46 protein-coding genes (1 of these 46 running past the window's edge) are annotated in these 57,671 nt (G+C 38.6%); 40 read left to right on the top strand and 6 right to left on the bottom strand.

Going from position 1 to position 57,671, the window contains the following annotated elements; all coding sequences use genetic code 11:
• The 4 genes from ACEN4I_RS07515 to purR all read left to right on the top strand — a co-directional run.
• A protein-coding gene (locus ACEN4I_RS07515) for a metal ABC transporter substrate-binding protein (RefSeq protein WP_407102428.1) crosses the window boundary here: on the top strand, positions 1-64 show its final stretch. Its footprint begins 905 nt before the window's first position; 64 of the gene's 969 nt are visible here — the last part of the coding sequence; the start codon falls outside the window, past its left edge; its stop codon occupies positions 62-64.
• Between the two features lie 36 nt (positions 65-100).
• On the top strand, positions 101-808 hold the full coding sequence (locus ACEN4I_RS07510; RefSeq protein ID WP_407096224.1) for a metal ABC transporter ATP-binding protein: 708 nt from the start codon (positions 101-103) through the stop codon (positions 806-808).
• Positions 754-1,578, top strand: a complete 825-nt coding sequence (locus ACEN4I_RS07505) for a metal ABC transporter permease (RefSeq protein WP_407102427.1) — start codon at positions 754-756, stop codon at positions 1,576-1,578. The genes ACEN4I_RS07510 and ACEN4I_RS07505 overlap by 55 nt, the downstream gene beginning before the upstream one ends.
• Positions 1,579-1,825: 247 nt before the next feature.
• Complete coding sequence (gene purR / locus ACEN4I_RS07500) at positions 1,826-2,650, top strand: pur operon repressor (RefSeq protein WP_407096226.1); 825 nt, start codon at positions 1,826-1,828, stop codon at positions 2,648-2,650.
• A 754-nt stretch (positions 2,651-3,404) separates the two neighbouring features.
• Here the strand turns inward: purR and ACEN4I_RS07495 are convergent.
• Positions 3,405-3,917: a cupin domain-containing protein gene (locus ACEN4I_RS07495; protein WP_407102425.1), complete on the bottom strand. Its 513-nt coding sequence runs from the start codon at positions 3,915-3,917 to the stop codon at positions 3,405-3,407.
• Positions 3,918-4,229: 312 nt separating this feature from the next.
• On the opposite strand from ACEN4I_RS07495, the gene glmU reads away from it, so the two are divergent.
• From glmU to ACEN4I_RS07470, 5 genes are all read left to right on the top strand, one after another.
• Complete coding sequence (gene glmU / locus ACEN4I_RS07490; RefSeq protein WP_407102424.1) at positions 4,230-5,600, top strand: bifunctional UDP-N-acetylglucosamine diphosphorylase/glucosamine-1-phosphate N-acetyltransferase GlmU; 1,371 nt, start codon at positions 4,230-4,232, stop codon at positions 5,598-5,600.
• Between the two features lie 94 nt (positions 5,601-5,694).
• A complete protein-coding gene (locus ACEN4I_RS07485) occupies positions 5,695-6,675 on the top strand; it encodes a ribose-phosphate diphosphokinase (RefSeq protein WP_407102435.1) in 981 nt (326 codons plus the stop codon).
• A gap of 456 nt (positions 6,676-7,131) precedes the next feature.
• The gene (locus tag ACEN4I_RS07480; RefSeq protein ID WP_407102422.1) at positions 7,132-9,432 is read left to right on the top strand and encodes a glycoside hydrolase family 65 protein; all 2,301 of its coding nucleotides are present in this window, start codon (positions 7,132-7,134) and stop codon (positions 9,430-9,432) included.
• 97 nt (positions 9,433-9,529) lie between these two features.
• Positions 9,530-10,867, top strand: a complete 1,338-nt coding sequence (locus ACEN4I_RS07475; protein WP_407102420.1) for a M20 family metallopeptidase — start codon at positions 9,530-9,532, stop codon at positions 10,865-10,867.
• A gap of 1,198 nt (positions 10,868-12,065) precedes the next feature.
• A complete protein-coding gene (locus ACEN4I_RS07470; protein WP_407102419.1) occupies positions 12,066-12,983 on the top strand; it encodes a nuclease-related domain-containing protein in 918 nt (305 codons plus the stop codon).
• A 103-nt stretch (positions 12,984-13,086) separates the two neighbouring features.
• Here the strand turns inward: ACEN4I_RS07470 and ACEN4I_RS07465 are convergent, their stop codons facing one another.
• Positions 13,087-14,055 carry an L-lactate dehydrogenase gene (locus ACEN4I_RS07465; protein WP_407096233.1) on the bottom strand — a complete coding sequence of 323 codons (969 nt, stop codon included), beginning with the start codon at positions 14,053-14,055 and terminating at the stop codon, positions 13,087-13,089.
• Between the two features lie 273 nt (positions 14,056-14,328).
• Here ACEN4I_RS07465 and pth point away from each other — a divergent pair, with 273 nt between their 5' ends.
• The 5 genes from pth to ACEN4I_RS07440 are packed head-to-tail and all read left to right on the top strand — an operon-like array spanning position 14,329 to position 21,031.
• Positions 14,329-14,889 carry an aminoacyl-tRNA hydrolase gene (gene pth / locus ACEN4I_RS07460; protein ID WP_407102418.1) on the top strand — a complete coding sequence of 187 codons (561 nt, stop codon included), beginning with the start codon at positions 14,329-14,331 and terminating at the stop codon, positions 14,887-14,889.
• A gap of 54 nt (positions 14,890-14,943) precedes the next feature.
• A complete protein-coding gene (gene mfd / locus ACEN4I_RS07455; protein WP_407102434.1) occupies positions 14,944-18,453 on the top strand; it encodes a transcription-repair coupling factor in 3,510 nt (1,169 codons plus the stop codon).
• 24 nt (positions 18,454-18,477) lie between these two features.
• Positions 18,478-20,058: an oligosaccharide flippase family protein gene (locus ACEN4I_RS07450; protein WP_407102417.1), complete on the top strand. Its 1,581-nt coding sequence runs from the start codon at positions 18,478-18,480 to the stop codon at positions 20,056-20,058.
• Positions 20,059-20,066: 8 nt separating this feature from the next.
• On the top strand, positions 20,067-20,780 hold the full coding sequence (locus tag ACEN4I_RS07445) for a MazG nucleotide pyrophosphohydrolase domain-containing protein (protein ID WP_407096235.1): 714 nt from the start codon (positions 20,067-20,069) through the stop codon (positions 20,778-20,780).
• Positions 20,777-21,031 (top strand): RNA-binding S4 domain-containing protein, encoded by a 255-nt coding sequence (locus tag ACEN4I_RS07440; protein ID WP_079650950.1) that lies wholly within the window; start codon positions 20,777-20,779, stop codon positions 21,029-21,031. The genes ACEN4I_RS07445 and ACEN4I_RS07440 overlap by 4 nt, the downstream gene beginning before the upstream one ends.
• 1,580 nt (positions 21,032-22,611) lie before the next feature.
• On the opposite strand, the gene ACEN4I_RS07435 is transcribed toward ACEN4I_RS07440, so the two are convergent.
• On the bottom strand, positions 22,612-23,529 hold the full coding sequence (locus ACEN4I_RS07435; RefSeq protein ID WP_407096236.1) for an NERD domain-containing protein: 918 nt from the start codon (positions 23,527-23,529) through the stop codon (positions 22,612-22,614).
• Positions 23,530-23,829: 300 nt separating this feature from the next.
• Here ACEN4I_RS07435 and ACEN4I_RS07430 point away from each other — a divergent pair, with 300 nt between their 5' ends.
• Positions 23,830-24,282 carry an FtsB family cell division protein gene (locus tag ACEN4I_RS07430; protein ID WP_407102415.1) on the top strand — a complete coding sequence of 151 codons (453 nt, stop codon included), beginning with the start codon at positions 23,830-23,832 and terminating at the stop codon, positions 24,280-24,282.
• A gap of 121 nt (positions 24,283-24,403) precedes the next feature.
• Positions 24,404-24,937 carry a S1 domain-containing RNA-binding protein gene (locus ACEN4I_RS07425; RefSeq protein WP_407096238.1) on the top strand — a complete coding sequence of 178 codons (534 nt, stop codon included), beginning with the start codon at positions 24,404-24,406 and terminating at the stop codon, positions 24,935-24,937.
• 471 nt (positions 24,938-25,408) lie between these two features.
• On the opposite strand, the gene ACEN4I_RS07420 is transcribed toward ACEN4I_RS07425, so the two are convergent.
• Positions 25,409-26,311 carry a helix-turn-helix domain-containing protein gene (locus ACEN4I_RS07420; RefSeq protein ID WP_407102414.1) on the bottom strand — a complete coding sequence of 301 codons (903 nt, stop codon included), beginning with the start codon at positions 26,309-26,311 and terminating at the stop codon, positions 25,409-25,411.
• A 133-nt stretch (positions 26,312-26,444) separates the two neighbouring features.
• Between ACEN4I_RS07420 and ACEN4I_RS07415 the strand changes: the two genes are divergently transcribed.
• The 6 genes from ACEN4I_RS07415 (at position 26,445) to ACEN4I_RS07390 (ending at position 32,830) form a co-directional block, all read left to right on the top strand.
• The gene (locus ACEN4I_RS07415; protein WP_407102413.1) at positions 26,445-26,747 is read left to right on the top strand and encodes a hypothetical protein; all 303 of its coding nucleotides are present in this window, start codon (positions 26,445-26,447) and stop codon (positions 26,745-26,747) included.
• Between the two features lie 1,068 nt (positions 26,748-27,815).
• On the top strand, positions 27,816-29,150 hold the full coding sequence (locus ACEN4I_RS07410; protein ID WP_407102412.1) for an FAD-dependent oxidoreductase: 1,335 nt from the start codon (positions 27,816-27,818) through the stop codon (positions 29,148-29,150).
• On the top strand, positions 29,140-30,609 hold the full coding sequence (locus tag ACEN4I_RS07405) for a helix-turn-helix domain-containing protein (protein WP_407102411.1): 1,470 nt from the start codon (positions 29,140-29,142) through the stop codon (positions 30,607-30,609). The genes ACEN4I_RS07410 and ACEN4I_RS07405 overlap by 11 nt, the downstream gene beginning before the upstream one ends.
• A gap of 217 nt (positions 30,610-30,826) precedes the next feature.
• Positions 30,827-31,144, top strand: a complete 318-nt coding sequence (locus tag ACEN4I_RS07400) for a hypothetical protein (protein WP_407127692.1) — start codon at positions 30,827-30,829, stop codon at positions 31,142-31,144.
• A gap of 517 nt (positions 31,145-31,661) precedes the next feature.
• The gene (locus tag ACEN4I_RS07395) at positions 31,662-32,144 is read left to right on the top strand and encodes a hypothetical protein (protein ID WP_407102409.1); all 483 of its coding nucleotides are present in this window, start codon (positions 31,662-31,664) and stop codon (positions 32,142-32,144) included.
• Positions 32,145-32,242: 98 nt separating this feature from the next.
• A complete protein-coding gene (locus tag ACEN4I_RS07390; RefSeq protein ID WP_407102408.1) occupies positions 32,243-32,830 on the top strand; it encodes a hypothetical protein in 588 nt (195 codons plus the stop codon).
• Positions 32,831-33,124: 294 nt separating this feature from the next.
• Here ACEN4I_RS07390 and ACEN4I_RS07385 read toward each other — a convergent pair whose 3' ends face one another.
• Positions 33,125-33,382 carry a hypothetical protein gene (locus ACEN4I_RS07385; protein WP_407102407.1) on the bottom strand — a complete coding sequence of 86 codons (258 nt, stop codon included), beginning with the start codon at positions 33,380-33,382 and terminating at the stop codon, positions 33,125-33,127.
• A 272-nt stretch (positions 33,383-33,654) separates the two neighbouring features.
• Complete coding sequence (locus ACEN4I_RS07380) at positions 33,655-34,782, bottom strand: Fic family protein (RefSeq protein ID WP_407102406.1); 1,128 nt, start codon at positions 34,780-34,782, stop codon at positions 33,655-33,657.
• Positions 34,783-35,246: 464 nt separating this feature from the next.
• Between ACEN4I_RS07380 and glpK the strand changes: the two genes are divergently transcribed.
• The 18 genes from glpK to ACEN4I_RS07290 all read left to right on the top strand — a co-directional run bounded on the left by glpK (position 35,247) and on the right by ACEN4I_RS07290 (position 57,135).
• Positions 35,247-36,746, top strand: a complete 1,500-nt coding sequence (gene glpK, locus ACEN4I_RS07375; protein ID WP_407102404.1) for a glycerol kinase GlpK — start codon at positions 35,247-35,249, stop codon at positions 36,744-36,746.
• Between the two features lie 282 nt (positions 36,747-37,028).
• Entirely contained in the window at positions 37,029-38,858 is a 1,830-nt protein-coding gene (glpO, locus tag ACEN4I_RS07370; protein WP_407127690.1) for a type 1 glycerol-3-phosphate oxidase, read from the top strand.
• 4 nt (positions 38,859-38,862) lie between these two features.
• Complete coding sequence (locus ACEN4I_RS07365; protein ID WP_407096250.1) at positions 38,863-39,579, top strand: MIP/aquaporin family protein; 717 nt, start codon at positions 38,863-38,865, stop codon at positions 39,577-39,579.
• A gap of 320 nt (positions 39,580-39,899) precedes the next feature.
• Positions 39,900-41,201 carry an IS1380 family transposase gene (locus tag ACEN4I_RS07360; RefSeq protein WP_087059323.1) on the top strand — a complete coding sequence of 434 codons (1,302 nt, stop codon included), beginning with the start codon at positions 39,900-39,902 and terminating at the stop codon, positions 41,199-41,201.
• Between the two features lie 386 nt (positions 41,202-41,587).
• Positions 41,588-42,328 (top strand): YveK family protein, encoded by a 741-nt coding sequence (locus ACEN4I_RS07355; protein ID WP_407127688.1) that lies wholly within the window; start codon positions 41,588-41,590, stop codon positions 42,326-42,328.
• 14 nt (positions 42,329-42,342) lie between these two features.
• Entirely contained in the window at positions 42,343-43,047 is a 705-nt protein-coding gene (locus ACEN4I_RS07350) for a CpsD/CapB family tyrosine-protein kinase (protein WP_407127686.1), read from the top strand.
• 126 nt (positions 43,048-43,173) lie between these two features.
• Positions 43,174-45,048, top strand: a complete 1,875-nt coding sequence (locus ACEN4I_RS07345; protein ID WP_407127694.1) for a polysaccharide biosynthesis protein — start codon at positions 43,174-43,176, stop codon at positions 45,046-45,048.
• Between the two features lie 83 nt (positions 45,049-45,131).
• Complete coding sequence (locus ACEN4I_RS07340) at positions 45,132-45,755, top strand: sugar transferase (protein ID WP_407127684.1); 624 nt, start codon at positions 45,132-45,134, stop codon at positions 45,753-45,755.
• Entirely contained in the window at positions 45,748-46,626 is an 879-nt protein-coding gene (locus ACEN4I_RS07335) for an NAD-dependent epimerase/dehydratase family protein (protein ID WP_407127682.1), read from the top strand. The genes ACEN4I_RS07340 and ACEN4I_RS07335 overlap by 8 nt, the downstream gene beginning before the upstream one ends.
• A gap of 1 nt (position 46,627) precedes the next feature.
• On the top strand, positions 46,628-47,869 hold the full coding sequence (locus tag ACEN4I_RS07330; RefSeq protein ID WP_407127680.1) for a glycosyltransferase family 4 protein: 1,242 nt from the start codon (positions 46,628-46,630) through the stop codon (positions 47,867-47,869).
• Positions 47,862-48,908, top strand: a complete 1,047-nt coding sequence (locus ACEN4I_RS07325; RefSeq protein ID WP_407127678.1) for a polysaccharide biosynthesis protein — start codon at positions 47,862-47,864, stop codon at positions 48,906-48,908. The genes ACEN4I_RS07330 and ACEN4I_RS07325 overlap by 8 nt, the downstream gene beginning before the upstream one ends.
• Positions 48,883-49,995, top strand: a complete 1,113-nt coding sequence (locus ACEN4I_RS07320) for an NAD-dependent epimerase/dehydratase family protein (protein ID WP_407127676.1) — start codon at positions 48,883-48,885, stop codon at positions 49,993-49,995. The genes ACEN4I_RS07325 and ACEN4I_RS07320 overlap by 26 nt, the downstream gene beginning before the upstream one ends.
• Position 49,996: 1 nt before the next feature.
• Positions 49,997-51,121, top strand: coding sequence for a non-hydrolyzing UDP-N-acetylglucosamine 2-epimerase (wecB, locus tag ACEN4I_RS07315; RefSeq protein WP_407127674.1), 1,125 nt, complete (start codon positions 49,997-49,999; stop codon positions 51,119-51,121).
• Positions 51,122-51,124: 3 nt separating this feature from the next.
• Positions 51,125-52,126, top strand: coding sequence for a glycosyltransferase (locus ACEN4I_RS07310; RefSeq protein ID WP_407127672.1), 1,002 nt, complete (start codon positions 51,125-51,127; stop codon positions 52,124-52,126).
• A 29-nt stretch (positions 52,127-52,155) separates the two neighbouring features.
• Entirely contained in the window at positions 52,156-53,313 is a 1,158-nt protein-coding gene (locus ACEN4I_RS07305) for a glycosyltransferase (RefSeq protein WP_407127670.1), read from the top strand.
• 16 nt (positions 53,314-53,329) lie between these two features.
• A complete protein-coding gene (locus tag ACEN4I_RS07300) occupies positions 53,330-54,412 on the top strand; it encodes a glycosyltransferase (RefSeq protein WP_407127668.1) in 1,083 nt (360 codons plus the stop codon).
• Positions 54,413-54,414: 2 nt separating this feature from the next.
• Positions 54,415-55,632 (top strand): polysaccharide pyruvyl transferase family protein, encoded by a 1,218-nt coding sequence (locus ACEN4I_RS07295; RefSeq protein ID WP_407127666.1) that lies wholly within the window; start codon positions 54,415-54,417, stop codon positions 55,630-55,632.
• A gap of 282 nt (positions 55,633-55,914) precedes the next feature.
• On the top strand, positions 55,915-57,135 hold the full coding sequence (locus ACEN4I_RS07290) for an O-antigen ligase family protein (protein WP_407127664.1): 1,221 nt from the start codon (positions 55,915-55,917) through the stop codon (positions 57,133-57,135).
• Positions 57,136-57,671 lie beyond the last annotated feature (536 nt).

The raw sequence follows: 57,671 nt of genomic DNA, 5'->3' as shown, positions 1-57,671 counted from the left end.
TGGAGTGGATTATCTACAAGCGATGCGAAATAATTTGGAAGCTTTGAAATTAAGCATCCAGTAGCAAATGAGATCCTAGAGAAAGAAAGAAGGGAAAATGATGCACTATATTGAAGTAGAAAACTTGTCTTTTCATTATGAAGACGAGCCGGTTTTGCAGAATATCGATTTCACCGTTGATGCAGGAGAGTTTGTGATCTTGACAGGTGAGAACGGAGCTGCCAAATCTACTTTATTGCGTAACATATTGGGCTTATTGAAGCCGTCGACTGGCTTTGCTAAGATTTCTCCCGTCAATACGCGCAATGAAAAGTTAGCCTTGGGATACATTCCTCAACAAGTGGCTTCATACAATGCCGGTTTCCCAAGCACAGTGCTGGAGCTGGTACAGTCGGGCCGTTACCAACGCGGCAAATGGTTCAAGAGACTGGATAAAGAAGATCATGTTCATGTCAAACGAGCGCTAGAGTCTGTTGGGATGTGGGACCAGCGCGATAAAAAAGTCGGCGATCTTTCTGGCGGGCAGAAGCAGCGCATCTCATTGGCGCGGATATTTGCGACGGACCCGGATCTATTTATTTTAGATGAACCGACAACGGGAATGGACATTGAATCTCGTACGCAATTTTATGAATTGTTAAAACACAATAGTGAATTTCATGGCAAAGGGATCTTGATGGTGACTCATGATCATGAGGATATCAAACAATATGCTGACCGCCATATTCATCTTGTTCGGAAGGAGGATTCGCCGTGGAGATGTTTTTCTATGGATTCATGCAAAGAGCCTTCCAAGCTTCACTCTTAATCGCTATTATTGCACCGATCTTAGGCTTGTTTTTGATTCTGCGCCGACAGTCCTTAATGGCTGATACACTGTCGCACGTGTCTTTAGTCGGAATCGCATTAGGATTTTTGCTGAATTTAAATCCAACGTTAACGACTATGTTTGTTGTGATCGTGGTGGCGATCATATTAGAATACTTAAGACTGGAATTCAAGTCTTACTCAGAAGTTTCGCTGGCGATTTTGATGTCCGGTGGTTTAGCATTAGCGTTAGTGTTGATGAGTTTTGTAGATGGCGGGACCAATACCAGCATCGACCAGTTTTTATTTGGCTCGATCGTGACGATCAGTCCGCAGCAAGTTCAAATCTTAGCTGCACTATGTGTGATCACAGTCGTGATGTACTTTGTTTTCCGCAAACCCATGTACGTGCTGACGTTTGATGAAGATACGGCTTTTACCACTGGGCTTCCCGTGCGCCTGATGTCGGTTTGCTTTAATGTATTGGTAGGGGTAGCGATTGCGGTTATTATGCCGATCGCAGGTTCATTACTGGTTTCGGCTATTATTATTCTGCCTGCAGCTATTGCCATGCGTTTGAGCAAACACTTTAATTACGTGATCTTAGTTGGTATCGTGATCGGTATTGTTGGGATGTTCTCCGGGCTGTCGGTATCTTACTATGCAGGAACGCCAGCAGGAGCTACGATTGCCTTAGTCTTTATCGCTATTTTCATTCTCATCTCTATAGTGAATCAAGTAGGAACTGCCATGCGTAAAAAAGGTTCATAAGCAACTTTCCTCAAATAAAATCGTGTACTGCTTTTCAGCGGTAGGCGTTTTTTATTTGCCAAAAATGGAATCCGAATAATGTTTTGAGAGGAATACGAAAATTTAAGAAAAAAAGATGTGAAAGTTGTGTGAAAGGCGAACATTTTTATCATTTTCACACTAATTTACTACCTATTTTTTATATAAATGCGTATAATAGAGAAGAACCCTTCAATGAGGAAGCAGACTAAGAAAGAGAGGTGCTATAATGAAAGTAAAAAGAAGTGAACGATTGATCGATATGACGCGTTACTTATTAGAACGACCGCATACCCTTGTTTCTTTAACTTTTTTTGCTGACCGATACGACTCCGCTAAATCATCGATTAGTGAAGACTTGACCATTATAAAAAAAACGTTTAAAGACAGAGGAATAGGTATTCTAGAAACCATAGCAGGAGCTGCAGGTGGTGTGCGTTATATCCCTAAGATTTCCTCAGAAGAAACAGAAGAATTTATTGCGCAAATGTGTGAGCGCTTATCTGAAGTAGACCGATTATTGCCAGGCGGATACGTATATTTATCTGATATGTTGGGAGAACCGGCTGTCCTGCAAAAAATCGGTAAGATTATTGCGACACAATATCTGGATCAAAAAGTAGATGCCGTTATGACGGTGGCTACAAAAGGAGTACCGATCGCACAAGCTGTTTCGACTTACTTAAATGTTCCGTTTGTCATGGTGCGACGTGATTCAAAAATTACAGAAGGCTCCACCGTCAGTATCAACTACGTTTCAGGTTCATCTAATCGAGTAGAAAAGATGGAGTTGTCAAAACGCAGCTTGAAGAGAGGTTCCAGAGTTCTAGTCGTGGATGATTTCATGAAAGGCGGCGGAACCGTCAACGGGATGAGAAGCTTGATCGAAGAATTCGAAGCTGAATTAGTCGGTATTACCGTATTTGCCGAATCCAGTTTCCAAGGAAACCGGATGGTAGAGGACTACACGTCATTGCTGCATGTAGATGAAGTAGATGTCCGCAACAAATCGATCCGAGTAAAACCAGGAAACTACTTTGAGAGAGTGAAGTAAACCGTTTAGACTTCCTGTTATCTCACAAGGCAGCCTGTTTGGTATTTTTTCCAAACAGACAAGCCTCGCAAAAAGAACCCACCTGCTGAACAAATTCAGCAGCAGGTGGGTTCTTTTTCTACTTCATTACTTGCTTGGATGAAAAATTGATTCAATAGGATTAAAATCAATTAGAATGCTCTATTCTGAGTACTTTGAGGAGGTTTATAGTCGATTTCTGACTTGTGAGGTTCAAAATAATTGCCACAAGTCAGATAACTCTCCTTTTCCTGACTTGTGGGACTGAAAATTAAGGCCGTAAGTCAGGTTTATCCCTTTTACCTGACTTGTGAGCATCAGACTACTCACCACAAGTCGGATAAAAATTGCGAGCGCTTCTCATATGATGCTCAGAGCTTCATTTCTACGTAAATCAACCCCTGTTTGAATAAAAAATTTTTCGCAGGGCGAAAAATCTCCTTCTTGAAAGGATCTGAGTGCTTATAAGGATGCTTATCGTCGGTTACCTGACTTGTGGGTATCAAAATAATTGCCACAAGTCAGGTAATGCTTCCTTACTTGACTTGTCGTGCTGGAAATAAGAGGCGTAAGCAGGTTTAATCTGTTTATCTGACTTTTGAGTTCTAAATTACTTGCCACAAGTCAGATAAAGCCCACTTTCCTCGCATATCATCATTGCTTCGGACTTCAGAGCTCTATTTGACTAATGGAATAAAATAGCAGAGCCAACAATTATTTAAACCTCATTTTTTTACTATTCCGGCAAGGTTTCAAAGGCTAATTTGCGGATAATCGTTTCATGGTCTGGGTAGTCTTTAATGAGTTCGGCTTGGGTGAACAATTCAAAGTCGTGGTACTCGAATCCAGGGGAGACCATGCAGCTGACTAAAGAAAACGCGTCCGGTTCAGCGGATTCCACACTGGAGCCGAAAATCGTACCTTTTGGGACTGCGTACTGCAGCACTTCTCCTTGGTCGATCGCCAAGCCTAATTTGACCGCTTCATACTTGCCGTCGGGGTGGATCATATGAACAGTCAGCGCCTCGCCTGTGTGGTAATACCAGATTTCGTCCGATTTCAAACGGTGGAAATGAGACGGGCTGGCTTGATTAAGCAGAAAGTAAATACTAGTGTAATAAGGACGTGTGCGATCATCCCATATAGTGCTGGATTCGTCGCTGCGGTAAACTTGCTTGAAAAATCCGCCTTCTGAGTGCGATTCTAATGCTAGATGGTTGATCCAATAGTGTTCCGATTGAGTAGTCATAATTTTCACCTGTTCCTTTTTCTTTCAGTCTATGTCAGTTGAGAGAAGATTGCAAAGCCTAATTTGATTATTTCTTTACCCTACATAGAATGACAAAAAATTGGTCTAGTTGGTAAGATTCTACGTACTTTCAAATTAAATTCTCGGTAAGAAAAAAATGGCAAACTTTTGACGAGCAAAAGGGGTCGGTAAATGAATGTCAGAGCCTTCCTTGAAAACTAGCCATTATTGAGCTATTATAAAAACAGCTTAAGAAAGTAACTTATGACAACTAATTAACTTAAAAAAAAGAAAAACATGAGGAGTTTAAACATGACACAACGATTTGCAGTGGTATTAGCGGCTGGACAAGGAACCAGAATGAAATCGAAATTGTATAAAGTATTGCACCCGGTAGCAGGTAAACCTATGGTAGGCCACGTGGTAGACCAAGTGGAAGCTGCTGGAGCAGATAAAATCGTCTCTATAGTAGGAGTCGGAGCTGAAAAAGTTCAAGAATACTTAGGCGAACGTTCTGAATACGCGATGCAAGCAGAGCAACTAGGAACTGGACACGCCGTTTTACAAGCTGAATCTTTACTGAGCGGAAAAGAAGGCACGGTTTTAGTGATTTGTGGAGATACACCTTTATTGACGGCTGAAACGTTAAATGGTCTATTTGCTCATCACCAAGAAACAGGTGCTAAAGCGACTATTTTAACGGCGCATGCAGATGACCCAACTGGTTACGGACGCGTGATTCGCAGCGCATCTGGCGCAGTTGAAAAAATTGTGGAACAAAAAGATGCATCTCCAGAGGAAGCGGCTGTTCAAGAAATCAATACAGGAACGTACTGCTTTGACAATGCTTTATTATTTGAAGCGTTGAACCAAGTAGGAAATGACAACTCACAAGGTGAATACTATCTTCCAGACGTGATTGAAATCTTGAAAGATAAAGGTGAGATTGTTGGAGCTTACCAAATGGAAAAAGAAGCAGAGTCTTTAGGGGTAAACGATCGCGTGGCTTTAGCGGAAGCAACACGTATGATGCGTGAACGCATCAATGAAAAACACATGCGCAATGGGGTTACATTTGTGAACCCGGAAGCGACGTACATCGACAGCGAAGTCGTGATTGGTTCAGATACCATCGTTGAAGCGGGCGTGGTACTGAAAGGGAATACGGTTATTGGTGAAGACTGCTTTATCGGCGCGAATTCAGAAATCTGTGACAGCAAAATCGGCGATCGTGTTCGCGTAACCAGCAGCAACATTGAAGATTCTGTGATGGCTTCAGACAGCAATATTGGACCGTACAGTCATTTGCGTCCAAATAGTGTGATCGGAAAAGATGTGCACATTGGAAACTTTGTCGAAGTGAAAAATGCCAATATTGATGAAAATACAAAAGTTGGTCACTTAACGTATGTTGGGGATGCTGATTTAGGCAAAAACATTAATATCGGTTGCGGAACAGTCTTTGTGAATTACGATGGAGCGAATAAACACCGCGTAACGATTGGCGACAATGTATTTATTGGCTGCAACACGAATTTGATTGCGCCGGTAACGGTCGAAGAAAACGTGTATGTTGCTGCGGGATCTACCATTACTGAAGATGTTCCAAGTGAATCTTTGGCAATTGCACGTGCTCGACAAGTAAACAAATTAGATTATTATAAAAAAATGCCTCAAAAATAAGCAAAATCGACAATAAGGCTTGATTTCTTGGCGGAAAATGGCTAACATTAGTTTGACGAAAAGATACGTTAAAAAAGAAAGTGGAGGCCCACAAATGTCCGAACAGTATTTCGATCCAAAATTAAAGATTTTTGCCTTAAACTCTAATAAACCATTAGCAGAAAAAATCGCTAAGGTTGTCGGCGTTGAATTAGGAAAAATTTCAGTAAATCAGTTTAGTGACGGAGAAATTAGAATCAATATTGAAGAAAGTATCCGTGGAGATCATGTGTACATTATTCAATCAACTTCTCGACCAGTAAATGATAATTTAATGGAATTGTTGATTATGATCGATGCTTTAAAACGTGCCAGTGTTAAAACAGTTAACGTTGTTTTGCCTTACTATGGATATGCTCGTCAAGACCGCAAAGCCCGTTCGAGAGAACCGATTACATCTAAACTAGTTGCAAACATGATTACTAGAGCTGGTGCAGATCGTATCTTAACACTAGATTTGCATGCTGCTCAAATTCAAGGATTCTTTGATATGCCAGTGGATCATTTATTAGGCGCTCCATTATTAGCCAACTATTTCTTAGACAATGACATTGCAGATGAAGGCACTGTTGTTGTTTCACCAGATCACGGTGGGGTTACTCGTGCTCGTAAATTAGCGGAATTCTTGAAATCTCCGATTGCGATCATTGACAAACGCCGTCCTAAAGCAAATGTTGCAGAAGTTATGAACATTATTGGAAATGTAGAAGGTAAAAAATGTATCTTGATCGACGACATGATCGATACTGCTGGAACAATCACTTTAGCTGCTCAAGCTTTAGAAGATGCAGGCGCAACGGAAGTTTACGCATGTTGTACACACCCAGTATTATCAGGTCCAGCGATTGAACGTATCGAAGCATCCGCTTTGAAAAAAGTGATTGTTACGGACTCTATCCAATTGACTGAAGACAAAATGAGCGGAAAAATCGTTCAAATCAGTGTAAGTGAATTGATGGGAGATGCGATCAAACGTATCCACGAAAACAAATCAGTGAGCCCACTATTTGAGAAAAAATTCCCATCAAATAAATAAACTAATTCTATAATAGGTCGAGTCAACATAAGTGTTGGTTCGGCTTTTTTTGAATTTTCATCTTCTAGCTTTAATAAGGAAATTTCCTCCGGTCTACGGGGTTGCTTGTGGAAAGCCATGTGACCGCTTAGAGCCAACCATGTCTCCAATCTTGTAACGTTACCGAAGCCGTTGTGAGCCTGAGAGATATACGGATACGTTATGCGCAACGCAGTGGAGAACAAACTAAGAGTACGCAAACAGTGTTTCCTGTTTTTTGCATTAAAAAGAAGCGTGTTTTTTACTTACAAACGCCAAATGTTGTAGAACCTTAGAGAGGTTAATTTAGATTTAGACATCAGTAACTTGAGCAATTGTCTCCATCTAGAAGGCGTAAGAGTTGCAGACCTTTTCTGATAAGGAGTACCATGACCGAAATGAGACCGGATACAGCACATCAAAAGGAGGCTGGACTTGATGCGGAAATTATTGGAAAACGGCACCCCGTGGCAGTTGGTTGAAACAGGAATTGACCCCTCTTTTATCCGACACAATGAGACCTTGTTTTCATTATCCAACGGGCATATCGGTACTAGAGGCAGTTTGGAAGAAGGAAAGTTCGTTCCCGATTACGTGTGGAACGAAGGTACTTATATGAATGGATTTTATGAAACGACCCCTATTGATTACTCGGAATGGGCTTATGGATTTGCTACCAACCATCAAATTATCACGCCTCTGCCTAATGCCAAACAAATTCGATTTTCAGTGAATAGAGAATGGTTTAATTTGGAACGCGGAAAAACGAGTGAGCATAAGCGAGTACTGGACATGCAAAAAGGCGTACTGACCCGCAGCTTTACTTGGGAAAACGAGCACAACGATAAAGTCAGTGTCGTCACAGAACATTTTGTTTCCTATGATGTTCCAGAGCTGTTTGTGCAGCAAGTGAAAATCACGCCGCTGACAGAAAATGTTGATTTGATGTTTGAAATGGTGCTGGACGATTTAAAGGATATCAGCCATAGGAAAACGGAAGACGAGAAGAAAGACCCTCGGGTACGCAAATTAACAACACGTTTATTCTCGAGTGAACAACTGAGTGAAGAATCTTTCCCGCTGCTGCATATCAACACTCCTGCCAGCGGAATGGACGCAATCGTGGGGACTAGGACACAAGTGGACGAAATAGAAACAGAATACGTCCGTATAGGGTTGACAGAGAGTTGGAGCTGCAGTCCTGAAAAAGGCAAAACAGTTACATGGAATCGCTATGCTGCATACAGCAGGCCTTACCTAGAAGATAAAAAAACGCCAAAACAACTTAAACATGTCCGTAGTTTATTGAAGGCAGCACTGAGTAAAGGATATGAGACAGTAAAAGAAGAGCATATAAAAATGATGAGCGACTTTTGGCAGAAAAGTGATGTTATCATTGAAGGGGATGAACAGCTGCAAAAAGGTTTGCGGTTCAACTTGTTCCATTTGCACCAAGCAGCAGGTCGAGATGGCAAAACCAGCATCTCTGCTAAAGGGCTGACAGGTCCAGGGTATGATGGACATTACTTCTGGGACACGGAAATGTACATGCTGCCGTTTTTTATCTACACCCAACCTGAGATCGCTAAACAACTTTTATTGTATCGCCACTCGATATTGCCTGCCGCCAGAGTCCGTGCGAAGGAGCTGTCTGTCCAACAAGGGGCGCTGTTTCCTTGGCGTACCATCAATGGATTAGAAGCCAGTGTTTACTACCCAGCGGGAACAGCTCAATTCCATATCAACGCCGATATTGCTCACGCTGTATACACTTATATCAAAGCAACCGGAGACAAAGAGTTTGCGTTTAATGAAGGCTTAGAGATCTTGATTGAGACGGCACGTTTTTGGACAGCCTTTGGACAATATGACGCGTTAAATAAAAACCGGTTTGTGCTCAATGGAGTCACCGGTCCAGATGAATACACTACATTGGTAAATAACAACTTTTATACCAATCTTCTAGTGAAACACAATTTAGAGTATGCAGTAGAGGCCGTACTGGAAGTGTTGTCCTCAGGCAAAGAAAAAACTTCTAACGCCTTGGAAGTAGTCGGTTTTGAATGGCGGGAACTGGAAGAATGGTCAAAAGCAGCTGAAGCGATGTATCTTCCATATGAGGAAAATCTTCAATTGACCAAGCAAGACGACAACTTTCTCAGTAAACAACCATGGGACTTGGAAAAGACGCCTAAAGAGCATCATCCTTTACTGATGTATTATCATCCATTGGCTATTTTCCGGTATCAAGTCAACAAACAAGCCGATACAGTTTTGGCTCAATTTTTATTTTCATGGGAATTCGATGTAGAGCAGAAAAGACGGGACTATTACTATTATGAAAAAATCACGACCCATGATTCTTCCTTGTCTCGTTCGATCTTCGGTATCATGGCCAACGAAATCGGTGATCCAGAACGGGCGTACCATTATTTTATGGATACAGCTTTAATGGACATCACCGATCTGCAGGCTAACACTAGGGACGGTATTCATGCTGCCAATATGGGTGGAACTTGGTTGAGTATGGTTCATGGATTTGCCGGGATGCGGTTATATGAAGACAAGCTGCATTTTTCACCGCATTTGCCGAAACACTGGCAAAAAATCTCGTTCCATATCCAGTATCATTCGAGCTTTTTCCAAGTAACCATCACGCCTGACGGAACAGAATATAAATTGCTTGAAGGAGAATCAGTGGAGATCGAGCACAATGGAGCAGTCCTGCGAGTCGAATAAGAGGCATAAATCACATTCCTTCTGTCGTAAATTTGGTATGAAGGCGCTCAATTTATGGTATGATAATGAAATAGAAAATCAGCTAGGAGGTCAAAGAATGACAACATGGGTAAAAGAAAATCACCAACAAGAAAGTATTGAAGCATTGAAAGAATTGCTTTCAATCGCATCAGTGAACGATGGAGACGGTACAGGAAATCCTCCATTCGGCCAAGGGATTCAAGAGGCATTGGAAAAAGCATTAGAGATCTGTGAGAATCTAGGCTTGAAGACCTTTATTGATCCTCAAGGAAATTATGGGTATGCCGAATACGGCAGCGGCGAAGAAATGATCGGTATCTTATGCCATTTAGACGTCGTTCCAGGCGGTAATCTGGCCAAATGGACCAATCCTCCGTTTGAACCTGAAATCAGAGATGACGTCATCTATGGTCGCGGAACTCAAGATGACAAAGGTCCAACGATCGCGGCTCTTTATGGATTCAAATCGGTTCTAGATGAAGGCATCTCTTTCAACAAACGTGTTCGCTTTATCTTCGGTACCGACGAAGAAAGCTTATGGCGCGGTATCCAAAAATACACGGATCAAGAAGAAATCCCAACAATGGGCTTCGTTCCAGACGGTACATTCCCATTAACGTATGCTGAAAAAGGTTTGTGGGAAGTTAATTTGACAGGACCTGGAAGCGACGCAGTGAACTTGAAATTGGGTGAAGCGTCCAATGTTGTTCCCGGCGAAGCAATCTACGACGGCAACAGCATCGAATCGCTAGCCGATGAATTGAATAAACTGGGTGTTGCTTTTGACCAAGAAGACGGAAAAATCATCGTCAAAGGGAAATCCGTTCACTCCAGCGTATCTGGTGAAGGAATCAACGCAATCAACAAACTGGTCCAAGGATTGAACAAAGTAGAATCGCATCCAGCGTTGCGTTTCATTGCAGAAAAAATCGGCGACGAAACAAACGGCTTGAGTATTTTTGGCGAAGTTAAAGATGACGTTTCCGGCGAAATGACCTTAAATACCGGCAAATTAGAGATCACGAAAGACGCTTCTAAAATCACGCTGGACATTCGTTTCCCAGTAACTTACGATAAAGAACAATTGATCAGAACGTTAAGCAAAGTTGCTGGAGTATATGGATTGGAATACAAAGAATTCGACTTCATCCCTTCTCTATACGTCAAAAAAGACAGCGACTTAGTCAAAACCTTGATGAGCGTCTACCAAGAAAAAACTGGCGACCAAACAGAACCATTCGTATCAGGCGGAGCCACTTACGCTCGCCAAATGCCAAACATGGTCGCATTCGGAGCTCACTTCCCACACGCAAAAAGCTTAGCCCACCAAGAAAACGAAGGTCTAGCTTTGAGCGATTTATATAAAGCCATGGAGATTTATGCAGAAGCTATTTATCAATTGGCTTGCAAGTAACCATATAGTGAAGTTTAGATGAGCCTCACCCAACTAGTTAGTGGTACTAGTTGGGTGAGGCTTATTTTTGATTTAAATGATAGATTGGGAGGAAGAAGCTTTACGGCGCTATGAAGTTCGGCGCAACCGATACGTGTGTGGAAAGTGACCGTTACCTGACTTGTGGTGAGTAGTTTGATGCTGACAAGTCAGGTAAAAGGGATAAACCTGACTTACGGCCTTAATTTTCAGTCCTACAAGTCAGGAAAAGGAGAGTTATCTGACTTATCGCTATTATTTTGACACCCACAAGTCAGGTAATCAACGATAAACTTCATTTTTAAGCACTCAGATCCTTTCAAAAAGGAGATTTTTCGCGAGGCGAAAAATTTCTTATTAAAAAAGGTCTTGGTTTACTTAGGTATGAAGCTCGGAGTGTCATGAGAAAAGGGCTCGTGGTCTTTATCTGACTTGTGGTGAGTAGTTTGATCCTCACAAGTCAGGTAATCAACGATAAGCTCCATTTTAAGCACTCAGATCCTTTCAAAGAGGAGATTTTTCGCGAGGCGAAAAATTTCTTATTAAAATAGGGCTTGGTTGACTTAGGTATGAAGCTTGGAGTGGCATGAGAAAAGCCGCTCGTGGTCTTTACCTGACTTGTGGTGAGTAATTTGGTGCTGACAAGTCAGGTAAAAGGAGTAAACCTGACTTACGGCCTTAATTTTCAGCTCTACAAGTCAGGAAAAGGAGAGTTATCTGACTTATCGCTATTATTTTGTTCCCCACAAGTCAGGTTATCGACGATAAACTTCATTTTAAGCACTCAGATCCTTTCAAAAAGGAGATTTTTCGCGAGGCGAAAAATTTCTTATTAAAAAAGGTCTTGGTTGTCTTAGGTATGAAGCTCGGAGGGGCATGAGAAAAGCCGCTCGTGGTCTTTACCTGACTTGTGGTGAGTAGTTTAGTGTTCACAAGTCAGGTAAAAGGGATAAATCTGACTTACGGCCTTAATTTTCAGTCCCACAAGTCAGGAAAAGGAGAGTTATCTGACTTATCGCTATTATTTTGTTCCCCACAAGTCAGGTTATCGACGATAAACTTCATTTTAAGCACTCAGATCCTTTCAAAAAGGAGATTTTTCGCCCCGCGAAAAATTTCTTATTTGTAAAAAAGAGAACGCTTTTTTTTACGTATATTGTGTGTAAAAGGAGGATTTGTGATGATCTATAAAAAAAGAAAGAAACCTACTGTGCTGGCTATGTTGGAAGTGCTGTACAAACGTGCTCAGTTAAGCGCTAAAGTGCATAAATACTATATGAATCAAAAGAAAGGGTACTATGGCGAGTGCTGTTTTGATGTGTTAACGGAAAAATTAGAGTGTGACTGCTTGATATTGAACGATTTGCCATTTCAGGATGATGGCAACGAGTTTCAAATTGATGCTTTGATTATCACTGCTTATGCCATTTATTTATACGAAATCAAAAATTATGAAGGAACATACTATTATAAAGACGGCTTTTTTCGTTCAGTATTTTCTGATTTTAAGTTTGAAAGCCCGATTGAATGGTTAAATCGGAAGGAAACGTATTTGCAAAAGATCTTGTACGAATATGGCATCAACTTGCCTATCAAATCTTTTATCGTGTTTGTTCATCCGGAATTCACTTTGTATGATGTTTCTTATTCAGAAAGAGTGCTGCTGCCAACTTACATTCCGCAACATTTTCGCCAAACGAACCAATTAGATGGAAAATTAACTCAAGAGCATATTTATGTAGCGAGCAAATTGTGTGAAGTTTCCGCTCAATCTATACCGACATTGAAAGGCGTTCCTAGTTACGAGTATGACGAGCTCAAAAAAGGGCTGATTTGCGAGAATTGCGGGGAGTTCATTCATGAAGTTAAAGATAAAGACAAAACAATAACCTGTGCTGGTTGCGGGTATCGAGAGGTAGCAGCTGAATGCATTTTCCGTCATATTGAAGAATACAAAATGATGTTCCCGGGAAGAAGAGTAGCGTTTAATTTAGTTGATGATTGGTGCGGCGGGTTGGTGACGGTGAAAAGAATCCGCTATGTCTTCAAAAAATATTATCAGGCACATGGTTCTGGACGTGGAAGGTATTATGAGTAGTTGAGAATGGAGTTTAAATAAAAATCCTGTTCAAGAGAGTATACTCAACCTTGAACAGGATTTTTATTCTTCATCAGTTAATATTGAATCGTTTTGTATAGGTTTATTGATCTTTCATAACTTCTTCCAAAGCCTCATGACCGATCGATTTCAAGGTCTCAGCAGAATGGTTCATTTTCGCTGCTTCAGATTCGCTTAATGGAATTTCCACGACTTTGCGGATTCCTTGACGGTTGACGATGGCCGGAACACCGATGTAAACATCTTCTTGGCCGTATTGCCCGTCTAAATAAGCGGAAACTGGTAGAACGGCATTTTCGTTACCCAAAATAGCTTTAGTGATACGGGCTAGTGCTGCGGCGATTCCGTAGAAAGTAGCACCTTTCTTTTCGATGATGTCGTAAGCGGCGTCGCGTACTTTAAAGAATACATCGACTAGGGCTTGTTCGTCAACACCGGGATTTTCTTTGATCCATTCGTAAATTTGCAGGCCGGCAACGTTGGCGTGAGACCATACTGGAAACTCTGTATCTCCGTGTTCACCTAAAATATAGCCATGGACGTTACGTGCATCGACGTCTAAAATCGTTGCGATTTCTTGACGGAAACGGGCGCTGTCTAGAGAAGTCCCAGATCCGATAACACGGTGTTTCGGTAGTCCAGAGAATTTCCAAGTGGCATAAGTCAAGATATCTACCGGGTTCGTAGCGACTAAGAAAATACCGTCGAAGCCGCTGTCCATGATTTGGCCGATAATGCCTTTAAAAATGCGCATATTTTTTTTCACTAAATCAAGTCTGGTTTCACCAGGTTTTTGAGCAGCTCCTGCTGAAATGACGACGATATCTGCATCGTGGCAGTCGCTGTAGTCAGCCGCATAGATTTTCTTTGGAGAAGTGAAGGCCAAGGCGTGTGATAAATCTAAAGCGTCACCTTCAGTTTTTGCTTTATCGATGTCAATGATACCAAGTTCTTGAGCAATATTCTGTGTTACTAGAGCAAATGCGTAACTAGACCCAACTGCTCCGTCCCCTACTAAAATAACTTTTTGATTATCATTTTTGTTTCCCATGTTCAATTCCTCCATATCTTTAATAGAATCATAAGCTCTGCTTGAACTACATTCAGTATACTGTAAAAAGGAAAAAGTTTACAGAGTTAAAGTTTAATTAAAACGCTGTCATGTGAAATATTTCATAAACTATTTTAAAGCAAGCAACCTATTCCTTTTGTGTTTTAAATTGTGCTATACTAGATGAAAGTTTAAAAAGAGATCGTACTGGGCGAAGGTTGTTTCGTGCAGCGCTTTTTTGCGTCCATTAACGTTCAAATTGGAGAGTGTACAATGAAGATGATTGTAGGCCTAGGAAACCCTGGGAAAAAATATCAAGACACCAAACACAATATTGGTTTTATTACATTAGATGAATTGGCTTACCAACATAAATTTTCGTTCAACAAATCAAAATTCGAAGCGGATGTCGCTGAAGCTCGTTTTGATGGAGAAAAAACTTTGTTCGTTAAACCACAAACTTTTATGAATGATTCTGGAAAAGCTGTCAGAGCATTGATGGATTATTATGGCGTCGACGTGGAAGATTTGCTGGTGATTTATGATGATTTGGATTTACCAGTCGGGAAGATTCGTTTGCGTCAAAAAGGCAGTGCAGGCGGGCACAACGGCATCAAGAGCATCATCCAGCACATCGGGACACAAGATTTCAACCGGATCCGGATCGGGATCGACCGTCCATTTCCGAAACAAACCGTTGTTCAACACGTGTTGAGCGGATTTCCAAAAGAAGTTCATAAAGACATTTTGGACGCGGTGAAAAAAAGTGCGGAGGCTACGAATCATTGGCTGGATGGGCACAAATTTATGGATACGATGAATCACTTTAATTAAGATAAAAAACGGAGGCAATATCATATGGGAGATGTAGTACAGTTACTGGCTGGTATGGATAGTGTTAAAGCTGTTATCGACCCGATCGGTAAGAAGCAAACGCAACTCGTAACCGGGTTGTCTGGCTCAGCTAGAACTTTAGTGATAGCTGCCATGCTAAAAGAAAAGCAACAGCCGATCGTTGTGATTGCGCACAATTTATTTCATGCCAATCAATTGATGGAAGATTTTACAGGCTTAGTCGATGACGACAAGCTGCATATTTTTCCGGTTGATGAAATGGTCTATGCTGAGATGGCGATCGCCTCACCAGAAGCCCGCAGTGAACGAATTGCTGCTATGGATTTCTTATTATCAGGAGAGCCGGGGGTTATTTTTGTTCCGGTGGCGGGTGTGCGCAAATTATTGCCACCAGTCAGCTTATGGAAAGAGAACACATTTGAAGTGGAAATCGGCGGAGAGTTGGACCCGACAAACTTGGCGCAAAAGCTGGTCGATATGGGATATGTGCGCCAGCAATTGGTAGGCAGTCCGGGAGAATTCAGTATCCGCGGGGGAATCATTGATATTTACCCGTTAACGGAAGAAAATCCGGTGCGGATCGAATTATTTGATACCGAAGTGGATTCGATGCGGTTCTTTGAAGCTGGGACGCAACGTTCGGTCGATACTATTGAAGCGATTAAAATATTGCCGGCCAGTGATACGATTTTTACGAAAGAACTGCTGCAGCAACAAGCGCAATCATTTACGGATGCGGTAGAACGCAATAAAAACTTATTGACGGAAGATGCCAGCAAACAAGACTTCACGAACAACATGGCACCGATCGTAGATGCCTTCAACTATGGCGAATCGATCGACGAATTGGTGATGTTCACCGATTATGTGTACACAGAAAAAAGCAGCATCTTAGACTATATGGCTGGAAATGCGGTTTTGGTGCTGGATGATTATCCGCGTATTCTTGAAGCCGAGCGCCATGCGGAAACCGAAGAAGCGGAATGGGTAACGAGCAAATTAAGCACACGCCAAATCTTGCAGCAGCAGCATTTTTCACACGACTTTAAATCATTGATGAAGCAAACACAAAGGGACCGCGTGTATTTTGTTCTCTTTCAAAAAGGGATGGGCAATCTGCGCTTTGATGCCATTCACCCCTTCCAATACCGCAGTATGCAGCAATTCTTTGGCCAAATGCCGTTGCTGAAAACAGAGATGACCCGTTGGGAAAAACAAGAGCATACGGTTTTAGTGACCGTACCGACCAATGAACGGGCGCAAAAAGTCCATCAGACGTTTGAAGACTTTGAGATCCACAGTAAAGTTGTGACTCCAGATGCGCTTGAATTGGGCAGCGTCCAAATTGTCATCGGCAGTATCCGCAATGGATTTGAATTGCCGACAGAGAAATTCGTCTTATTGACGGAACGGGAATTGTTCAATAAAGTCGCGAAGAAAAAAGCCAATCGCCGTCAAACCATGTCGAATGCGGAACGGATCAAGAGCTACAGCGAGTTGAATCCAGGAGATTTTGTGGTGCACGTCAATCACGGGATCGGGAAATATACTGGTATGGAAACGTTGGAAATCAATGGCGTCAATCAAGATTACATGTCGATTATTTATAAAGATGACGCCAAATTATTCATTCCAGTAACGCAATTGAATTTGCTGCAAAAATACGTTTCTTCCGAATCCAAAACCCCTAAAGTCAACAAACTGGGCGGAACTGAATGGGCTAAAACCAAGCATAAAGTTGCCAGTAAAGTGGAAGACATTGCAGACGAGTTGATCGAGTTGTATGCGGCTCGTGACCAAGAAGTGGGCTACGCTTTTTCACCAGACACGGAATACCAAAAAGAATTCGAAGATGCTTTCCCTTACTCGGAAACCGAAGATCAGTTACGCAGTACGGAAGAAATCAAGCGCGATATGGAAAAGAAAAAGCCGATGGATCGGTTGTTGGTCGGAGACGTTGGCTACGGGAAAACGGAAGTTGCTTTAAGAGCAATCTTTAAAGCAGTCCAAGAAGGCAAACAAGCCGCATTCTTAGTACCGACGACAATTCTAGCACAGCAGCATTACGAAACGATGATGGAACGCTTTGCCGATTTCCCGGTGGAAGTGTCGATCATGAGTCGTTTCCGTACTAAAAAACAACAAGCTGAAACGATCAAAGGCATCAAAAAAGGCCAGGTCGATGTGGTTGTGGGAACCCATCGTTTGTTATCTAATGACGTGGAATTCCACGATATTGGGTTATTGATCATTGACGAGGAACAACGATTTGGCGTGAAGCACAAAGAAAAACTAAAAGCATTGAAAGAGCAAGTGGACGTGTTGACCTTGACGGCGACACCGATTCCACGGACGTTGCACATGTCGATGCTGGGTGTGCGGGACTTATCGGTCATCGAAACTCCGCCAGCCAGCCGGTACCCAGTGCAGACCTATGTCATGGAACAAAATCCTGGCGCGATCCGAGAAGCCGTCGAACGGGAAATGGCTCGGGGAGGACAAGCCTTTTACTTGTATAACCGCGTCGAAACGATCGAACGGCGTGTATCGGAACTGGAAGCCCTGATTCCAGATGCCCGCATCGCTTACGCCCATGGTCAAATGACAGAAACGCAATTGGAGAATGTTTTGTTTGAATTTGTGGAAGGTCAATACGATGTTTTAGTCACAACCACGATCATTGAAACGGGTGTGGACATGCCGAATGTGAATACTTTGTTCGTAGAAAATGCGGACCACATGGGCTTGTCGCAATTGTATCAATTGAGAGGCCGCGTCGGACGGAGCAATCGTGTCGCTTATGCCTATTTGATGTACCAACAAAATAAAGTCTTGAATGAAGTCAGTGAAAAACGGCTGCAAGCCATCAAAGACTTTACCGAACTAGGTTCCGGCTTCAAAATCGCCATGCGAGACTTATCGATCCGCGGGGCAGGGAACTTGCTTGGGAAACAACAGCACGGCTTTATCGACTCAGTCGGATTTGATTTATACTCCGAAATGCTGAGTGAAGCTGTATTGCGCAAACGCGGCGGCGAAGAAAAAGACAAGAAAACCAAAGTGGAGATCGACTTGGGCATCAATGCCTACTTGCCGAACGACTACATTTCCGATCAACGCCAGAAAATCGAGATCTACAAACGCATTCGCGAGCTGAACAGCCACGACGAGTACGTTCAATTGCAAGATGATCTGATCGACCGCTTTGGGAATTTCCCGGATGAAGTCGCTGACTTGTTGACGATCGGACTGATCAAGTTCTACGGCGAATACGCGCTGATCGAAAACGTCAAACGCAAAGACGATTTAATCGACATCACTTTTTCTGCGGAAGGAACGCAGCAGCTGCCGGGAGAAGAAACCTTCCGTGCACTCAGCGATATTCCGTTGAAAGCCAATGTGGGTGTCGTCAAAGGCAAATTGACCGTGAGCCTGCGCTTGCAGAAAGATTACCTGAAAGCTACTTACCAGTGGCTCGGCTACATTGAAAAATTTGCGCAAAACATTGCGGATTACCGCATGGAAAATACAGCAAGCAAGTAACGCGAAAGAGAAGAGGACGAACAAATGGGCAATCAGCAACTGAAAAAAACGATGAATGGTGCTGTGATCTTAACGATTGCCGCTTTTATAGCAAAAGTCCTCAGTGCAGTCTACCGCGTCCCCTTCCAAAACATGGTCGGCAACACGGGATTCTACGTCTACCAGCAAGTTTATCCGCTTTATGGCTTAGGCATGACTCTGGCGCTGAACGGATTGCCGGTCTTTCTGTCTAAAATCATTGCCGAAACGCCAACCGAACTGCAACGGAAAGTCCAGCAGCGATTGTTTGTCTTGTTGGGGGGCATTTCCTTGGCGATTTTTCTAGCCTTATATTTCGGCGCAAATGTGATCGCAGACGGCATGGGGGACCGCCAACTCAGCGGCATCATTCAAGCGGTGTCCTGGCAATTTTTGCTGGTGCCTTTCTTGTCCGTTTCGCGCGGCTATTTCCAAGGTACGTTTCAAATGATCCCGACAGCTGTTTCTCAAGTGGTCGAACAAGTCGTTCGAGTGGCTGTGATTTTACTGGTTGCCTATACGTTCAATGCCAGCTACCAATCGGTTTATCAAATGGGAGCCGATGCGATGAGCAGTGCGTGGATCGCCGCGATCGCTGCTTCGGTGACGATGGTGATTTATATGGTCTCGCATCACAAGAAGCGGCCGTTTTCCGCAGTCATCCAGCCAGATTCAGATGCAGTGCCGACTTATCAAAGGCTGCTCAGACGTTTAGGGACAGAAGGACTGGTCTTGTGTTTATTGAGTGCGATGTTGCTGCTGCTGCAGCTGATTGACTCGTTTACGTTATATAACGGGCTGGTCCAGTCAGGTGTAGCACCTGAAGCGGCTCGGAATTTAAAAGGGATCTATGATCGCGGCCAGCCGCTGGTGCAATTAGGAATGGTCGTTGCAACGGCTTTTTCATCCAGTTTATTGCCGATGTTGACGGCCAGCGTGGTCGAGAAGAAGGCAGCAGACTTTGTGCACATTGCCAAATCATTTTTGCGGATCACTATCACTATTGCTGCAGCCGCTACTTTTGGTATGATACTCTTGACTCCATATTTGAACCACACGTTGTTTGGCGATAAAGAAGGCAACTTGACCATTGGGATTTACTTGGTTTCCATCTTTTTGGCATCCTTGATCGGGGCCGTCAATGCAGTTTTCCAAAGCCGCAACCAGCATCGTCTGGCATTTGTCGGATTGATGATTGGTTTAGTAGTGAAAATGTTGGTGAACACGCATTTGGTGATACTATGGGGAACAGCTGGTTCCAGTTTTGGAACGGTATTGGCCTTATTGACTACGCTTGTGTTCAGTTGGCTCAAATTAGGGGCTAACTTGAAAGCGGCCGTTTATGCGAAAGGTTTTGGCTGGAAGTTAGCCGCGAGTTCCGTCATTATGAGTGCGACGGTATTGGTCGCCACGAGCTTGATCCACGTGACCGGTTTAGACGCCAGTCGTGTCGGCTCATTTATCATGGCACTTTTAGGAGTCGGGATCGGCGTGGCAGTATTTGTGAAAGCCATTATTTCATTCAAACTCTTGGCCTTGCGCGAATGGTTGTCCCTTCCGTTTGGCAAAAGAGTATTGAGAAAGTAGGGAAGAACATGAATTTATCCGTTTTAGAAGTAATTTTTAAAGCTGCACAAAGCGATTTTTCAAATGGATTCCAATGGATCCCCGCTAAAAAGCTGGATGGGGACCAGTTGGCGTTAGGCCAATCGGTCATCATTGAAGACATCCATGATGCGCCTGTATTAAGCCTCGTCGGGTCGATTTTAGATAAAAAGTACCCGCCGGATCACCAAGCAGCCTTGATCCAAGAACCGGGCACCGCTCAAGAAAGTGTGGAATGGTTCACCCTGAACCAAGAGCCTTCCTTCCAAATAAACTCCGCTTCGGCTGTGCTGTTTGTGCCTGCTTTAAAGCAAGATGAGCGCACCAAATCCTTCCAGACACTGCAATTTTATATGGACGAGATTTCTGGAGAAGGCGGCGACGTGTGGATCAAACAGCAGACGCATGAGACGCTGATTCCCTATTTGCGCGAGGAAACGGAGGAATTGGTGGAGGCCATCCAAAACCAAGACACCCGCAATTTAATAGAAGAGTTGGGCGATGTCTTGTGCCAAGTGCTGTACCAAACGAGTTACGCCGAATACACAGGTGCCTTCACGTTGGAAGACGTGCTCGAAGCCATCAATACCAAATTACGCAGACGCCACCCGCATGTATTTGACGGAGTGGAAGCCAATACGGTAGAAGAAGTAGACGCCATCTGGCAAAAAATCAAAGCAAAAGAAAAGGAGCTAGGCTTATGAGATTAGACAAATTTCTAAAAGTTTCACGCATCATCAAGCGCCGCACCATCGCGAAAGAAGTGGCGGACAAAGGCAGAATCCAAATCAACGGCGCCGTTGCCAAATCATCATCGACTGTCAAAGAGGGCGACGAATTAACGATCGCCTTCGGAAACCGCACACTAGTCATTCGCATCGACAAACTAGTCGAAACCACTAAAAAAGACGAAGCCGCAGAGATGTACACCGTTATCAGCAATACGGAAAAATAAATCTCCCTTCAGCCACCTATTTTTTCGATAGGTGGCTTTTTGCTGGGGCAAAAAGCTATTGATTGGTAATGGGGTGGGCTTGCTTTAGGTTTTGTGAGTTTTTTTAAGGTAATGGGTGGTTTGGGAGCGTCTATTTGGAGCGGTAGTAAGTACTTAAATGGCACTAACACGAGATGTAGCGTCCATTTGGAGCAACCACAAGTCCCCAAATGGCACTAACAAGAGTGGTAGCGTCCATTCGGGGCAGTGACAAGTACTCAAATGGCTCTAACTAGAGTCGTAGCGTCCATTTGGAGCAGCCACAAGTCCCTAAATGGCCCTAACTAAAGTCGTAGCGTCCATTTGGAGCAGCCGCAAGTCCCCAAATGGCTCTAGCAAGAGTCGTAGCGTCCATTTGGAGCAGCCACAAGACCCCAAATGGCCCTAACTAGAGTCGCAGCGTCCATTTGGGGTAGCCGCAAGTCCCCAAATGGCCCTAACTAGAGTCGCAGCGTCCATTTGGGGTAGCCGCAAGTCCCCAAATGGCTCTAACTAGAGTCATAGCGTCCATTTGGAGCAGCCACAAGTCCCCAAATGGCCCTAACTAGAGTCGTAGCGTCCATTTGGAGCAGCCACAAGACCCCAAATGGCCCTAACTAGAGTCGCAGCGCCCATTTGGAGCAGTGACAAATACTCAAATGGCACTAACACGAGATGTAGCGTCCATTTGGAGCAGCCGCAAGTCCCCAAATGGCCCTAACTAGAGTCATAGCGTCCATTTGGAGTAGCCGCAAGTCCCCAAATGGCCCTAACTAGAGTCATAGCGTCCATTTGGAGCAGCCACAAGTCCCCGAATGGCTCTAACTAGAGTCATAGCGTCCATTTGGAGCAGCCACAAGACCCCAAATGGCCCTAACTAGAGTCGCAGCGTCCATTTGGGGTAGCCGCAAGTCCCCAAATAGCCCTAACTAGAGTCGTAGCGTCCATTCGGGGCAGTGACAAGACCTCAAATGGCACTAACACGAGATGTAGCGTCCATTTGCAGCAACCGGCAGTCTCCAAATGACTCTAACAAGAGTCATAGCGTCCATTCGGAGCAGCCGCAAGTCCCCAAATGGCCCTAACAAGAGTGGTGGCGTCCATTCGGTGCAGTGACAAGTACTCAAATGGCTCTAATTAAAGTCATAGCGTCCATTTGCAGCGCACACAGCTACTCCAAACCCAAGCTACTCCAAACCCAAGCTACTCCAAACCCAAGCTACTCCAAACCCAAGCTACTCCAAACCCAAGCTACTCCAAACCCAAGCTACTCCAAACCCAAGCTACTCAATACCTAAAAAACAACCCTTCCTATCCCAAAAATCCCTTCACTAACCTATCCTCATCTAAAACCAAAATTACCTATCAAAGCGCTAACTTCCTGCACAAGCCAGTCTGAACAAAAAACCAAGTAATCCTTCTTTTAAAAGCCAACTAGTGAAAAACACTATTACTTTTAATCTCTTGAAGCAGCATGACGAGCCAGACCAAAGAAGTCTTTTCAATCAGCCACTATTCCAAAAGCAATTTGGAAGCAACGGCTAAATTGAAAAGACCTTCATTTAGATATAAGTCATCAAACGCTTCGTACCTGTAGCCTTAAAATATTTCCCCAACACTATCCGTATTCTCTTCTTAGTAAACAATCCGCCACACCACTCATAAATAGCCGTGGATGTGATTTCTCTTCCCGGAAACAGCCGACGATACTCGTCCACCAGGCGGCAAATCGTCTTCGTGACCGGTTCTTGGTGCCCGCACTTTTCACATGCGCAATACCGGCTCTTGCCCGCCGGCAGCGTGACTCGTAAACTCCCACACTCTGCGCAAGACACACCTTTCGTCAACAATTCATACGTATACTCAGGCAAGTCTTTGTAAGGCGGTTCGAGTACACACCGTTCGCAAAGTTTCATGGCCAACTCGTGATGCTTGCTGGTTAAAGGAGCGCCGTGGCTGGCTACTTGAGTTAAATGTTTTTCTAATTTCCCCGGTAGTAAAAGCTCTGGCCGGTATGGAGCTTGATAGAGACACATATTGGGATCGACAAAAGCTACAAACCCGCTCACCGGCAAATGAATTCCCAACTCGGCCAATACTTGGCGGATAGAAGTCAGCAAACGCTCGAGTTGATTAAAAGGCGTCAGAATACTTTTGTCTGACGACGCAATGTAAAGATCGTCACCTTTAAAAATATATTCTCCCATATAATTCTTTACTTCATAAACTCTCACCGATTTCACACCGATAATCAATGTATCAATCTGAAAATACCTGCCATCCACCTTTAATGGCAAATCATTCAGGACCAAAAAATTCCCATCCAACTTCACAGTCAACTTATCAAAATCGCATTCTCCCTTGTAACCTCTCAACAAATTCTGATAATAATACTGCTGCTTCAACGTCAACTCCATCCGAATACTCAACGACTCCATCATCAACAAATTGTACGATTTCTCTCTTTCCTTATAAGCCATCCTCCATCAACCTCTCTTTTAAGAACTATACGCAAAAATCGACTCATTCTTTTAATCTTTTTGCAATTCCGCATAGAAATGTAAAGGCATACTTGGTATAATGTGAGCGTAGAAGAAGCGGCTGGTCATTTGGGCAAATGAACCCCTAGACTGGCGGCCGGCACCATTGATTCAGAGTGAATAAAGTACAAAGTTGTACAATAAGTCCTCCGGCAATACAAAAAAATAAAAAATTGGTACACTATAAAAGTACGTATTATTTTAAAGAGAAATCCATTTGAGTAGAAGAGGTGTGGGATCATGAAAAATAGAAAAGGTAATGTGACGCAATTAGAAAATGAATTCACTCAAACGAAAACCGTTCAAGCGCATCGTGAAACCAAATTTAAAAAGCAGAAAAGAAGACGGATCGCGGCTATCGTAACGATCAGCAGCGCATTTATCTTGGCGCTGTCAGTTAATCTGGTGAAAAATACGCAAGAGATCGCAGCCCTGGATACCGCAAATGTAGTAGCAGCAGAAGAATTAACGGATGTAGAAAAGCAACATGAAAGCCTTCAAGATGAGGTCAAAAAGCTTGAAGATGACGATTACATAGCGAAATTAGCTAGAAGTCAATACTACTTATCCCAAGAAGGAGAGATCATCTTTAGTTTCCCAGAAGACAATGCAGCGAAAACGCAAGAAAAGGAAAATACGGATAATCAAGACTCTGCTGAAAGCGAAGAGGAATCATCAGAAAGCAATGAATAGTCCGTCATAAATTGTGACAAAAGACATCGAAATCAAAGTTCCTGTTAATAAAAAGCTTTATATGTAGGAAAGACAATGATATAATGTCATTACTAGTATCCAAGGAGGAAATGAAGTATATATGTCAATCGAAGTCGGTAATAAGGTCCCGGGTAAAGTAACGGGAATAACAAATTTTGGTGCGTTTATTGATTTAGGAAATGGTAAAACTGGATTGGTTCACATTAGTGAAATCTCCGATAGTTTTGTCAAAGATATCCACGATGTATTAACTGTTGGTGATGAAGTTACAGTTAAAGTTTTAACAATCGGAAACGATGGTAAAATTGGTTTGTCCATTCGTAAAGCAGTAGATCAACCAGAAGGAGAAGCGGCTGCCAGTGCACCAAGTTCAAGTGCTAGACCATCAAGTGCTAGACCAAGTTCAAGTGCCAGACCAAGCAGCAGTTACCAACGCAGCAACGATAGAGGCAGCTCAAGAGGTTCATCTTCCAGCTACCAAAAATCTAGTCGTCCTTCATACGCTCAAAAAGATAGAAAAGAAGACTTTGATACACTGATGAATTCATTCTTGAAAGATAGTGACGATCGTTTAACTTCTTTAAAACGCAACACTGAAGGCAAGCGCGGCGGACGCGGCGGACGTCGCAACTAGTCTCCGAATTTAAAACAAAAACTAACTTATAAAAACTCTAGCGAGGCGGGATTTATTCCAGCCTCGCTTTTTTTAAATGCAATCCTATAAGTATGTTCTTTGTGAATGTCTCTAAATTCAATAACTGAACAGAGATAAAGCAAGATAAGAATCGCAAAGGATCGAGACATCTCGTTGTGGAGGATAAAAAAGAAACAAGATAAAATATATCCTGGTCCTCAGTTATCGCAGGAATCGTCACATTCAAAGGCCTGTCTCAACATAAAATGAGACAGGCTTTTTTTAGATTTTATAGAGAAAAAAGCAGTTAAAGATAACGTCTGGATGGGTTTACTAGGCAAATAGCGTCCATCCGAGGGTAAAAAAAGCACCAGATGGCTCTTACAAGGTAAGCGGCTGGATTGCTCATTCAATAAAAAAGAAGCTGCTTCAAAATCGAGTAAACATACTCGATTTTTGAGACAGCTCCTTTTACTTTAGTAGTTTCGTTTGTTTTTTTGCATACAAATTGTAGAAGTTCTCGGGGTCGTTTTCAGCCCACTCTGTTAATGTCGGTTTGTCTAAACTGTCAAACACACGCTTAGCTTTTTCAATGAGTCTTAATTCCGTTGTATCGCCAAGTTTTGTCATACAGACTTCTTTGCGGATCAACGCGGTTGCCCACATGATGGGATGTTCCGTACTTTGAGCAGTACCTTCCATTTGCTTAACGTAGAACAGCGCTTGTTCGTAATTTTTGTCCACCATCAGCAAATTGGTCACATGCAGCAAAAAGCTGATTTTTAATGAGGCTGCTTCTTCAAGGTGGGGATAACAGTCTAAATTGGCAAGAGCTCGATTAGTCAGAGATGCAGCTGTTTCACTATCAAATAAGTACAAAATACTATTGAGGATCCGCATTTCTGCCAAATACCAGTTATCTAACGTTTCCAACCGGTCCCAGACCTTTTGAGCGTAGACTTTTGCTTTCGTTAAATCTTGTTCTTCCAGGATGATCTTGTAGCCCCGGCAGGCATTCAGAATATCCAGTATTAATTGGTCGTACCGTTCTTGGACCAACGCTTCGCCTTTTTCAATAATCTCATCGATCAATGCGCTGTTAGGATTTTTTTCGATTTTTCTAAACAAATAAAGAATGGTTTCTTTTTGCCCTAATTCGTATTCATTTAAAATGTAAATAAATTCTTCATGCGACATATCCATGTGGTCCAAAATAGCCATATACTTTGAAAGCGTCGGAGTGATGTCATTCCGTTCAAATTTAGTATAAGTGGAACGAGCCATGGTATCGTCTGAAATTTCTTTTTGCGTGTAGCCTTTGTTCTCCCTGATTTTTTTCAGTGTTGCACCAATAGAAAAAGATGTGAGTGACATGTGACAAAACTCCTTAAATAGTACTGTTATTATGATAACTTTTCCAACAGAAACGATTAGAACTCGTTATACTAGTTACAATGATACTTAGTCAGAAGAGCAGCTGACTCGTAAGTTACGTATAAGAAAGCAGGTGACGCGTATTACAACGGAAAATCTTTTAGGAAAAACCGAGCACGACTCCGCCAAAAAGTACTCGTATGTAGTAAAAGCAAAAGATAAGATCGTGCAGTTAAAAATAGACAATACCGATGTACTCATCAATGCAGACGGTGAAGTTGACTGTCCTTTAGATGGGGTATTGCGCAAGAATGGATATTCCATCTATGACTTGCTGAGTTGGAATACTAAGGAAATTGATTTTATTGTAACGACCAATAGTGTTGAACGCCTTATCCGCACCATTCCGCTAAATGTATCACTCGAACCGATTTAAGCTTATTTTACCCGAAAGTCACAAAAAAAAATATCTATTAGCCAAAGTTTTGTTCCTCTATGGAGCTGTTTTTGAACAAATTGAGTCATGCTGGAGCTGCGACAAAAGTCGCGGCTCCTTTTTTAAAAAATGCGTTGTGAAAGGCAGAGCTCACACTCCCATTAAAAAGCTCTTAGACTAGCGCAGGTAGGCAGTCTATATCTGACTTAAGGCGAGTATTCTGATGCTCACAAGTCAGATAAAAGGATAAAACCTGACTTGTGTTCTTGATTTTTAGCTCCACAAGTCAGGATAAACAGAGTTATCTGACTTACCGCCACTATTTTGACGCCCATAAGTCAGTAAACAGGAAATAAATCATTGTGTAAGCACTCAGATCCTTTTAAAAAGGAGATTTTTCGCACTGCGAAAAATTTCTTAATAAAAAGTTATTGAGATTGTGCAGGTATGAAACTGATGGGAAACATAGCGAGAGGTAAACAGCCTGTATCTGACTTGAGGCGGGTATTTTGATGCTCACAAGTCAGATAAAAGGATAAAACCTGACTTGTGCACTTAAATTTTATCTCCACGAGTCAGGATAAACGGATTTATCTGACTTGCCGCCAGTATTTTAATGCCCACAGGTCAGGGAACATAGGATAAATCGTTGTGCAAACACTTAGGTCCTTTTAAAAAGGAGATTTTTCGCACTGCGAAAAATTTCTTAATAAAAAGGTATTGAGATTGTGCAGGTATGAAACTGATGGGAAACATAGCGAGAGGTAAACAGCCTTTTATCTGACTTGTGACAAGCATGTTGATGCTCACAAGTCAGATAAAAGGATAAAACCTGACTTGTGCACTTAATTTTTAGCGCCACAAGTCAGGATAAACAGAGTTATCTGACTTACCGCCACTATTTTGATGCCCACAAGTCAAGTAATCAAGCACAAACCGCCCACAATCATACAGAGCATTTGAAAAGAAACGCTAAACACGCCTCACTTCAACTTTACGCTCTGTTTTGCCCCGCGCTCTTGTAAAGTGCTATACTACAGTTAAGAAAACAACTAGAGGAGTATCGATATGAGAGTAGCCATTATTGGTGCCTCTTTTGCTGGGGTCGCTGCAGCGTTAGAGGTGCGGAAGAAATTTAAGCAAGCGGAGATTTTTCTGTTGGAAAAGCAATCGAAACTGGGGTACATCCCAAATGGATTGCACCTGTATTTGGACAAGAAAATCGCTTCTTTAGAAGAGGCTTATTTTATTACGGCCGAACAACTGCAGAAACAGCGCATTCAACTGCATTTATCTTCAGAAGTCGAGAGAGTCGATACCGGTCAAAAACAAATCTCGTACCGCAGTCCCAACGGAGCAGAGACCTTAGGATACGACAAATTGATCATCGCCACCGGTTCCAGTCAGCTATCGCAAAAGATTTCGGGCTGCGACACTACACGAGTCTTGAAATACAAACGATTCCATGAAGCAGCAGACGCCCTCGAAAAGCTAAAGGGCAGCCAGCAAGTTACCGTCATCGGCGGCGGACAAATCGGGGTGGAAGCAGCGGATCTGCTGCAAAAAAATGGGAAACAAGTCACGTTGGTCGAAAACATGGATTATGTCTTGTTCAAATATTTTGACAAAGAAATGATCGAGCCACTGCAAGCAGCGATGAAAAAATCCGGCGTCAACTTGCACCTCAATCAGACCGTCTCCAGTGTAGAAGAAACGGACGAAACGGTGGTGGCACATTTGCTGAATGAATCCATCGTCAGCGACACGGCTATATTAGCGGTAAATGTTCGACCAGACTTAAGGTTCTTAGGCGACCAAATCAAATTGCACACCGATCATACAATCAAAGTAGACCAATACCTGCGGACGTCTGAAAAAGATGTCTTTGCCGTCGGGGATTGTATCCAATTGCAGTTTGGAGCCGACAAAGATACGTTCTATATTCCGCTGATCAACAATGCTATCCGTACAGGAATGGTTGCTGCGGCCAATCTTGTTGAGCCGGTATTGCCGTTCAAAGGTTCATTGCGCACGATCGGGACGACTGCTTTCGGCTATTACATCGCCAGCACCGGGATGACCGAAGAAGAAAGTTTGTTTTATACCCATCCGGTCAGCGCAGTTTGCCAAAAGGTTAAGCTGAACAGCTTGCCGACAGCTGAAACGGCTACCGTCAAATTTATCTACGACAAAGAAAGCCGCGTTTTATTAGGAGCTCAGCTGCTTTCCAAAGCCAATATATTAGACAAGATCAACACACTCGCTCTAGCTATTCAAACCAACCAAACGTTAGAAGACTTGATGCAGAAAGATTTCTTTTTCCACCCGGTCTACACCAACCTTGTTGAAACAACGAACTTAGTCCCTTGGCCTGACGTAAGGTGTGATGCATATGAAGATTGAAAATTTCTTAGAAAAGCACGAAATCAGAGAAATCACTATTTTTCAAAAACTCGTCTTAAGCGGAGGGCAAGTGGGGTATACAGAGATGATTGACCATCTAGACATCTCCAAAGCATCACTGGATAAGGACCTAGAAGCCATCACATTCCGCTTTCAGTCGATTTCGTCAAATGTACGCATTGATTACGACGGACATATGATCTCTTTGTTTATGGGGCATGAATTTTCCTTGGAGCAAATTTACCAGCACTACCTCAGGCAATCGATCAAAGTAAGCATTATCAGCTATTTATACGAACACCAAGAATTTACGATCACTCAATTAGCTCAAAAATTGACGGTCAGTGAGTCTTCTTTGTTCCGCAAAATCAAAGAGCTGAACAGCTACTTGAAAGAATTTCAAATCAAGATCCGCAACGGCCGCTTGCAAGGAGAAGAGCTGCAGATCCGTTATTTCTACTACCAATTTTATTGGTACATCGCTGACAAAAGTGCTCTGGCCAGCCAAAAAAATGACGACCAAGTCGAGCGCATGACCCAAGCGATGGAAAATTTCCTGCAAGCCACCTTTGATTCCGAAAGCAAACAACGCATCGGAGTCTGGTTCCATATCAGCAAGAACCGCGTCAACAGCCGATCTAAAGTCTACAAATTTTTACACCAGCAAATGGAACCCTACCACGAAGATCCGATGTACCACAAAGTCCGCACGATGGTACTGCGCTTCTTCAGCCGCTATTCGATTGAAGTCGATGAAGAAGAAGGAATGATGCACTTCATTTTTCTGCTGGCCTTCCCAATCCTATCTGAAAACGACTTCCACGAATACACGCTCCTTCGCGGCAGAAGGACGCCGACAGCTGCTCTGGATACCTATATCGTGGAGACAATCATCATCCAATACAATTTGCGCAAATTGCCTTACATGTTGGAGCGGGAGATGTACTATTTCCTCTCGCAAATCCATACCCGAATGTACTTTTTCAAAGGAGACATCGAAATCTACGACTACGACGCCATCCTAGCCAAAGAGAAAAAGTTCACCGGCAAAGACCTGTTGTCCTTCGCCAAACAATTACGCGACATCAGCATAGGCAAATTAAACATCGAAGAAACAGACGGCGACACGCTATTAAAAATGGAGTTGTTAAAATACGTCAGTCTCCTAGCCATCGTCACTTTCCAAACAGCGACTATCCTGCAAATCGGGATCGACTTGAAAATGGAAAGCATCTACACGAAAGCCCTGAACCAGCTGCTCGTGATGAACATGAAACACATCAACGGTACACACATTGAAAAATACGATCCAAAAAAAGACTACGACCTGATCCTGACCAACGTTCCGCAAAACCACAAAGACCGTTACGGTAAAGCCAAGGTCTATGTACTATCTGAGATATTGTCACCGTTTGATCAGAAGAACATACAAGAAATCTTGCAGACGCTTAATCAATAAAAGATGCACTTCCTACTATAGGGAGGCATCTTTTTTGCTACTTCTGGAAGAGGAAAAAATAATAGTTGAATAAACTAAAGAGAATGGAATTCTTTAGTCCAAGTTATGTATAAATATAAGACTTTGTTACTAGAATATTAACTGACAGTAGGTACAAACTCCCAGAAAAACTGAAACGGAATGGGCGAATTTAAATACATTTAACGAAGAAACTCGGTTGGTCATATTAGGAATGGATTCAGGAGAAGGGAATGTTAAAGCCATAAATACAAGTGAAAATCTATTTCAAAGTTTGTCCAAGGAAATAAAAGGGGATAGTTTAGGCCATCTGCCAGCTATAAAAGATTTCTCTCCATACACTATTGCTTCTGAACGAGTTACTGCAAAAGTAAGAATCAATGAAATTGAGACCTCATTAACTTCAGATGGAAGTAGAAGTCAATATATTGGAATCATGGGTACAGAAGAGAGGAAACTCCATCTGGATATACCTATAACGACTATTTTAAAACTGAGAACTATTAAGTATCCCTAGTTATACTTTAGGAAAGAAAGACTTTACCGGCACGCTTTATACTGCCAGAAATGCTGATATCGCTATAAATTATGAAGTTATAGACAATTCTATTCGAAGAGACTTCGAAGAAACAGTTAAGGATTTAATCCCTAAATAAAAAAGAAGATGGGAAAGTAAAATTCGAAATTCTCTTGGTGATTCCATTACTGCCAGAAACTGGTATCAACCTTTAGTTTACAAAGAAACAGGTTTAACTAATGTCAATTAGGGGGACAATTGGTCCGGGTGGTCTGCATCCTAGCATTAGTTTTCATGAGTTTAATAATGATAAAGTTGTTGATTTTATTGAAAACATTTAGAAACATTGTATAAGCGCTCTTGTGAAAAAAGCTAAGATAGCATGAATCCATTTGATATACTATTATGGACAGAAGAATTCTATAGCTATTTATACCGATAAAAAAAATATAGATAAGATATAAATTCTGAAAGTTGTTAAAACAATATAAATAACAAATGGAGGAAATGATTACTAATGACAGAACAGCATGACGGATTAATTGAGACTATAGAAAGTTTACAAGGAAGTGATTTAACTACGCTTTGGAGTCTTTTGATTGGTGGAGCTATAACTTTAGTTGGTAGTGTGATTGGTAGTATTATATTCTACATGTATGAAAAATACAGTAAGAAAAGAGAATTGAAAAGAATAATTAATTCTAAGTTAAGAGTGATTGAGCAAATAATTTTAAAAAGTCATGAGAAAAGCGAGAACCAAGAAAAGATTAACTTAAAGTGGTTTAAGAGTAGTGTAATGTTATTAGAAAAGGAAATTGAAAGTCTTTTTCATCTTTATGTGCAAAATGACAAAGAAGTTGATAGTCTAATCAATTTAAATGCCCATACTTTTGATTTGATGGAATGGATTAAATACGCTGAGGAAAATCGATATATAAGCATTAATGCGAAATTGGTTAGAGAAATATTAGCTAGTATGGAGTATATCTTCAATTCATAAATGAGGGTAGAACCAAATTGTGCGGTAAGCAAATAATTAAAGTAACAACAACCTCCATTTTTTGATTATACTTAGTATAAAAATTGGAGGTTTTTATAATGAATAAAAAAAGAAAAGAATTATATATAGATGAATTAAAAACTCAGATTAATTTCGCTTTATATTCTGTGGAAGGCGTGAATGAATACCTTAATTTAATGGATAGTGGACAAAAATTAGACTCGGAAAAATTTTGGTACTACGCTCAAAGTTTGATTGTTTATAGTGGCAACATTTCAAAAATTTTATGGGGGATAAATGGTAAGGACCAAAATAAAAATAGAATTAGAAAGAATGAAAGAAAAGCATTGAGAGAAGAATTAGGTGTTAATGATAATTCGTTGTTGGAAAAGAGATTTTTAAGAAATGCTCTAGAGCATATAGATGAGAAGTTAGAAGATTTTACCGTAGTTCCTCAGACCATCATTATGAATAAAAATTTTGGTCCCGTTAAAGGGATGATTAGTTTTGGTGATGATATATATGATGTTTCTAAGCAAAAAAACCTAAGGCATTATGACCAATACTCAAAGACATTTTATTTCTATGGTGAGGGAGCTAATATAGAAAATCTTTACAAAAGCATATTGCAACTCAAAGAGAGTATTGAAAAATATGAGGTGATCAATGATGATTTTTATCGCTAAACTAGACTATGTAGAATGTGAGCTATTAAAAGAGGCAATTATCATAGCTAAACAGAAGAATCAGCTCTGAGTACTGTTAATAGTGATGATTTATTTGAATAAGTATGGTTTTATCGGTGTGGAGAGAGACAAACCACAACTATGGGTAGACGAGGAAGTTGAATAGAATTTTAAGGGTACATTATCAGCTTCTTTACATTGATAAAAATATAAAAATTGAATAGAGAATCAAACTACGAATTATAAAAATTCCAATTTGATAACATTTTTTTCATCGCCAAAGTGGATTTTCAATTAGTTATCTAGAGTAACAACCTTTAATTCCTGGGTAAACGGAACGTTAAAGCGGAATACGCACGCATTATTATAGACTTCTTCAGATATAATAACTCCTTTTTTGTAAATGGATAACCTTTGGAATTTATCGTCTGTACTGGTGGTAGCAAGAATGTTGTGTTCTCTTTCAAAGTTACCGTTTACTTGTAACGAAAGACCTTCTGGGTCTTCAACAGCAGTTAAAGTAATAACGTAGTTTAATGACACTTCGCTCATTTTTAAATTATCTCACTTTCCAAGTAATACAAGTGATATTAGAAAAATATTTCTCAGAGAAAAGTAGGTTTGTTTATTGAGCAGAACCAAACTGCGCATTAACAACATAGCAATAAAATAATAGATAGTCTTCCTTACCCGATACGTTTACACAGTATCAACTCCAACTAAGGAAATATAATTCTCTAAGTTAGGAAGTTGACTATGATTATGGGTTTTTACCCACAGAAAATATAAAAAGGAGCTCAGGCTAAACTGGCTCCTATTTATATCTATAATAAATTAATTAAATCGTAGTTCACGTAGACTCTATTTTTGGTCTTTGATTTATCAAAATCGAGTAATTTTAAATCTGCAAGAGTGTTTAAACCTTTTCTAGCTGTAGCTACGCTGATGTTTAATTTAGTTGCTACTTCTTGAACAGTTACAAACGGCTGATTAAAAGTGCTAAACCAAATGTTATTAATGTGACCTTCTCTATTTATAGACTTTAATCCATGTGTCGCTAAATCGTTGATATTTTCTAACTTATTTAGCATATTATCTGACATTCTTTGACAAGCATCCAAAAAGAAATCAATCCATTCAAACCACTCTGGATCCTCTCCTCTTACGCCATTCAATTTGTTGTAATATCTAATTCTTTCTTTTTCCAATTCTTCACTGACAAAAAAAACGGGTTTTTCAATTAATCCATCTTGCATCGTACTTAAAACAATTAAGATTCTTCCCAATCTTCCATTTCCGTCTAAAAAAGGATGGATAGACTCGAATTGAGCATGTAATATAGCAGTTTTAATTAATGGATCTGTATTCTCATCTAACAAATGTTGGGTATTCTCATCAATCTCTTTATTAAATGAAGAATGAGTGGTCGAGTTTACATAGTACTCCCAGTTTGTCATATAATTCCCAATTAAGTTGGCATCAACAGGTATATATACTGCATCTTCTATCCGGTTTGTTGGACCAATAAAGTTTTGGATTTTTCTAAATTCTCCAGAGGAGGACGTGGTTCCACGCGTTTCATTCTCCATTAAAATTTTGTGTAACTCTAGTATTAATCTAGTAGAAATAGGATATCCATTATGGATGCGCTCTATCCCTATTGCTAAAGCTTTCTGGTAATTTTCCACTTCAGTAACTTCACTACTTTTATTTCTTTTAGTTGCTTCATCTATCATATCAGCAAAAGTAACTTGTGTTCCTTCTATTCTTGTAGACTGAACCGATTCTCTTAAAGAAAGAATTTGGATTAATTGATCATTTACAATTGAATGGTCAAGTTCGGAATTTAGTTTTCCAATGGATGTTTTTATTTGTGCTACTTTTTTATACAAGGATAAAGCTTGTTTGGTACTTACAACTGGAGGTAACAAATCAATTCCTTTTAAAACCATTTTGGTTGTCCCCTTTATGTCTAATTTAGTATATTATTACATTCTATTTGATAAAACTCAACATAAAAAAACATATAGATGTTAAAAATGCATCTATAAGAAACTTAAATAGTAATATTTAACTATATGATTTTAATTAGCTCTCCATGATTAAGTATCTCCTATAAAAATGAAGAAACCTATCGGTTTCACAAAAGTAATAGACGAGTAAAAAAAATGACATTCCAACTCCAGCAAAGTTGCAGAATACCAATTTTAAAACTCAAAATACAAGAGACCTTCATACTGCACCAAAAACCAGTATTTAAGCACCTATACCAAACCGGATCAATCTTGTAAGGGTATCCAAAAATGCCATTTTTTTAAACAATCGTCCAAAAACATGACATTTTTTTTGTGTGAAAACGTATTACAATTAGAACATCAAGTAGGAAACGTTTGCACATTCAAGGAGGAAAAACAACATGACTGAGAAAAAATATATTATGTCGATTGACCAAGGAACAACTAGCTCAAGAGCAATTATTTTTGACAAAGAAGCCAACAATGTTGGAAGCTCACAAAAAGAATTCACACAAATTTTTCCTGAAAGCGGTTGGGTAGAGCATAATCCGAATGAAATCTGGAACTCTGTACAATCTGTCATTGCAGGAGCATTTATTGAATCCGGTATCAAACCAGCTGAGATCGCTGCTATCGGAATTACGAACCAACGTGAAACAACAATTGTTTGGGATAAAAAAACAGGTCGTCCGATCTATAACGCAGTAGTATGGCAATCACGCCAATCTGCACCGATCGCAGCCAAATTGGCAGAAGAAGGACATTCTGAAATGATCCACGCAAAAACTGGTTTGATCATTGATTCTTATTTCTCTGCAACTAAAATTCGTTGGATCTTAGACCACGTTGAAGGTGCTCAAGAACGCGCTGAAAAAGGCGAATTATTATTCGGTACTGTCGACACTTGGTTAGTGTGGAAATTAACTGGCGGTGAATCATTTGTAACGGATTACTCAAATGCTAGTCGTACGATGTTGTACAATATCCACAATCTAGAATGGGATCAAGAGATCTTAGATTTGTTGAATATCCCACGCGCTATGATGCCAGAAGTGAAATCTAACTCAGAAATTTATGGTCGCACAACGAACTACCACTTCTATGGAGCTTCTACTCCGATCGCAGGAATGGCTGGAGATCAACAAGCAGCTTTATTTGGCCAAATGGCTTTTGAACCAGGTATGGTGAAAAATACTTACGGTACAGGTTCATTTATCGTGATGAACACTGGAGAAACACCGCAATTATCAAACAATAACTTGTTAACAACAATTGGTTATGGAATCAACGGAAAAGTTTACTATGCATTAGAAGGTAGTATCTTTGTTGCAGGTTCGGCTATCCAATGGTTGCGTGACGGATTGAAAATGCTGGAAAATTCTTCAGATTCAGAAGCATTGGCAAAAGCATCAGACAACGAAAATGAAGTGTTCGTTGTACCAGCCTTTACTGGATTAGGCGCACCTTACTGGGATTCTGACGCACGCGGAGCTGTATTCGGATTGACTCGCGGAACCAGCAGAGAAGACTTCGTTAAAGCAACGCTTCAAGCAATTGCTTACCAAGCACGCGACGTTATTGATACAATGAAACTAGATGCAAATATCGAAATCCCATTATTGAAAGTGGACGGCGGAGCAGCTAACAACGACTGGTTGTTGCAATTCCAAGCTGACATCATCGGAACAAAAGTACAACGCGCACACAACCTAGAAACAACTGCATTAGGCGTTGCTTACATGGCAGGACTAGCTGTTGGATTCTGGGACAGCATCGACGAAATCAAAGACATGTACGAAGAAGGCGGCACATTCGAACCGCAAATGTCCGACGAAGAACGCGAAAAATTATACGAAAACTGGAAACTAGCCGTAAAAGCAACACAAGTGTTCAAACCATAGAGAGCAGAGAGTGGAGCTGAGCGTTTAGGGTTCCGTAGAGTTCGTTTTTAACTGGTAATTGGCGTTCTTTGCCAATAACCAGTTAAAACGAAATCGTAGGAAACCTGCTCAGCGCAACTCGTTTAAGATCAGAGAGCGGAACGTAGCGTTTAGCCTACCGGCTATAAGAAAATTCCAACAGGCAGGTGCACTTTACCTGACAGTTGGAATTAGCTTATAGACGCGTAGGCTGCTACGTGCAGCTCGTTTCAAAACCACGCACTAAATAAAGGAGGAAGAATCATGGTTTTTTCAATTGAACGAAGAAAACAAGATATCAAAGCATTAAAAGAAGAAACATTGGACGTCTTAATTATCGGTGGAGGAATTACAGGTGCTGGTACTGCATTACAAGCCAGCGCTTCAGGCCTTAAAACAGGTCTTGTGGAAATGCAAGATTTCGCAGAAGGAACTTCTTCTCGCTCGACTAAATTAGTTCACGGCGGATTGCGCTACTTGAAAAACTTCGACGTTGAAGTTGTAGCAGATACCGTTCAAGAACGTGCAGTCGTACAAGGAATTGCACCACACATTCCAAAAGCAGATCCAATGATTTTGCCGGTCTACGACGAACCAGGCTCAACTTTCTCTATGTTCTCTCTAAAAGTAGCCATGGATCTTTACGATCAATTAGCGGGCGTTACCGGAACAAAATACGCGAACTACACATTAACAAAAGACGAAGTTCTAGAACGTTTACCACAACTGAAAAGCGAAGGCTTATTAGGTGCTGGAGTTTACCTAGATTACCGTAACAACGATGCTCGTTTAGTCATCGAAAACATCAAACGCGCAGCTGCAGACGGCGGACACCTGGTCAGCCGCATGAAAGTTGTCGGTATCTTACATGACGAAAACAACAAAGTTTCTGGTGCAACAGTTGAAGACTTATTAACTGGCGAAACATTTGACATCAAAGCTCGCACAGTTCTAAACTCAACTGGTCCTTGGTCGGATACCATCCGTCAAATGGATGCTAAATTAGACGCTGTACCACAAATGCGCCCAACAAAAGGGGTTCACTTAGTTGTAGACCGCGACAAATTGCAAGTTCCACAACCGACTTACTTCGATACAGGTAAAAACGATGGCCGTATGGTGTTCGTGATTCCTCGTGAAGAAAAAACGTACTTTGGAACGACAGACACAGACTACAAGGGCGACTTTGCACACCCGACAGTAGAGCAAGAAGACGTGGATTACCTATTGGAAGTTGTCAACAACCGTTACCCATCAGCGGATATTAAACTAGAAGATATTGAATCTAGTTGGGCAGGATTACGTCCATTGATTTCTTCAAATGGCGGATCTGATTACAACGGCGGAAACAGCCAACCAATTTCAGACGAAAGCTTTGACAAAGTAATCTCTACTATAGAACAATTCCAAAAAGGTGAAGTGGATCGTTATACAGTAGAAGACGCTTTGAAAAACATCGAAACAACCAACTCTGAATCAGAAGACAACCCTTCAGCAATTTCACGCGGAAGTGCTTTAGATATCGATGAAGATGGTTTGATCACAGTAGCTGGTGGTAAATTGACCGACTACCGTAAAATGGCAATCGGCGCGATGAAAGCTGTCATCGAAATCTTGAACAACACGTTCAACGAATCTTACGAATTGATCGACTCTTCTAAATACTCTGTATCTGGTGGAGAAATCAACCCGCAAGAAGTAGAAGAAGAAACTGAAAAATTCGCGCAAATGGGTGTTGAAAAAGGCCTAAGCGAATCAGAAGCTATCTACCTTGCTCACTTATATGGTTCAAACGCTCCTAAAGTTTATGCGTTGATCGGCGAAGTAGAACAAATCGAAGGTTTGACTTTAGCAGACACAATTAGCTTACGCTACGCTATGAACGAAGAGATGGCGTTAACGCCAAATGACTTCCTAATCCGTCGTACGAATCATATGTTATTTATGCGCGACACATTAGATGGTATACTAGAACCAGTGATTGCAGAAATGGCTCGCTACTATGGCTGGACCGATGAAGCAAAAGCTGATTACACTACAAAATTAAACACTGCTATTGCAGAGTCTGATTTAAAAAACTTAAAGGAGATGTAAAGTAATGAGTGGAGATACACTACAGATTTTTAGTGAGTTCTTAGGAACCATGATCTTAGTTTTACTCGGTGACGGAGTATGCGCGGCCGTCAACTTGAAAAAAAGTAAAGCTGAGGCAGCAGGATGGGTTGCTATTGCTCTTGGATGGGGAGCAGCCGTAACAATCGCTGTTTACGTTTCAGGAACTATGGGACCAGCTCACTTAAACCCAGCTGTAACAGTTGGTATGGCAATTATTGGTAATTTAGATTGGGCATTGGTTGTGCCGTTTATTTTAGCACAATTAGTGGGAGCTTTCGTAGGAGCAGCTTTAGTTTGGTTAAGCTACTTACCGCATTTCAAAGAAACAGAAGATCAAGGTTACATTCTTGGAACTTTTGCAACAGGTCCAGCTATCCGTAACAACGTCAGCAACGTCTTGACAGAAACGATCGGTACATTCGTATTGGTATTCGGTATCATGATGTTCGGACAAAACACTTTTGCTGATGGTTTAAACCCATTAGTAGTTGGAGTATTAATCCTTTCAATTGGTCTATCTCTAGGTGGATCAACAGGATACGCTATCAACCCTGCACGTGACTTAGGTCCGCGTATTGCACATCAATTGTTGCCAATCGCGAACAAAGGTAAATCTGAATGGGATTACTCATGGATTCCAGTAGTAGGACCAATCTTAGGAGCAGTTGTTGCTGCTTTACTATATATGGTTATTCTATAGAAGAAATATAGCAATTAGATGAACTAAAACGAACCACATACTTGAGCATAATCAGTGCGCAAGTATGTGGTTCTTTTGTATTTTTATATACTATTTTGTGTATTTTCAGCATGCAATATACTGAAAATTGAGTAATATTCAAAATGTTTTTAAAATAACGTATATTCCTAGATAATTCATAGCTTTATGAGTTTGCGCTCTAAAACCGTATTTCTTCAACATTTGTAAAGAGTTTCTTTTTTCACCCATTTGGTGCGTGAAAAAAGAACACCTTTCTGTTAATGTAGATTTGACGAAAATACAAAACAGAGGTGTTCTATATGTCAAATTTACGCGATAATCGACTAAGTTTCAATAAAAATGTTCAAATTTCCTCAAAAAGTGAAAAGCTATCTTCCCATGGCGGATTGATTTTGGTTCGTGAGTTCCTCGAAAAAATTCAGTTTAATAAATTAGTGAAGAAAAATGTGCATTTTGAAGACAAGCGGAAATTCTTTACCCATTCAAAGAACACAACGTTTCTTCAGGTACTGTATCAACTCATTTCAGGTTATAAGTCGGATAGCGCAGCCAATGCCTTGCGGCATGATCCCGTTTTTAAGCTCATCTTAGATGAACAAGAAGGCAGTTCACAGCCAACTATCTCTCGGTTCTTTTCAGAATCGACAGAAAAAAATTTAGATGAATTGAATGACTTGACACAAGCCTTAATCAAGCTGTTTCATGAATCTCAAGCTACACAAGAAATGGTTTTAGATTTAGATTCTACTCATTCTGATACATTTGGTAACCAAGAGTCTACTGATTATAATGCTCATTATGGGACAACTGGCTACCATCCATTGCTTGCTTTTGATGGACTTACAGGTCTTTTTCTTGGAGCTAAGCTGCGTTCTGGAAACCAATATACCTCAAAAGGTGTCGGTTCTTTTGTCCGTGATTTACTAGATTCCTATAAAGACCGTACAACTGAGTTAAATATTCTGGTACGTGGAGACAGCGGATTTGCCACACCTGAAGTTTATGAACTAGCAGACGATTACTCCGTTCAATTTGTGATCCGGCTAAAAGCTAATACGAAACTTCAAACGATTGCAGAACATCTGATCACCTATGGTGATGATACGAATTGGGAAGAAACAGAAGTTCAGTACTTTAACATCGATTATCAAGCAAAATCATGGAAGAAACCTCAAAGAGTAGTGATAAAATCGACACGCGATGGATTGCTTTTTCGCCATGAATTTGTGACAACTAATCTTTCTACTGTTATTCGCAATGACCAAGTGTTTAAGATGTACCAAAACCGTGGGACTATGGAAAACTTTATTAAAGAAATCAAGTCAGGCTTCTATTTTGATAAAACAGATAGTTCTGCGTTTTTGACGAATGCCATCCGGATGACTATTAGCGGAATTGCTTATGATCTTATTCAGTTAATGAAATACTTAGTATTTCCAAAAACAGAAATAAAATCTCTTATCGATACCATTCGTTTTCGGTTCATTAAGGTTGCTTCTCGACTGACACATCATGCTCGTCGAGTTCAAATCCAATTCAGTTGTGCAAATGTGTATGACAAAGAGTTTGAAACGATTCTTCAGAATTTAACTTACCTATGATTCGAGTGTTAAATCGATAATTTTAAAAATTATTCAAAAAAACAAGGGGAAAGTGCGCTCTTTTTTAGTAGAAATGAACTTTTCTTTTCTTCCGTTAGGAAGGAATCTAATCGATTTGTAAAAAAGAAAGAAACATTTCAGTTTCGCCTAATTTTTTGATAAAAATGTCCCTGTATAAAAATCTATGAATGATTCAGGTATATTCTAGTTGATATAAGAATAATCTTCTGGGATAATCTGCCTATGTAAAAAGCTGTAATTTTAACATTTTGTACATAAAGTAGGAGGAAAAATGTGTTATAGTGATAAAGAATGTTATTAAAATTGGTATAGAAAATTGATAATGTTTAATTATACTTTGGCTAATCGCCGTTCAGGAGGAAATCATGGAAGAAGAAATTAGTTTAGTTGAGCTGTTTGATGTTATAAAAAAACGAATGAGCATGATTGTGAGCTTAGGTCTAATCGGGTTGATCATTGCTTCAGTATTCACTTTTTTTATTGTCACACCACAGTACAGTGCGACTACGCAAATATTGGTTAATCGTACCACTGAATCTGCAGAAGGCATTCAGTTAAACGACATTAATACTAATGTTCAAATGATTAATACATATAAAGATATTATCAAAGGACCGGTTATCTTAGACGAAGTTAGTCAAAATTTAAAGACTAACTTAACTAAAGGTGAACTAGCAGAGAAAATCCAAATTATAACACAAGATAATTCACAAGTTTTTTCATTAACAGTAACAGATGAAAGTCCTTATGATGCGGCTGAAATTGCCAATTCTGTGGCGAGTACTTTCCAAAACGAAATTGGAAATATTATGAACGTAGATAATGTAACTATTATTTCTGAAGCAATTGCTAATACAAGTCCTGTTTCACCAAACACTCCTTTAAACTTGGTCATTGGACTCTTATTGGGATCAATGGTTGGAGTCGGCTTAGCATTTGTCTTTGAATTTTTAGACAAAACTGTTAAAGATGAAAAATTCATCTCGGAACAACTGGGATGGACAAATCTTGGGAAAGTTTCTGAAATGTCTGAAGACGAGTTGAAATCAGAACAACAAATACCACAGCGCAATACAGAAACGCGCAGTGCAAGAAGCCGTGTATAGAAGGAGGATATGAAATGTTTGGGATGAAAAAGAAACCACAAGCAACAAAAGAACGTCCAGGTTTAGTTGTTTCGAGTAAACCTAATTCAGTTGTCTCTGAGCAATTCCGTACTATTAGGACAAATATCCAGTTTTCAATGGTAGATGAAAACTTGAAAAGCTTAGTCATTACTTCAGCAGGTCCGGGATCGGGGAAATCAATTATATCCGCTAATTTAGCCGCAACGTTTGCTTCAGAAGACAAAAGAGTACTCTTAGTAGACGCTGACTTGCGTAAGCCGACCGTACACAAAACATTCCGTGTCCGCAACAATGATGGACTAACTACCTTATTAACAGACCGTGGGACGAGAATTGAAGATATGGTTTATCGCACTAACATTGAAGGTTTATATACCTTAACAAGTGGAGCTGTACCGCCGAATCCGGCTGAACTCTTAGGCTCTAAGCGAATGGACGAGTTAATGAAAGCATTGGAAGAAGAGTTTGATTTTATTGTTTATGATATGCCTCAGGTTCTTGCAGTAACCGACGCGCAAGTTATGGCTAGCAAAGCAGACGGCACCATTTTTGTATTACCAAAAGGTCAAGCAACTAAAGAAGAAGTCCTTAAATCAAAAGAGTTATTAGAAATGGTGAATGCCAATGTTTTAGGAGCTATTTTCAACAGAGTAGAAAAAGCAAGTGATAGCTATTATTACTATTACGGAGAAGAATAGATAGCAACTATCATACAGGAGGCAAAAAAATGAATCCACACTACCTTTTTAGCAGGTGATTAAAAATTGCAGATTCATTTTTTGTTTTATATTCAGTATAAAATACGGAGGAGGAGAGATTAAGTGATAAATCGCAAAATGAAGCGGAGAGTACTGCTAGCGTTTGATACATTTGCTATCTTAGCTTCTAGTATTCTTTCTTACATATTTTTAGAACCTTATATTTCGTTATTAACAAGAGATTTTTGGATTGCCCTCGGTCTAAGTTTGGTGTTTTACTTGTTCTTTGCCTTGCGTTTCCACCTTTTTTTCAAAATCAATCGCTACACGAGTATTCGAGAAACATTTAATCATATGGCAGCAGTTACGTTAGCTTTTTTTGTAGCTTCATTGATATCCGTACCGTTCGTAGAATCCATTAGTCTTCGCTTCATGTTATTGACATACCTATTTTCTGTAGCACTTATTCCAGGAAGTCGGATTATTTGGCGGATTTATAACGAACATCAACAAAAATTAAAAGAACTGTCTGTTCATGGCGAAGTCACTCAAAAAGTACGAACTTTGATTGTAGGAGCAGGACAAGGTGGCAGTTTGTTTATCAAAAGTCTGCAACGACATGACTTTGAAGTGGAACTGATTGGAATAATAGATGATGATTCAGCCAAAGAGCGTATGACTCTTTATGGAGTGCCAGTTATTGGAAAGGTAGAAGATATTCCAGAACTGGTCAAACTTCACGAAATCGAACAAATTACGGTAGCTATTCCTTCACTTTCGCCGCAAGACTTGAATGACATTGTTGAAGTTTGTGCTAAAACAAACGCTAAAGTGAATCAAATGCCTTCAGTAGAAGAAGTAGTTTTAGGCAAGTATGAAGTTAACAAGTTTAAAGAAATTGAGGTTGTCGATTTATTAGGCCGTGAAGAAGTAAAATTAGATATGGAGACTATAGCTGAAAACCTGTCTGGTCAAACTGTTCTCGTGAGTGGAGCTGGTGGTTCAATTGGATCAGAAATCTGTCGCCAAATTATCCGATTCTCACCAAAACGTATTATATTATTAGGTCATGGAGAAAACTCCATTTATTTAATCCATAAAGAACTATTGAATTTACATACCGACACAGAAATTATTCCCATCATAGCAGATATTCAAGATCGTGAACGGATTTTTAAAGTAATGGAACAGTATAAACCAGATCGTGTTTACCATGCTGCCGCTCATAAACATGTTCCATTGATGGAATACAATCCTACAGAATCCGTAAAGAATAACATTTATGGAACGAAAAATATGGCTGAAGCTGCTAAAGCAGCCAATGTAAACAGTTTTGTAATGGTTTCTACTGATAAAGCTGTTAACCCACCTAATGTAATGGGTTCTACTAAACGAATTGCTGAAATGATTGTTACTGGACTGAATGAAGAAGGTAAAACCAACTTTGTAGCGGTTCGTTTCGGAAATGTATTAGGCAGCCGCGGAAGTGTCATCCCATTGTTTAAAGAACAAATTAAAAACGGCGGACCAATTACCGTTACGGACTCTAGAATGACACGTTACTTCATGACGATTCCAGAAGCTAGTCGTTTGGTGCTTCAAGCAGGAGCGCTAGCAAAAGGCGGAGAGATTTTTGTTTTAGATATGGGCGAACCGGTCAAAATTATTAATCTAGCTAAAAAAATGATCAAGCTTAGCGGCTATACAGAAAAGGAAATTCCTATTGTAGAAGCTGGTATCAGACCAGGTGAAAAATTGTATGAAGAACTTCTCGCCGGTAGTGAGCACACGGATCAAAAAGTCTATGATAAAATTTTTGTTGGTAAAGTAAATAACTTACCTTTAGCCGAAGTGATGCATTTTGTTCACAGTCTAGAACAGTATAATGATGAACAACTTAAAGTGAAATTAGTAGATTTTGCCAATGGACGTTATTCAATGGAGAAAGAAGAAGCGCTAAAGGACTCAAGCGAAACGAGTGAAGATTTAGTATTTGTTTAACAATTCAATAAAAAGCTTTAATCCAGCAAAGTAAAGGATTGAAGCTTTTTATTTTTAAGAGGATTAAAGGAGGAGACAATAGAGTGGAGTATAGAAAAGTGAAAAGAGTCTTAGACATTCTGTTATCTGTTTTAGGGCTGATTGTATTATCGCCTGTTTTTCTGTTATTGATCATCGCTATAAAATTGGACTCTAAAGGACCTATACTGTTCAGACAAAAAAGAGTTGGTTTACATAAGAAACACTTTTATATCTTGAAATTTCGTACAATGCGGATAGATACTCCGAAAGATACTCCAACCCATCTATTGGTAAACCCTGATCAGTGGATTACTCGAGTAGGGAAGTTTCTACGGAAAACGTCATTGGACGAACTTCCTCAGATTTTAAACATCATTAAAGGGGACATGAGTATTATTGGTCCTCGCCCTGCTTTATGGAATCAATATGATTTGATTGCTGAAAGGGACAAATATAATGCCAATAATGTTTATCCAGGACTGACAGGCTGGGCACAAATCAACGGTAGAGACGAGTTACCTATTGAGAAGAAGGCTTTCTTGGATGGAGAATATGTACAGAAAATGAGTTTTCTCTTTGATGTGAAGTGTTTTGTAGGAACCGTTATCAGTGTAGTAAAAAACGATGGTGTTGTTGAAGGCGGTACAGGAAACTTAACCCAAAAAGAGGTGTACAAGCATGACTAAAAAAATACTAATCACTGGTAAAAATAGTTATGTTGGCAATCAATTAGCAGACTGGCTAAACAAAGAACCTGAAAAATACACTGTAGTAAAAGAATCGGTTCGTGACGGCAAGTGGAAAGAAATTGATTTTTCAGTTTTTGACGTGGTAGTTCATGTTGCGGGTATAGCACATCAAGATACAAAAAAAGATCAAGAAGAGCTGTATTATAAAGTGAATACTAATTTAACGATTGATATTGCAACGAAGGCTAAAGCAGAAGGCGTCCAACAATTTATTTTTATGAGCAGTATGATTGTGTATGGAGGAAGCAGTAGAATTGGCGAGACTAAAGTCATTACAAAAGAAACTACACCTGACCCGGTTAATTTTTATGGGAACAGCAAACTCTTAGCAGAAAATGGAATACTACCTTTACAATCAGAGGACTTCAACATCGCTGTTATACGTCCACCAATGATTTATGGGAAAGATTCAAAGGGAAATTATCCTATTTTGGCTAAGTTTGCTAAAATATCGCCAATTTTTCCAGACATTGACAATCAACGTAGTATGTTACATATCGATAATTTAACAGAACTGATTCGATTAATAATTGATGACCAAGAAAAAGGAATCTTTTTCCCTCAAAATAAAGAGTATGTTAAAACTGCTGAAATGGTTAAACTTATTGCAAAAGTAAATGGGAAAAAAATACAACTCACTAAATTATTTAATCCATTATTAAATAAACTTGGAAGCAATCTTCCGGTAGTTAATAAAGTGTTTGGAAATTTATTGTATGATAAAGAGTTATCAAAATACAAAAGAACTTATACGATAAACAATTTGGAAGAATCTATAAGGATTACAGAGAATGCAGGAGGGAAATAAAATGAAAAAACATATATTAGTTATTTCACAGTATTTCTTTCCTGAGCAATTTAGAATTAACGATATGTGTGAAGAATGGGTTAATCGTGGGTACAAGGTAACAGTGGTTACTGGTATACCGAATTATCCTAAAGGTAAGTTTTACGAGGGATATGGGGTTCTTAAAAAGACTAGAGAAAACTATAAGGGAATAGACATTATTCGTTTACCTATTGTACCAAGAGGAAATAACTCAATAATGTTAATCTTGAACTACCTCTCTTTTGTAGTCTCTGGTTTCTTTTGGAAAGTTTTTACCAAAGTAAAAGCAGATCAAGTCTTTATCTTTGAGGTCTCACCTATGACACAAGCTTTACCAGGTGTTTGGTATGCTAAAAAGAACAAGATTTCTTGCTTTCTATACGTTCAAGACCTGTGGCCTGAGAATGTAGAAATTATTACAGGTATAAAAAATAAGGCTATTATTGGTGTAATTGGGAAAATGGTGGATTATATCTATAAAAATTGTACAAAAATTTTTACTACTTCACAGAGTTTTAAGAAATCCATTAATGAACGGCAAGTGCCTATTGAAAAAATTGAATACTGGCCTCAATACGCAGAAGAGTTTTATCAACCATTAAAAAAAACGGGTACTGATGAAACAGCAGATGATATTTTTAATATTGTCTTTGCTGGGAATATAGGAAATGCTCAAGGATTAGACATATTACCCCGAACAGCTAAAATTTTAAAAAGTAGAATGAATGAGAAGCAAGTCCGATTCAATATTATTGGAGAAGGCCGATATAAAAATACTCTTATTAACACTGTGGACAAGTACGATGTAAGCAATATGTTTAACTTCATAGACAAACAACCGGCAGAAAAAATACCAGAATTCATGGCAAAGAATGATGCGGCGTTTATTTGTTTAACAGATAGTCCATTATTTAAGATGACTATTCCAGCAAAATTACAATCTTATATGGCCTGTGGTATTTCAATTGTTGCTTCTGCTGGGGGAGAAACCAGTAATGTTATAGAAGAAGCAAACGCTGGCTTAACCGCACCGCCAGGGGATGAAGAGAAACTTGCTGAAGCAATTTTAATTATGCTAACCAAGCCAAAAAATGAAGTTAGGGAATTAGGAAAAAATGCTAAAAAATATTCTGATTCTCATTTTAACAAAAAAGTGTTGATGGATCAGATGGAAATACACTTTGAGAATTGCGAAGAATCGGAGGGAATTTATAATGTTTGAAAATAAAACTTTACTAATAACAGGTGGAACAGGTTCTTTTGGGAATGCTGTTTTAAAGGGGTTTCTAGATAGTGATATTAAAGAAATTCGTATTTTTTCAAGAGATGAAAAAAAACAAGATGACATGAGAAAAAAATACAACAGTCCCAAAATCAAGTACTTTATCGGTGATGTAAGAGATATAAATAGTGTGAGAAATGCAATGTACAATGTGGATTATGTGTTTCACTCCGCAGCATTAAAACAAGTTCCGTCATGTGAGTTTTTCCCAATGGAAGCTGTGAAAACAAATGTGATTGGAACAGACAATGTTCTGAATGCAGCAATCGAAGCTGGAGTGAAGAAAGTTATTTGTCTATCAACTGACAAGGCTGCATATCCAATTAACGCTATGGGAACATCTAAAGCTATGATGGAAAAAGTTTTTGTGGCTAAATCTCGGAATGTTGATGCAGATCAAACCCTGATATGTGGTACAAGATATGGAAACGTTATGGCTTCACGAGGAAGCGTAATACCATTATTTGTGGAACAGTTAAAAACAGGTCAGCCTCTTACAGTTACTGAAGGCAGTATGACTCGCTTTATGATGAGTTTAGAAGAAGCTGTTGATTTAGTTATTTTCGCCTTTCAAAATGCAGAGCAAGGGGATATCATGGTTCAAAAAGCACCTGCTAGCACCATCGATACCTTAGTAGCGGCACTACAAAAGATTTTCAATACTAATGTACCTGTGGAAGTTATTGGAATGAGACATGGAGAAAAGATGTATGAATCATTATTAACAAAAGAAGAAGCAGCACATGCTATTGATATGGGTGGGTTTTACCGAGTACCTTCAGATAAAAGAGACTTGAATTATGGTAAGTTCTTTGAAGAAGGAAACAAAGAAGCTGTACATATTGATGAATACAACTCAGATAACACTCACCAACTTACAGTAGATGAATTAGTTGAGAAATTAATGAAATTAGACTATATCCAAGAAGAATTGGCTAATTGGAGGGTTCATAGTGAAAATATTAGTAACGGGATCTAAAGGGTTTATTGGGAAAAACCTAGTAGCTGAATTAACTAATTTAGGTTACAGAGACATTCTGCACTTTAATAGAGATACAGAACCGGGCCTTTTAGATAGTTATACAAAAAAATGCGACTTTGTATTCCACCTTGCTGGAATAAATAGACCTGAAAAAGAAGAAGAGTTTATGGAAGGTAACGCAAATCTTACTTCTCAATTACTTGATTCTTTGAAAAAAAATAATAATACTTCTCCTGTTTTAATGACGTCTTCTATACAGGCTGAAAAAGATAACCCGTATGGAGAAAGCAAACTTGCTGGTGAAGAACTTGTGTTTAATTATGGAAAAGAAACTGAGGCACAAGTCTATGTTTATCGTTTGGCCAATGTCTTCGGAAAATGGAGTAAGCCTAATTATAATACGGTAGTAGCAACTTATTGTCATAACATTGCTAGAAACCTAGAGATACAAGTCAATAATCCAGATGCTCAATTAACTCTTTGCTATATCGATGATGCCATAAAAGAGTTCATATCAATTCTAAATAGTCCAAAACAGACAAATGACGGGAAATATTATAAAGTATCTAAAGAATATCAAATTACTCTAGATAGACTTGCTGAAACAATTAAGAGTTTTAAAGAGAGCCGCACGAATTTAATGGTTCCTAACATGGGAGATGAATTAACCAAAAAACTCTATAGTACTTATCTAAGTTTCATACCGGAAGATGAGTTTTCTTATGATTTAAAAATGAATGTGGATCAACGTGGTTCATTTACAGAGTTTTTAAAAACATCTGATAGAGGACAAGTCTCAATTAATGTATCTAAACCAGGGATTACTAAAGGTAACCATTGGCATCATACTAAAAATGAAAAATTTCTAGTTGTGAGTGGACAAGGTCAAATTCGATTTAGAAAATTAGACACAAGTGAAATCATTGAATACAACGTCAGTGGAGAAAAACTTGAAGTTGTAGACATACCAACAGGATATACACATTCTATTGTTAATACTGGAGAAACGGACTTAGTAACAGTAATGTGGGCAAATGAATTATTTGACCAAGGTAATCCTGATACTTATTATGCGGAGGTTTAAAATGAAAAAACTAAAAGTAATGACTGTAGTAGGTACAAGACCCGAAATTATAAGATTATCTGCGGTTATTAACAAATTAGAAGAATCAGAAGCAATTGAACATATCTTAGTGCACACAGGACAAAATTACGACTATGAGCTAAATGAAGTATTCTTTGAGGACTTCCATTTAAGAAAGCCGGATTATTTTTTAAATGCAGCAACAGGAACAGCAATGGAAACGATTGGTAATATTCTAATGAAAATTGATCCTGTTTTAGAAGAAGTAAGACCTGAGGCTTTCTTAGTTTTAGGAGATACTAATAGTTGTCTATGTGCAATTGCTGCTAAAAAACGACATATTCCTATTTTTCATATGGAGGCTGGGAATCGGTGTTTTGATCAAAGAGTACCTGAGGAAACAAACCGAAAAATCGTTGATCATGTGTCGGATATTAATCTAACTTATAGCAGTATTGCACGTGAATACTTGTTAGCCGAAGGACTTCCCGCAGATAGAATTATTAAAACAGGAAGTCCAATGTATGAAGTATTACAATCACGCAAAGAAGATATAAAAAAATCCAACGTCTTAGAACGACTTAAACTTGAACAAGGACAATATTTCGTTATTTCTGCTCATCGCGATGAGAATATCAATTCAGAGAAGAACTTTAATGGTTTAGTGGAGAGCTTAAATGCTATTGCTGAAAAGTATGAATTGCCAGTTATCGTAAGTACCCATCCACGTACAAGAAAAATGATTGAAGAAAAAGGTATAACTTTTAATAAAAAAGTTCAGTTAATGAAGCCTTTAGGATTTAATGATTATAATCATTTACAACTACACGCTAGAGCCGTATTAAGTGATAGTGGAACTATCAGTGAAGAATCCTCTATTTTAGGATTTAAAGCTTTGAATATTCGAGAAGCACATGAGCGTCCTGAAGCGATGGAAGAAGCATCCGTGATATTGGTTGGCTTGAGTAAGGAGAGAATACTTCAAGGGCTTAATGTTTTAGAGTTTCAGGAACAGGGTACACTGAGAATGGTAGAGGATTATAGTATGCCTAATGTAGCTGAAAAAGTTCTCCGTATTATATTATCATATACAAATTATATAAATAGAGTTGTCTGGGAGAAATAAAGCATGAAGATAATGGTTTTTGATGTTCCAGCAGAGAGTGGTGGGGCGCTAACAGTATTAAATCAATATTATGATACTGCACTCAAAGATATAAATAATGAGTGGTTTTTTGTTATCAGTACTCCGCAGTTAAAGGAGTATGGAAACGTAAAAGTCCTAAGATACCCGTGGATTAAGAAGAGTTGGTTTCACAGATTATTTTTTGATCGATTTGTAGCCTCTAAATTAGCACGGAAGTATAATGTTGATGAGGTTTTATCCTTGCAAAATGTAGTTGTACCGCGTATTAAAGTAAAGCAAACGCTATACTTACATCAATCTTTGCCTTTTGCAGAGAAAAGATACAAATTAAATGAAAACTTCAAATTTTGGGTTTATCAAAATGTTATTGGCAAATTGATTTTTAAGTCAATAAAACAAGCAGATAAAGTAATTGTGCAAACTAAATGGATTAGGGACGCAGCAATCAAAAAAACAGGTGTTAAAAAAGAAAAATTCATAGTGAAGCATCCAAAATTAAATCTTACAGTAAAAAAAATATACTCTATGGAAGAAAAAGATAGCAAGTTATTTTTTTATCCTGCTAGTGGAATGGATTATAAAAACCATAGGATTATAGTAGGGGCCTGCAAAAAATTAATGCATGAAGGAATAAACAATTATAATATCATTTTTACCCTAGAAGGTAATGAAAATGAAGAGATAAAAAAGTTATACGAGATTTCAAAACACAATAACTTTCCTATACAATTCGTAGGTTCACTCAATATTAATGAGGTGTATGAATACTATTCGAAATCTACACTTGTATTTCCTTCATATATTGAAACTTTTGGATTGCCATTATTAGAAGCTAGGAGACATAATACACCAATTCTTGCATCAGATTGTGCATTTTCTCATGAAGTCCTAGATGGGTATAATCGAGTGGAGTTTTTTGATCCGTTTGACGAAACAGATTTATCTTTAAAAATGCAAAATAGTTTAAAGATGAATGTAATTTAAAAGTTTAAATGAAAGAGAGGCTTTAAATTGTGAAGATAGTGCATATCGCATTATGTGGCCCAGTGACAGATAACTGGACATACCAAGATAACCTATTACCTAAATATCATAAAAAAAATGGAAATGATGTTGTAATGATAACATCAAAATTTATATACAATTCAAAAGGAAATATAACTACTGACACTAGAGAAATATATAACAATGAAAACGATATAAAGACAATTAGACTAAAAACATCTAAAGATAAACCCATTCACTTTAGATTTAAAAAATATATTGGTTTACTTGCGGCACTCAAAGAAGAAGTACCTGATATTATTTTTGTCCACGGCGTTCAATTTTTAGATATAAAGACGATTGTTGAATATCTAAAGGCAAATCCAAGTACAAAAGTGTTTGTTGATAATCATGCAGATTTTTCCAATAGCGCTCGAAACTTATTATCAAAAAACTTCTTACATAAGATTGTATGGAAGAGATGTGCTCATTTGATTGAACCATACACAACAAAGTTTTTTGGTGTCCTCCCTGCAAGAGTAAGCTTTTTAATCGATGTATATAAGATTCCAAAAGAAAAAGTTGAATTATTAGTTATGGGTGCTGATGATGAGGAAGTTGAAGAAGCAAATAAACCAGAAATTAGAAGAGGTATCAGAAATAAATATGGTATAGAGGAAAATGATTTTTTAATAATGACAGGCGGAAAAATTGATAATGCTAAAAAGCAGACATTAATGCTTATGCAGGCAATAAAAGATTTACCAGATGAAAGAGTAAAACTGATAGTCTTTGGATCGGTGATACCAGAATTACAAGCGGAAGTTAATGAATTAATAGAGGAGAAAAAAATCCAATATATTGGATGGATAGAATCGGAAGAAAGTTATAAATACTTTGCTGCAGCTGATTTAGTAGTGTTTCCTGGAAGACACTCTGTATTATGGGAACAAGTCGTTGGGCAAGGAATACCTATAGTTGTAAAATGGTGGGATGGGACCACTCATATTGACCTTGGTGGAAATTGTCTCTTTTTGTATGAGGATACAATAAGTGAATTAAAACGAACGATAAATGAAGTTATTAATAATAAAAATACTTATCTTCAGATGAAAAATAGCGCAAACAGTAAAAAAAAGAATGTCTTTATGTACTCCAATATTGCGGAAAAAAGTATAGAGCTGTAGCTGAAAGGAGAATATCATGAAACGTGTATGCTTTTTAATGTCATCGGTTTCGAGCTCTGGGGGCATCCAAAGATCAGTTTCTTTAGTATCAAAGGGACTAAATGAAAAAAATAAAAAAATATCAATTGTTTCTTTATTTAAAGATAAAAAAACTTTTTATGAGTTTGGAGAAAACAGTCAGATTATCAAAGGGAACTTAACTAAAAATAATGATTTAAAAAAAAATTTTATAAAAGTATATCGTGAAACTAATATGATACTCTCTAAAGTAGAATTTGATGTTTTAATAATAGAAAGTTTAGGGTTAGTTCCTTTTGTTAGCAAAAAAATCTTAGATAGCAAGAAGATTATTGTAGTAGATCATACTGGTAGACAAAATTTTAGTAGATTTGGGTTATCAAACCTTGGGTTGTTAATCAGTAAGAAGTATGCAGATGTTTTAGTCGTTCTAACTAAAAAAAATTATGAAGAATATAATGGTTATTTTTTAAATTCAAATTGTCAGCTAGAGTTAATACCTAATCCATTAGATCCTAGAATTATTTCACATAATTATAACAAGAATTCTAAAAAAATCTGTTTTGTAGGGAGACTAAGTAGAGAAAAAGGTCCTGATTTATTGATTGAAGCAATAAATGAATTAAATAGTAAAACTTTATTTAATAATTGGACACTTGATATGTATGGAACTGGAGCAGAATATAGAGGTTTGAAGGAACAAATAATTAAATATAACTTAGAAAAGAAGGTTTTTTTGAAAGGAGAAAACAAAGAAATTTATAAATTGTATAATCAATATTCATTTTTAGTGGTTCCTTCTAGATTTGAATCATTTGGGCTTGTTATTATCGAAGCCATGAAATCTAGACTTCCTGTTGTATCATTTAATGCTCCTTATGGACCAAAGCAATTAATAAGTGATGGCACTAATGGAATTTTGGTTGAAAGAGAAAACGTAAAAAAATTAGCTGACTCGATATACAAACTAATGAGTGATAGAGAACTTAGAGTTTCTTTTTCGAATAAATCGAATCTGACTTTGAAAGATTTCGAATATCATAACGTTATAAAAAAGTGGAAAGTCATAATAGGTGAATAAACATGAGAATAGCTTTTATTAGTAGATATGGAAGCAATAATTTAGGTGATCAATTAATAGTTAGAGAGTTTGAAGAATTATTAAACTCATTCTCAGACAATCTTTTACGTTTTGATAACAGTTTAAATTACTATAATAGCTTTGAAGAAGCATTTGACACAGAGAAAAAATCAAATAGTAATAGCGGGAAACCGTCAGTCATAAAAGAAATTTATAAAAAGTACTTTAGAAAAAATAAATATATAGCAACTTTGCGTAATCAAATTAATAAAAGAAGAGCAATGAATAATCCAAATTTATTAGAATTTGAAAAGAAACTTCAAAATATAGATTTATTAATTATAGGTGGAGGTAATGCCATATATGATTTAGAAAAACATTCTGACTCCGCGTTTTATTATAAAATTATTTTTGATATTGTTAAAAAAACGAACATACCTATATTCATGATTGGTGTAGGGATAGGACCATTTATGACTCTTAAACAAAGAGATAAAACAATTAACGTTCTAAAGTCTGTAGATTACATTACGGTGAGAGATAAAAAATCTTTTGAAGCAATTAAGGACTTAAATAAAGATACGAAAAAAGTATTTCAAACCATTGATCCTGTATTGTTTTTAGAGAATAATCAGACTAATGTTATTAATGATGTGTTTGGGATTTCAGTTATGGATATAAGATTGAGTGAGTATTCGGAAAGTGATTATAGTCAGTATTTAAATCAATTAGCGCATATAACCCGTCAATTAATTAACTCAGGATTCAGTGTAGATTTATTTTGTTCAGAAACTGCTGACTTAATTGCTTTAAAAGACCTACAAAAATTATTAAATAAAGAAGCAAATTTACCTGGTAAAATTAGTTTTTACAATGAAGTTAGTTTATTAACACTCAGAGAAGTATATAATAGAATTGATTTTTTATTGGGTACCAGAATGCATACTTTAATTATAGCTTTTTCCCAGAATATTCCATTTATTGGAATAAATTGGCAAACTAAAGTTCGGGAATTTTCAAAGATTGTGGAATTAGATAATTATGTGTTGTCAATGGAGCATTTTTTGAAAAATATTAATATGTCTTTTGAATTAATAAATAAACTAATAGTAAACTATGATTTAATCAAAGAAAAAAATGCCCACACAAAAAAAGAGTTAGAAAAAGAATTAGATATTAATTCTGAGATTATTCGTACTTTAATTAATAGTAAGCAATAAATTTAGATATAATGTTTAAAGAAAGAACTTCGAAACAATAAGACTCAAACTCTTTAATCTGATATATTTTAAGTTAGTTAAGTAGTTATAATTACATAGAAATTTAATATTTTTTATCTAAAAAAACTTAATTTTCTTATGTTTTAAACAAAATTTTATGATTATTTATTTTAAAAGTAATGCATTCGCTTAAGCTGTTTATCTCTGAAATAGTTTGGTTTTACAATTACTGTATAGGAATTGTATTGCAAGACTTATGTAAAAAAAATTAAGGGTGTTCCTATGATATATTATGTATTCTTATTTCTTGAATTTTTATACCCATCTTTTAATAATGTTTTTGATTTACCTTACTCTAGTACTGTCTATAGGACGCTGCTATTAGTCCTGTCTGTTCTAGTTACAATTATGTTTGCCAAATTTGTTCTAAAAAGAAATACATCCACTAAGTTTATTCTTATTATTTTTACAACTCTTCTTATTTCAATTTTTATTGGCTTAACTATTAGTAAATATAATAAGCTTAGTTATGTAGCCTTAGTTAATTATTCGACATTTATTTTAAGAACAATTCCTTCTGTTTTCATAGTTCCTATATTATTAGAAAAATCAAAAAACTGGCACCTTCAAAAAATTAAAATTTTATACTTTTTCACCGGTTTTTCTTTGCTACTTTTTATTATAAGAAATATTACGACTACATTTCATTGGGCTACAATTAATTATGGAGGCATAAACTATAACGATTTTACTTTTGTTAGTGCAATTAACATTTTATTTGGAATAGTATTGATTGAAAATAAAATTAAAACTAAAACACTAAGTCGTACACTTTTCTTTGTTTTATTAATATTATTACTATCTTTCGCTACTTTATTTTTATCCGCTGGAAGATCTGGAATAATAAGCGCTATAATGATTGTAGTGATATTTATTTTTAGAAATTTTATAAATTTCAGAATTAAAATTTCGAAATTTATCTTAAGTAGTTTTTTGATTGTAGTCATTTTTATATTCTTTTCACTTCTCTCAAGAAACAGCAAATTCGAATTAGTAAGTGCTGGATTGGAGAGGGCTGTAGGCTTTATAAATTTAGGGAACACTGGTCCATTAATAAATTGGTCAAACACTTCTAGTAGATTACCTATTTATCAGGATTCTCTTAAATTATTTTTTGAGAGACCTATACTAGGCCATGGAATAGGATCGGTTTATATGATTCACCCAACAGCATATTTTTCTCATAATATTTTTTTAGATTTATTAATTGAAGGTGGGATTATGCTATTAATAATCTTTATATTAATAATTTTTAAATCATTATTGAATTATAAGAAGTACGAAGTTACGTTCCATTCGGAAATGTCTTTGTATGTGTTGGTACTTACATTTATTAAGCTCTTCACGGGAAGTAATTACCTTGTAGAGCCGTTGTTCTTTTGTTCGATTGTAATGTTATTAATGTCAGGCCACAAATATAAACTTAATGAGTCGAAAAACTAATTAAATGTCATGTTGATTGTAAGTTAGATATCTAAAAAATGTCGTTGAATCCTAAAACTGTATTTCTAATCAATAAATCGTAAGAACGATTATGGATGATGTGTACCAGTTTAACTCTAATAATGTTTAATGACAGGGTGTTGTCTTCATTGGAAAATTGTTGTTTTTAAATTGCGAACTTATGTCCAGTGTTTTATAGTGTGTTACTTTTCTAAGCAAAAAAAGTTATACACTTCTTAGTTACTTTAAAGAATATAAAAAAACAAGGAATATTTCAATAAGAATAACATCCTCTATTAAAAGAATGTAGCGTTTACTTAATAATAATTCTATAAAAAACTTGATTTCAGATGACGCACAAGTGACATCTGAAATCAAGTATTATTTTATTATAGATCAATACAGTGTTTTAATTAATGTCTACTGAATAATAAACTATGCTTATTCTGCTGCCTTTTACAACTAATGATTGATATAATAGATGCAAGGGTTTTTATAGGATGTTAAACAAAACCTTGCACTTTTACTGAAATGAG

Source organism: Desemzia sp. FAM 23990 (assembly GCF_045528485.1).
In the GTDB taxonomy this organism is placed as follows: domain Bacteria; phylum Bacillota; class Bacilli; order Lactobacillales; family Carnobacteriaceae; genus Desemzia.
Note: the sequence above shows the minus strand (reverse complement) of the source record. Positions and strands in the feature narration are given on the sequence as shown.

Bases quoted from the DNA above. Each gene is read 5' to 3' on its own strand.
- ACEN4I_RS07510 (WP_407096224.1), top strand. From the start codon at position 101: ATGCACTATATTGAAGTAGAAAACTTGTCTTTTCATTATGAAGACGAG.
- purR (WP_407096226.1), top strand. From the start codon at position 1,826: ATGAAAGTAAAAAGAAGTGAACGATTGATCGATATGACGCGTTACTTA.
- ACEN4I_RS07495 (WP_407102425.1), bottom strand. From the start codon at position 3,917: ATGACTACTCAATCGGAACACTATTGGATCAACCATCTAGCATTAGAA.
- glmU (WP_407102424.1), top strand. From the start codon at position 4,230: ATGACACAACGATTTGCAGTGGTATTAGCGGCTGGACAAGGAACCAGA.
- ACEN4I_RS07485 (WP_407102435.1), top strand. From the start codon at position 5,695: ATGTCCGAACAGTATTTCGATCCAAAATTAAAGATTTTTGCCTTAAAC.
- ACEN4I_RS07480 (WP_407102422.1), top strand. From the start codon at position 7,132: ATGCGGAAATTATTGGAAAACGGCACCCCGTGGCAGTTGGTTGAAACA.
- ACEN4I_RS07475 (WP_407102420.1), top strand. From the start codon at position 9,530: ATGACAACATGGGTAAAAGAAAATCACCAACAAGAAAGTATTGAAGCA.
- ACEN4I_RS07470 (WP_407102419.1), top strand. From the start codon at position 12,066: ATGATCTATAAAAAAAGAAAGAAACCTACTGTGCTGGCTATGTTGGAA.
- ACEN4I_RS07465 (WP_407096233.1), bottom strand. From the start codon at position 14,055: ATGGGAAACAAAAATGATAATCAAAAAGTTATTTTAGTAGGGGACGGA.
- pth (WP_407102418.1), top strand. From the start codon at position 14,329: ATGAAGATGATTGTAGGCCTAGGAAACCCTGGGAAAAAATATCAAGAC.
- mfd (WP_407102434.1), top strand. From the start codon at position 14,944: ATGGATAGTGTTAAAGCTGTTATCGACCCGATCGGTAAGAAGCAAACG.
- ACEN4I_RS07450 (WP_407102417.1), top strand. From the start codon at position 18,478: ATGGGCAATCAGCAACTGAAAAAAACGATGAATGGTGCTGTGATCTTA.
- ACEN4I_RS07445 (WP_407096235.1), top strand. From the start codon at position 20,067: ATGAATTTATCCGTTTTAGAAGTAATTTTTAAAGCTGCACAAAGCGAT.
- ACEN4I_RS07440 (WP_079650950.1), top strand. From the start codon at position 20,777: ATGAGATTAGACAAATTTCTAAAAGTTTCACGCATCATCAAGCGCCGC.
- ACEN4I_RS07435 (WP_407096236.1), bottom strand. From the start codon at position 23,529: ATGGCTTATAAGGAAAGAGAGAAATCGTACAATTTGTTGATGATGGAG.
- ACEN4I_RS07430 (WP_407102415.1), top strand. From the start codon at position 23,830: ATGAAAAATAGAAAAGGTAATGTGACGCAATTAGAAAATGAATTCACT.
- ACEN4I_RS07425 (WP_407096238.1), top strand. From the start codon at position 24,404: ATGTCAATCGAAGTCGGTAATAAGGTCCCGGGTAAAGTAACGGGAATA.
- ACEN4I_RS07420 (WP_407102414.1), bottom strand. From the start codon at position 26,311: ATGTCACTCACATCTTTTTCTATTGGTGCAACACTGAAAAAAATCAGG.
- ACEN4I_RS07410 (WP_407102412.1), top strand. From the start codon at position 27,816: ATGAGAGTAGCCATTATTGGTGCCTCTTTTGCTGGGGTCGCTGCAGCG.
- ACEN4I_RS07405 (WP_407102411.1), top strand. From the start codon at position 29,140: ATGAAGATTGAAAATTTCTTAGAAAAGCACGAAATCAGAGAAATCACT.
- ACEN4I_RS07395 (WP_407102409.1), top strand. From the start codon at position 31,662: ATGACAGAACAGCATGACGGATTAATTGAGACTATAGAAAGTTTACAA.
- ACEN4I_RS07390 (WP_407102408.1), top strand. From the start codon at position 32,243: ATGAATAAAAAAAGAAAAGAATTATATATAGATGAATTAAAAACTCAG.
- ACEN4I_RS07385 (WP_407102407.1), bottom strand. From the start codon at position 33,382: ATGAGCGAAGTGTCATTAAACTACGTTATTACTTTAACTGCTGTTGAA.
- ACEN4I_RS07380 (WP_407102406.1), bottom strand. From the start codon at position 34,782: ATGGTTTTAAAAGGAATTGATTTGTTACCTCCAGTTGTAAGTACCAAA.
- glpK (WP_407102404.1), top strand. From the start codon at position 35,247: ATGACTGAGAAAAAATATATTATGTCGATTGACCAAGGAACAACTAGC.
- glpO (WP_407127690.1), top strand. From the start codon at position 37,029: ATGGTTTTTTCAATTGAACGAAGAAAACAAGATATCAAAGCATTAAAA.
- ACEN4I_RS07365 (WP_407096250.1), top strand. From the start codon at position 38,863: ATGAGTGGAGATACACTACAGATTTTTAGTGAGTTCTTAGGAACCATG.
- ACEN4I_RS07360 (WP_087059323.1), top strand. From the start codon at position 39,900: ATGTCAAATTTACGCGATAATCGACTAAGTTTCAATAAAAATGTTCAA.
- ACEN4I_RS07355 (WP_407127688.1), top strand. From the start codon at position 41,588: ATGGAAGAAGAAATTAGTTTAGTTGAGCTGTTTGATGTTATAAAAAAA.
- ACEN4I_RS07350 (WP_407127686.1), top strand. From the start codon at position 42,343: ATGTTTGGGATGAAAAAGAAACCACAAGCAACAAAAGAACGTCCAGGT.
- ACEN4I_RS07335 (WP_407127682.1), top strand. From the start codon at position 45,748: ATGACTAAAAAAATACTAATCACTGGTAAAAATAGTTATGTTGGCAAT.
- ACEN4I_RS07330 (WP_407127680.1), top strand. From the start codon at position 46,628: ATGAAAAAACATATATTAGTTATTTCACAGTATTTCTTTCCTGAGCAA.
- ACEN4I_RS07325 (WP_407127678.1), top strand. From the start codon at position 47,862: ATGTTTGAAAATAAAACTTTACTAATAACAGGTGGAACAGGTTCTTTT.
- wecB (WP_407127674.1), top strand. From the start codon at position 49,997: ATGAAAAAACTAAAAGTAATGACTGTAGTAGGTACAAGACCCGAAATT.
- ACEN4I_RS07310 (WP_407127672.1), top strand. From the start codon at position 51,125: ATGAAGATAATGGTTTTTGATGTTCCAGCAGAGAGTGGTGGGGCGCTA.
- ACEN4I_RS07300 (WP_407127668.1), top strand. From the start codon at position 53,330: ATGAAACGTGTATGCTTTTTAATGTCATCGGTTTCGAGCTCTGGGGGC.
- ACEN4I_RS07295 (WP_407127666.1), top strand. From the start codon at position 54,415: ATGAGAATAGCTTTTATTAGTAGATATGGAAGCAATAATTTAGGTGAT.
- ACEN4I_RS07290 (WP_407127664.1), top strand. From the start codon at position 55,915: ATGATATATTATGTATTCTTATTTCTTGAATTTTTATACCCATCTTTT.